Origin of the sequence: Phenylobacterium ferrooxidans, from assembly GCF_042714595.1 — a bacterium.
GTDB classification, from domain to species: Bacteria; Pseudomonadota; Alphaproteobacteria; order Caulobacterales; family Caulobacteraceae; genus Phenylobacterium; species Phenylobacterium ferrooxidans.
The window spans coordinates 53,387-107,175 of the sequence record NZ_JAOTJD010000003.1 but is presented as its reverse complement, the minus strand read 5'-3'; the positions used below and the strand labels follow the sequence as shown (position 1 = coordinate 107,175).

Annotated in this window: 59 protein-coding genes (1 of these 59 cut by a window edge); 17 read left to right on the top strand and 42 right to left on the bottom strand. The window is 68.3% G+C overall.

All coding sequences use genetic code 11. The features are described from left to right. Positions 1-33 precede the first annotated feature (33 nt). The 6 genes from OCL97_RS03000 to OCL97_RS02975 form a co-directional block, all read right to left on the bottom strand. On the bottom strand, positions 34-612 hold the full coding sequence (locus OCL97_RS03000; protein WP_377367475.1) for a DUF3052 domain-containing protein: 579 nt from the start codon (positions 610-612) through the stop codon (positions 34-36). Positions 613-666: 54 nt separating this feature from the next. Further along, a complete protein-coding gene (locus OCL97_RS02995) occupies positions 667-798 on the bottom strand; it encodes a hypothetical protein (RefSeq protein WP_310540341.1) in 132 nt (43 codons plus the stop codon). A 369-nt stretch (positions 799-1,167) separates the two neighbouring features. Continuing rightward, positions 1,168-2,313 carry an acyl-CoA dehydrogenase family protein gene (locus tag OCL97_RS02990; RefSeq protein WP_377367473.1) on the bottom strand — a complete coding sequence of 382 codons (1,146 nt, stop codon included), beginning with the start codon at positions 2,311-2,313 and terminating at the stop codon, positions 1,168-1,170. 74 nt (positions 2,314-2,387) lie between these two features. Further along, the gene (locus OCL97_RS02985; RefSeq protein WP_377367471.1) at positions 2,388-3,590 is read right to left on the bottom strand and encodes an acyl-CoA dehydrogenase family protein; all 1,203 of its coding nucleotides are present in this window, start codon (positions 3,588-3,590) and stop codon (positions 2,388-2,390) included. Positions 3,591-3,709: 119 nt separating this feature from the next. Further along, complete coding sequence (locus tag OCL97_RS02980) at positions 3,710-4,723, bottom strand: adenosine deaminase (RefSeq protein WP_377367469.1); 1,014 nt, start codon at positions 4,721-4,723, stop codon at positions 3,710-3,712. A 32-nt stretch (positions 4,724-4,755) separates the two neighbouring features. Next, positions 4,756-5,001 carry a hypothetical protein gene (locus OCL97_RS02975; protein ID WP_377367467.1) on the bottom strand — a complete coding sequence of 82 codons (246 nt, stop codon included), beginning with the start codon at positions 4,999-5,001 and terminating at the stop codon, positions 4,756-4,758. 104 nt (positions 5,002-5,105) lie between these two features. Between OCL97_RS02975 and OCL97_RS02970 the strand changes: the two genes are divergently transcribed. Further along, positions 5,106-5,837 (top strand): endonuclease/exonuclease/phosphatase family protein, encoded by a 732-nt coding sequence (locus OCL97_RS02970; protein ID WP_377367465.1) that lies wholly within the window; start codon positions 5,106-5,108, stop codon positions 5,835-5,837. Here the strand turns inward: OCL97_RS02970 and OCL97_RS02965 are convergent. Further along, a complete protein-coding gene (locus tag OCL97_RS02965; RefSeq protein WP_377367463.1) occupies positions 5,815-7,317 on the bottom strand; it encodes a phospholipase D-like domain-containing protein in 1,503 nt (500 codons plus the stop codon). The two genes, OCL97_RS02970 and OCL97_RS02965, sit on opposite strands and share 23 nt — an antisense overlap. A gap of 158 nt (positions 7,318-7,475) precedes the next feature. After that, positions 7,476-7,793 carry a hypothetical protein gene (locus OCL97_RS02960; protein WP_377367461.1) on the bottom strand — a complete coding sequence of 106 codons (318 nt, stop codon included), beginning with the start codon at positions 7,791-7,793 and terminating at the stop codon, positions 7,476-7,478. A 174-nt stretch (positions 7,794-7,967) separates the two neighbouring features. Between OCL97_RS02960 and OCL97_RS02955 the strand changes: the two genes are divergently transcribed. The 3 genes from OCL97_RS02955 (at position 7,968) to OCL97_RS02945 (ending at position 9,241) form a co-directional block, all read left to right on the top strand. Then, on the top strand, positions 7,968-8,396 hold the full coding sequence (locus OCL97_RS02955; RefSeq protein WP_305339058.1) for a PaaI family thioesterase: 429 nt from the start codon (positions 7,968-7,970) through the stop codon (positions 8,394-8,396). Then, complete coding sequence (locus tag OCL97_RS02950; RefSeq protein ID WP_304777795.1) at positions 8,393-8,614, top strand: DUF1289 domain-containing protein; 222 nt, start codon at positions 8,393-8,395, stop codon at positions 8,612-8,614. The genes OCL97_RS02955 and OCL97_RS02950 overlap by 4 nt, the downstream gene beginning before the upstream one ends. Before the next feature lie 105 nt (positions 8,615-8,719). Continuing rightward, positions 8,720-9,241 (top strand): TIGR02281 family clan AA aspartic protease, encoded by a 522-nt coding sequence (locus tag OCL97_RS02945; RefSeq protein ID WP_305704388.1) that lies wholly within the window; start codon positions 8,720-8,722, stop codon positions 9,239-9,241. On the opposite strand, the gene dusA is transcribed toward OCL97_RS02945, so the two are convergent. Beyond that, positions 9,185-10,201 carry a tRNA dihydrouridine(20/20a) synthase DusA gene (dusA, locus tag OCL97_RS02940; RefSeq protein WP_377367458.1) on the bottom strand — a complete coding sequence of 339 codons (1,017 nt, stop codon included), beginning with the start codon at positions 10,199-10,201 and terminating at the stop codon, positions 9,185-9,187. The genes OCL97_RS02945 and dusA overlap by 57 nt on opposite strands. 72 nt (positions 10,202-10,273) lie before the next feature. Beyond that, positions 10,274-10,732, bottom strand: coding sequence for a hypothetical protein (locus tag OCL97_RS02935; protein ID WP_377367456.1), 459 nt, complete (start codon positions 10,730-10,732; stop codon positions 10,274-10,276). A gap of 316 nt (positions 10,733-11,048) precedes the next feature. Here OCL97_RS02935 and OCL97_RS02930 point away from each other — a divergent pair, with 316 nt between their 5' ends. After that, on the top strand, positions 11,049-11,312 hold the full coding sequence (locus OCL97_RS02930) for a DksA/TraR family C4-type zinc finger protein (protein WP_304777578.1): 264 nt from the start codon (positions 11,049-11,051) through the stop codon (positions 11,310-11,312). Positions 11,313-11,321: 9 nt separating this feature from the next. On the opposite strand, the gene OCL97_RS02925 is transcribed toward OCL97_RS02930, so the two are convergent. Both OCL97_RS02925 and OCL97_RS02920 read right to left on the bottom strand, forming a co-directional pair. Beyond that, positions 11,322-13,379: a M13 family metallopeptidase gene (locus tag OCL97_RS02925; protein ID WP_377367454.1), complete on the bottom strand. Its 2,058-nt coding sequence runs from the start codon at positions 13,377-13,379 to the stop codon at positions 11,322-11,324. A gap of 112 nt (positions 13,380-13,491) precedes the next feature. Continuing rightward, positions 13,492-14,274: an LOG family protein gene (locus OCL97_RS02920; RefSeq protein ID WP_377367452.1), complete on the bottom strand. Its 783-nt coding sequence runs from the start codon at positions 14,272-14,274 to the stop codon at positions 13,492-13,494. Positions 14,275-14,392: 118 nt separating this feature from the next. On the opposite strand from OCL97_RS02920, the gene OCL97_RS02915 reads away from it, so the two are divergent. The 4 genes from OCL97_RS02915 to OCL97_RS02900 are packed head-to-tail and all read left to right on the top strand — an operon-like array spanning position 14,393 to position 17,602. Beyond that, a complete protein-coding gene (locus OCL97_RS02915) occupies positions 14,393-14,872 on the top strand; it encodes a pyridoxamine 5'-phosphate oxidase family protein (RefSeq protein WP_377367450.1) in 480 nt (159 codons plus the stop codon). Further along, positions 14,869-15,477 (top strand): NAD(P)H-dependent oxidoreductase, encoded by a 609-nt coding sequence (locus OCL97_RS02910; protein ID WP_377367448.1) that lies wholly within the window; start codon positions 14,869-14,871, stop codon positions 15,475-15,477. Before OCL97_RS02915 ends, OCL97_RS02910 begins: the two co-directional genes overlap by 4 nt. Before the next feature lie 23 nt (positions 15,478-15,500). Next, complete coding sequence (locus OCL97_RS02905) at positions 15,501-17,114, top strand: MBL fold metallo-hydrolase (protein WP_377367446.1); 1,614 nt, start codon at positions 15,501-15,503, stop codon at positions 17,112-17,114. Continuing rightward, positions 17,111-17,602, top strand: coding sequence for a hypothetical protein (locus tag OCL97_RS02900; RefSeq protein WP_377367444.1), 492 nt, complete (start codon positions 17,111-17,113; stop codon positions 17,600-17,602). Before OCL97_RS02905 ends, OCL97_RS02900 begins: the two co-directional genes overlap by 4 nt. Positions 17,603-17,607: 5 nt before the next feature. Here OCL97_RS02900 and OCL97_RS02895 read toward each other — a convergent pair whose 3' ends face one another. The 13 genes from OCL97_RS02895 to OCL97_RS02835 all read right to left on the bottom strand — a co-directional run bounded on the left by OCL97_RS02895 (position 17,608) and on the right by OCL97_RS02835 (position 27,494). Continuing rightward, positions 17,608-18,981 (bottom strand): alkene reductase, encoded by a 1,374-nt coding sequence (locus tag OCL97_RS02895; protein ID WP_377367442.1) that lies wholly within the window; start codon positions 18,979-18,981, stop codon positions 17,608-17,610. Between the two features lie 197 nt (positions 18,982-19,178). Then, positions 19,179-19,361 carry a hypothetical protein gene (locus OCL97_RS02890; RefSeq protein ID WP_377367440.1) on the bottom strand — a complete coding sequence of 61 codons (183 nt, stop codon included), beginning with the start codon at positions 19,359-19,361 and terminating at the stop codon, positions 19,179-19,181. After that, positions 19,358-19,825 carry a tellurite resistance TerB family protein gene (locus tag OCL97_RS02885; RefSeq protein ID WP_377367438.1) on the bottom strand — a complete coding sequence of 156 codons (468 nt, stop codon included), beginning with the start codon at positions 19,823-19,825 and terminating at the stop codon, positions 19,358-19,360. Before OCL97_RS02885 ends, OCL97_RS02890 begins: the two co-directional genes overlap by 4 nt. A 236-nt stretch (positions 19,826-20,061) precedes the next feature. Next, positions 20,062-20,535: an SRPBCC domain-containing protein gene (locus OCL97_RS02880; protein ID WP_377367436.1), complete on the bottom strand. Its 474-nt coding sequence runs from the start codon at positions 20,533-20,535 to the stop codon at positions 20,062-20,064. Beyond that, a complete protein-coding gene (locus OCL97_RS02875; RefSeq protein ID WP_377367434.1) occupies positions 20,532-20,855 on the bottom strand; it encodes an ArsR/SmtB family transcription factor in 324 nt (107 codons plus the stop codon). The genes OCL97_RS02880 and OCL97_RS02875 overlap by 4 nt, the downstream gene beginning before the upstream one ends. Positions 20,856-20,956: 101 nt before the next feature. Beyond that, a complete protein-coding gene (locus OCL97_RS02870) occupies positions 20,957-21,454 on the bottom strand; it encodes a hypothetical protein (protein WP_377367432.1) in 498 nt (165 codons plus the stop codon). Further along, positions 21,451-22,128: a hypothetical protein gene (locus OCL97_RS02865; RefSeq protein ID WP_377367430.1), complete on the bottom strand. Its 678-nt coding sequence runs from the start codon at positions 22,126-22,128 to the stop codon at positions 21,451-21,453. Before OCL97_RS02865 ends, OCL97_RS02870 begins: the two co-directional genes overlap by 4 nt. A 519-nt stretch (positions 22,129-22,647) precedes the next feature. Beyond that, entirely contained in the window at positions 22,648-23,670 is a 1,023-nt protein-coding gene (locus OCL97_RS02860; RefSeq protein WP_377367428.1) for a fatty acid desaturase, read from the bottom strand. 201 nt (positions 23,671-23,871) lie between these two features. Further along, complete coding sequence (locus tag OCL97_RS02855) at positions 23,872-25,077, bottom strand: acyl-CoA dehydrogenase family protein (RefSeq protein WP_377367426.1); 1,206 nt, start codon at positions 25,075-25,077, stop codon at positions 23,872-23,874. Between the two features lie 154 nt (positions 25,078-25,231). Next, on the bottom strand, positions 25,232-25,747 hold the full coding sequence (locus tag OCL97_RS02850; RefSeq protein ID WP_377367424.1) for a hypothetical protein: 516 nt from the start codon (positions 25,745-25,747) through the stop codon (positions 25,232-25,234). A 261-nt stretch (positions 25,748-26,008) separates the two neighbouring features. Then, positions 26,009-26,611, bottom strand: coding sequence for a carbonic anhydrase (locus tag OCL97_RS02845; RefSeq protein WP_377367422.1), 603 nt, complete (start codon positions 26,609-26,611; stop codon positions 26,009-26,011). A gap of 42 nt (positions 26,612-26,653) precedes the next feature. Then, on the bottom strand, positions 26,654-27,049 hold the full coding sequence (locus tag OCL97_RS02840) for a GFA family protein (protein WP_305761760.1): 396 nt from the start codon (positions 27,047-27,049) through the stop codon (positions 26,654-26,656). A gap of 49 nt (positions 27,050-27,098) precedes the next feature. Next, positions 27,099-27,494: an MAPEG family protein gene (locus tag OCL97_RS02835; protein ID WP_304775078.1), complete on the bottom strand. Its 396-nt coding sequence runs from the start codon at positions 27,492-27,494 to the stop codon at positions 27,099-27,101. A gap of 263 nt (positions 27,495-27,757) precedes the next feature. Here OCL97_RS02835 and OCL97_RS02830 point away from each other — a divergent pair, with 263 nt between their 5' ends. Continuing rightward, complete coding sequence (locus tag OCL97_RS02830; RefSeq protein WP_377367419.1) at positions 27,758-29,095, top strand: PQQ-dependent sugar dehydrogenase; 1,338 nt, start codon at positions 27,758-27,760, stop codon at positions 29,093-29,095. 131 nt (positions 29,096-29,226) lie between these two features. Here the strand turns inward: OCL97_RS02830 and OCL97_RS02825 are convergent, their stop codons facing one another. The 8 genes from OCL97_RS02825 to OCL97_RS02790 all read right to left on the bottom strand — a co-directional run bounded on the left by OCL97_RS02825 (position 29,227) and on the right by OCL97_RS02790 (position 38,145). Next, the gene (locus OCL97_RS02825) at positions 29,227-31,293 is read right to left on the bottom strand and encodes a TonB-dependent receptor plug domain-containing protein (protein WP_377367417.1); all 2,067 of its coding nucleotides are present in this window, start codon (positions 31,291-31,293) and stop codon (positions 29,227-29,229) included. Between the two features lie 122 nt (positions 31,294-31,415). Then, positions 31,416-32,114 carry an SDR family NAD(P)-dependent oxidoreductase gene (locus OCL97_RS02820; protein WP_377367415.1) on the bottom strand — a complete coding sequence of 233 codons (699 nt, stop codon included), beginning with the start codon at positions 32,112-32,114 and terminating at the stop codon, positions 31,416-31,418. Positions 32,115-32,182: 68 nt separating this feature from the next. Beyond that, positions 32,183-33,355, bottom strand: coding sequence for an acetyl-CoA C-acetyltransferase (locus OCL97_RS02815; protein WP_377367413.1), 1,173 nt, complete (start codon positions 33,353-33,355; stop codon positions 32,183-32,185). 142 nt (positions 33,356-33,497) lie between these two features. Then, positions 33,498-34,415: a hypothetical protein gene (locus tag OCL97_RS02810; RefSeq protein ID WP_377367411.1), complete on the bottom strand. Its 918-nt coding sequence runs from the start codon at positions 34,413-34,415 to the stop codon at positions 33,498-33,500. Then, a complete protein-coding gene (locus OCL97_RS02805; protein ID WP_377367409.1) occupies positions 34,412-35,347 on the bottom strand; it encodes a glycosyltransferase family 2 protein in 936 nt (311 codons plus the stop codon). The genes OCL97_RS02810 and OCL97_RS02805 overlap by 4 nt, the downstream gene beginning before the upstream one ends. Positions 35,348-35,351: 4 nt before the next feature. Beyond that, complete coding sequence (locus tag OCL97_RS02800; RefSeq protein ID WP_377367407.1) at positions 35,352-36,494, bottom strand: GNAT family N-acetyltransferase; 1,143 nt, start codon at positions 36,492-36,494, stop codon at positions 35,352-35,354. Positions 36,495-36,701: 207 nt separating this feature from the next. Further along, entirely contained in the window at positions 36,702-37,196 is a 495-nt protein-coding gene (locus OCL97_RS02795) for a GAF domain-containing protein (protein WP_377367405.1), read from the bottom strand. A 19-nt stretch (positions 37,197-37,215) separates the two neighbouring features. Continuing rightward, entirely contained in the window at positions 37,216-38,145 is a 930-nt protein-coding gene (locus OCL97_RS02790) for a response regulator (protein WP_377367403.1), read from the bottom strand. Between the two features lie 177 nt (positions 38,146-38,322). Here OCL97_RS02790 and OCL97_RS02785 point away from each other — a divergent pair, with 177 nt between their 5' ends. After that, positions 38,323-38,847, top strand: coding sequence for a GNAT family N-acetyltransferase (locus OCL97_RS02785; RefSeq protein ID WP_377367401.1), 525 nt, complete (start codon positions 38,323-38,325; stop codon positions 38,845-38,847). On the opposite strand, the gene OCL97_RS02780 is transcribed toward OCL97_RS02785, so the two are convergent. The 5 genes from OCL97_RS02780 to OCL97_RS02760 all read right to left on the bottom strand — a co-directional run bounded on the left by OCL97_RS02780 (position 38,844) and on the right by OCL97_RS02760 (position 44,279). Beyond that, a complete protein-coding gene (locus tag OCL97_RS02780) occupies positions 38,844-39,785 on the bottom strand; it encodes a retroviral-like aspartic protease family protein (RefSeq protein WP_377367399.1) in 942 nt (313 codons plus the stop codon). The two genes, OCL97_RS02785 and OCL97_RS02780, sit on opposite strands and share 4 nt — an antisense overlap. A 2-nt stretch (positions 39,786-39,787) precedes the next feature. After that, positions 39,788-40,924 carry a zinc-binding dehydrogenase gene (locus OCL97_RS02775; RefSeq protein ID WP_377367397.1) on the bottom strand — a complete coding sequence of 379 codons (1,137 nt, stop codon included), beginning with the start codon at positions 40,922-40,924 and terminating at the stop codon, positions 39,788-39,790. Positions 40,925-41,009: 85 nt separating this feature from the next. After that, the gene (locus OCL97_RS02770) at positions 41,010-41,951 is read right to left on the bottom strand and encodes an alginate O-acetyltransferase AlgX-related protein (RefSeq protein ID WP_377367395.1); all 942 of its coding nucleotides are present in this window, start codon (positions 41,949-41,951) and stop codon (positions 41,010-41,012) included. Continuing rightward, on the bottom strand, positions 41,948-43,552 hold the full coding sequence (locus tag OCL97_RS02765; RefSeq protein ID WP_377367393.1) for a GMC family oxidoreductase: 1,605 nt from the start codon (positions 43,550-43,552) through the stop codon (positions 41,948-41,950). The genes OCL97_RS02770 and OCL97_RS02765 overlap by 4 nt, the downstream gene beginning before the upstream one ends. Before the next feature lie 7 nt (positions 43,553-43,559). Then, a complete protein-coding gene (locus tag OCL97_RS02760; RefSeq protein WP_377367391.1) occupies positions 43,560-44,279 on the bottom strand; it encodes a class I SAM-dependent methyltransferase in 720 nt (239 codons plus the stop codon). Positions 44,280-44,363: 84 nt separating this feature from the next. Here OCL97_RS02760 and OCL97_RS02755 point away from each other — a divergent pair, with 84 nt between their 5' ends. Further along, positions 44,364-45,296: a formylglycine-generating enzyme family protein gene (locus OCL97_RS02755; RefSeq protein ID WP_377367389.1), complete on the top strand. Its 933-nt coding sequence runs from the start codon at positions 44,364-44,366 to the stop codon at positions 45,294-45,296. Between the two features lie 36 nt (positions 45,297-45,332). Here the strand turns inward: OCL97_RS02755 and OCL97_RS02750 are convergent, their stop codons facing one another. Next, positions 45,333-46,262, bottom strand: coding sequence for a GlxA family transcriptional regulator (locus OCL97_RS02750; protein WP_377367387.1), 930 nt, complete (start codon positions 46,260-46,262; stop codon positions 45,333-45,335). Between the two features lie 96 nt (positions 46,263-46,358). Here OCL97_RS02750 and OCL97_RS02745 point away from each other — a divergent pair, with 96 nt between their 5' ends. From OCL97_RS02745 to OCL97_RS02735, 3 genes are all read left to right on the top strand, one after another. After that, a complete protein-coding gene (locus tag OCL97_RS02745; protein WP_377367385.1) occupies positions 46,359-47,177 on the top strand; it encodes a dienelactone hydrolase family protein in 819 nt (272 codons plus the stop codon). Further along, positions 47,170-47,463, top strand: a complete 294-nt coding sequence (locus tag OCL97_RS02740; protein ID WP_377367384.1) for an antibiotic biosynthesis monooxygenase — start codon at positions 47,170-47,172, stop codon at positions 47,461-47,463. The genes OCL97_RS02745 and OCL97_RS02740 overlap by 8 nt, the downstream gene beginning before the upstream one ends. A gap of 121 nt (positions 47,464-47,584) precedes the next feature. Further along, positions 47,585-50,281, top strand: a complete 2,697-nt coding sequence (locus OCL97_RS02735) for a TonB-dependent receptor (protein WP_377367382.1) — start codon at positions 47,585-47,587, stop codon at positions 50,279-50,281. Between the two features lie 83 nt (positions 50,282-50,364). Here OCL97_RS02735 and OCL97_RS02730 read toward each other — a convergent pair whose 3' ends face one another. From OCL97_RS02730 to phnF, 3 genes are read right to left on the bottom strand one after another with little or no spacing between them, the layout of a single operon-like run. Then, complete coding sequence (locus OCL97_RS02730) at positions 50,365-51,084, bottom strand: endonuclease/exonuclease/phosphatase family protein (RefSeq protein ID WP_377367380.1); 720 nt, start codon at positions 51,082-51,084, stop codon at positions 50,365-50,367. A gap of 6 nt (positions 51,085-51,090) precedes the next feature. Continuing rightward, complete coding sequence (locus tag OCL97_RS02725; protein ID WP_377367378.1) at positions 51,091-52,221, bottom strand: alpha-D-ribose 1-methylphosphonate 5-triphosphate diphosphatase; 1,131 nt, start codon at positions 52,219-52,221, stop codon at positions 51,091-51,093. 23 nt (positions 52,222-52,244) lie between these two features. Continuing rightward, positions 52,245-52,952 carry a phosphonate metabolism transcriptional regulator PhnF gene (phnF, locus tag OCL97_RS02720; RefSeq protein ID WP_305761773.1) on the bottom strand — a complete coding sequence of 236 codons (708 nt, stop codon included), beginning with the start codon at positions 52,950-52,952 and terminating at the stop codon, positions 52,245-52,247. A 166-nt stretch (positions 52,953-53,118) separates the two neighbouring features. On the opposite strand from phnF, the gene phnG reads away from it, so the two are divergent. Together phnG and phnH are read left to right on the top strand one after the other, a co-directional pair. Then, positions 53,119-53,589: a phosphonate C-P lyase system protein PhnG gene (phnG, locus tag OCL97_RS02715; protein WP_377367375.1), complete on the top strand. Its 471-nt coding sequence runs from the start codon at positions 53,119-53,121 to the stop codon at positions 53,587-53,589. Beyond that, on the top strand, positions 53,589-53,789 hold the 5' portion of the coding sequence (gene phnH, locus OCL97_RS02710) for a phosphonate C-P lyase system protein PhnH (protein WP_377367373.1). It continues 414 nt past the right edge of the window; the window shows 201 of its 615 coding nt (coding positions 1-201); the start codon lies at positions 53,589-53,591; the stop codon falls past the right edge of the window. Before phnG ends, phnH begins: the two co-directional genes overlap by 1 nt.

Here is a 53,789-nt window from a genome sequence, read left to right as displayed (position 1 = left end):
GGGCTTAGAGCGGTTTCGTGACGCTGGGAACCGCTAGCTCCGCCGCCGGGTGAACCGCAGGGCGGTGAGCGTGTCGGAGACGCCGACCACCTTGCTGTCCACGAGGCCGTGCGCCCTGGCCGCGGCCATCACCTCGACATCCTTCAGCGCGGCGGCCTTGCCTTTGCGCGAGACGATCCAAAGCGCGCCCTTGTCGGCGAGCGCCGGGATCAGGGCGGGGATGCGATCCAGGTCCGCCAGACTGTCGGCGGCGTAGAACAGCAGATCCAGGTCTGCGAGATCGGTGACCGGCGCCGCATCGCGCGCGGCCAGCTCGTCGGCCACATTGACCACGGCGACCCTCATGCCGGGCTTCACCCCCAGCTTGTCCAGCCGGCTCCGGGGATTGAGGATGGCGTCGACCCAGCTCGCCGCAGCCTTTTCGCCCAGCGTAAACCGCGAGCCGTCGGCCAGGACCAGGTCGCCGGCCTCGGCGCGGACGCCCCGCAGGTCATCCCCCTGGAACACCCGGCGCGCGGCCCCGCGGAACAGCAGGCGCGGCGCTTCGTATTGCAGGCGGCCGACGTCCTCCCCCTCAGCGAACCTTGCGCGAACCTGAGCGTCCTTGCCCACGGCGTCCCTCCCCGTCCGAACCAAGCTTGGCCAAGCGGACGGGGCTGCGCAAGCCTAGCTCTTGGACTTGGCGTCGCGGCTCTTGGGTTCGGGCGGCGGCCGGCCGTAGTTGCGTTTCGCCGGGGCGGACAGGTTGCCCAGGAATGCGAAGGACAACAGGGCGTGGTCCATCTTGGTAACGGTCATTTGGCGTCTCCTTGACCAGCTGGTCGAGCCAGAAAGAGACGCGAAGCGGCTTCCAGGGGTTTGCACCCTCCTAGTCGTCAGCGCGTCGGACGATAAGGGTCCGCCCGCCACCGCGAATTTGCAAGAAAAACATCTGTCTACGGACTATTTCCGCTCACAGATTATTCGCCAATCCATTGATTTTGTTGAATTTGATGAACTCGACCGCCAAGAAATTGGGACAGCGTGTCGCACTTGGGACACACCGGAAAGACCGCAGATTCAGCTTGATTCACCCCCAGGGGGAGTGAAGTGGAATTCATCCGTATGCGGTATGAATTCCGCGCGCGCCTCGACGCCCTCTCCCCGGCGGGGAGAGGGCCCGGGTTTCTAGGCCGCCTTGCCCAGGGACAGGATCTCGTAACGGGCCAGGTGATGGTCGGTGGAGCCGAAGGCCGCCTCGATCATGGTGGCGCGCTTGAAGTAGTGGCCGATGGCCATCTCGTCGGTCATGCCCATGCCGCCATGGATCTGGATGGCGTTCTGGCCGACGAACTTGCAGGCCTTGCCGATCTGCACCTTGGCCGCCGAGGCGCCCTTGGCCCGCTCCAGATCACTTCCGGCCAGCATGATATCGGCCATGTAGGTCATGGAGATCGACTGCTCGAGCTGGATGAACATGTCCACCATCCGGTGCTGCAGCACCTGGAAGCTGGAGATCGGCTGGCCGAACTGCTTGCGCTGGCGCGCATACTCGACGGTGCTTTCGTGAAGCTGGCGCAGCACGCCGCAGGCCTCGGCGCAGGTGGCGGCCACGGCCTCGTCCATCACCTTTTCCACCAGCGGCAGGGCCTGGCCCTCGGGGCCGATCATGGCCTCGGCGCCCACGGCGACATTCTCGAAATAGACCTCCGAGGCGCGGAAGCCGTCGACGGTGGGATAGTCGCGCGTCGTCACGCCCTTGGCGTCCTTGGGCACGATGAACACCGACACGCCCTGGGCCTCGCGCTGGCCGCCGCCGGTGCGGGCCGTCACGATCAGGTGGGTGGCGTAGGGCGCGCCGATGACGACGGCCTTGTGGCCGTTCAGCACATAGCCCGCGCCGTCCTTCTTGGCCGTGGTCTTCAGGTCGCTCCAGGTGTAGCGGCCCTGCGGTTCGGCATAGGCGAAGGCGATGATGGCCTCACCGGCGATGATCTTGCCGATCAGCTCATCGGCTCCGGCCGGCTTGCCGTGCTTCAGGAAGCCGCCGCCGATCACCACGGTGGGCAGGTAGGGCTCCACCACCAGGGCCTTACCCAGCTCCTCCATGATGACCATGTTGTCGGTCGTGCCGCCGCCCAGGCCGCCCTGCGCCTCGCTGAACGCGGCGCCCAGGATGCCCAGTTCGTCGGCGAAGGCCTTCCAGACCTGCGGACGCCAGCCCGGCTCGGCCTTCAGCGCCGCGCGGCGCTGGTCGAAGCTGTAGTTGTCGGCCAGGTAGCTGGCGACCGTGTCGCGCAGCATCGACTGTTCTTCGGTGAAGCTGAAATCCATCGTTCATCCCCAAGGATCGTGGGCCGCCGGTGTCCTCCCTGGCGGCCGGTCAGTGTTCTGTCTCGTCGGTCGCCCTAGAGCCCCAGCACCATCTTGGCGATGATGTTGCGCTGGATCTCGTTGGAGCCGCCGTAGATCGAGGTCTTGCGGCCGTTGAAGTAGTCGCCGGCGGTGTCGATCGAATGCAGGGGGCCGACGCCGGAGTTGTGGCCGCCCTCGCCCAGGAACGGGGCGCCATAGTGGCCGGCTGCTTCCAGGGCCAGCTCCTGCAGGCGCTGCTGGATCTCGGTGCCCTTGATCTTCAGGATCGAGCTCTCTGTCCCCGGGCCCTTGCCGCTGCTTTCGCCGGCCAGGGTCCGCAGTTCAGTGAACTCCAGCGCCGTCAGGTCGATCTCCAGCTCGGCCACCTTGCGCTTGAAGAAGGGGTCGGCCAGCAGAGCGCCGCCGGCGTCGGCCAGCTCGGTCGACGCCATCTCGCGGACCCGTTCCAGGCCGCGCTTGGAGCGCGCCACCCCGGCGATGCCGGAGCGTTCGTGGGCCAGCAGCGCCTTGGCGCAGGTCCAGCCCTGGTTCTCGTGGAAGACGCGGTTCTCCACCGGCACCTTCACGTTGTCGAGGAAGACGTCGTTGACCTCGTGGCCGCCCTCCAGGGTGATGATCGGCCGCACGGTGACGCCTGGGGTCTTCATGTCGATCAGCAGGAAGCTGATGCCGGCCTGCGGCTTGGAGTCGGGATCGGTGCGCACCAGGAAGAAGCCCCAGTCGGCGTGCTGGCCGAGCGTCGTCCACGTCTTCTGGCCGTTGACGATGTAGTACTCCTTGCCGTCGTCCCCGGTCACCCGCTCGGCGCGGGTCTTCAAGGAGGCGAGGTCAGAGCCGGCGCCGGGCTCGGAATAGCCCTGGCACCACCAGATCTTGCCGTCCCGGATGTCGGGCAGGAACTTGGCCTTCTGCTCCTCGGTGCCGAAGGTGTAGATCACCGGCGCCAGCATCGCGACGCCGAAGGGCAGGATGCCAAGCGTATCGGCGCGGGCCTGCTCTTCGGACCAGATGTACTTCTGGGTGGGGGTCCAGTCGGTCCCGCCCCACTCCTTGGGCCAGGACGGCGCGGCCCAGCCCTTCTTGGCCAGGATGCGGTGCCAGGAGAGATAGTCCTCCTTGCCGAGCGTCTCGCCCCGGGCCTGCTTTTCGCGCAGCTCCTTCGGGTAACTTTGGGCGAGGAAGGCGCGGGCCTCTTCGCGGAAGGCGTTATCTTCGGGCGAGAAATCGAGGTTCATGACAAGGCTCCCTGGCGCTTCCGCTTACAGCGTATTGCGTGCGGTCGGACCATAGGCAAACGCCCTCGCCTTGGGAAGATGACGTTAACGTCAGCGTCAACAAAAACCCGTTAGACAGGTCAGGCCTTGGCGAGATAGGCGTCCACCTGCGCCACCCTGGACGCGATCTCGTCAGGCGCAAGGAACGACCCCGTGAAGCTGTTGCGGGCGAGCGTCGCCAGCTCGTCGCGAGAGAGCCCCAGCGCCTCTGTGGTCGCGGTCCAGTTCTCGCCGATATAGCCACCGAAATAGGCCGGGTCGTCGGAGTTGATGGTGGCCTTCAGCCCCAGGTCCAGCATCCGCTTCAACGGGTGGTTCTTCAGGTCGTCCACCACGCAGAGCTTCAGGTTCGACAGTGGACAGACGGTCAGCGTCATCCCCTCAGCCACCAGCCGCTTGACCAGCACCGGGTCCTCCAGGGAGCGGTTGCCGTGGTCGATACGGTCGACGGCCAGGCCGTCCAGCGCCTCCCAGACATATTCCGGCGGCCCCTCTTCGCCGGCGTGGGCCGACAGCTTCAGGCCACGTTCGCGCGACGCCTTGAACACCTTGGCGAACTTGCTCGGCGGATGGCCCAGCTCCGAGGAATCCAGCCCGACCCCCACCATGCGGTCCAGATAGGGCTCGGCCTCTCGCAGGGTCTTGAAGGCGTCCTCTTCGGAGAGGTGCCGCAGGTAGCTGAGGATCAGCTTGGAGGTGACCCCCAACTCCCGCTCCGCCTGAGCCATGCCGGCCAGCAGGCCGTCGGCGGCCACAGCGAAGGGAATTCCCCGATCGGTGTGGGTCTGGGGATCGAAGAAGATCTCGGCGTGAACCGTCCCGTCCGCCGCCGCCCGCCGGAAATAGGCCATGGCCAGGTCGCGGAAGTCCTCCTCGGTCTGCAGCACGCCTGCGCCCTGATAGTAGATATCCAGGAAGTCCTGCAGGTTGGAAAAGGCGTAGGCCGCCCTGACCGCCTCGACCGTCTTGAATGGCAGGTCGATCCTGTTGCGCCGGGCGAACTCGAACATCTGCTCGGGCTCAAGACTGCCCTCGATGTGCAGGTGGAGCTCGGCCTTGGGCAGGCCACGAATGAAGTCGGCGGTCGTTTGCATGATCGCAATCTCCCGGCCGCGGGGGGCGTCCGTCAAGGCAGCTTGAACTTCATCCTGATGACGATCTTGCCGTCCCGGATGCGCCGGTCACCCGGCTGGGGATGGAACCCCTTGGCGAGCTTCAGGGCGAAGGCGCCGACATTGGCGCCCTGGGGCGTCTCCGACAGCACCACGCAGTCGCGCAAGCTCTGGCCCGCCGCCACCCGACACTGGATGGTCGCCAGCCCCTGGCCGGCCATCACGCTGGCGGCGGCGGCGGCCGCGGCGATCCAGATCATCTACATGCTCTCCTGATTTCGTCTCACATGAAGCGAACCTTCGCCGCACACCAGTCGTTCCCCATCTTGCGCTCGACGGCCCGGGCGCGCATCACACGGGCCCCATGCCGCGTATCATCACCTACAATGTCCACCGGTGCGTCGGCACCGACCGCCGCCTGGACGTGGGCCGCATCGCCGACGTCATCGCCAGCCTCGAGCCAGACATCGTGGCGCTGCAGGAGCTGGATGTCGGGCGGATCCGCACCGGCAACGTCGATCAGGCTCACGAGATCGCCCAACGCCTGAAGATGGCGGTCCACTTCCACCCCGCCATGATGGTGGAGGAGGAACTCTACGGCGACGCCATCCTGACGGCCTACCCCGAACACATGGTGCAGGTCGGGCCCCTGCCCGGCTATCGCCGGATCCCGCAGCTGGAGCCGCGGGGCGCCCTGTGGATCGCCGTGGAGATCGACGGCAAGACGGTGCAGATCATCAACACCCACCTGGGTCTGGTGCCCAGGGAGCAACAGATCCAGGCCGCCTGCCTGGCCGGGCCCGCCTGGCTTGGCCATCCCAAGTGCCAGGGCCCGACGATCCTGCTGGGCGATTTCAACGCCAGTCCGACCTCCGTCGTCTATCGCACCTTGATCGGCCGGCTGCAGGGGGCTCGACGCCTCGCGCCGCAGAAGAAGCCGACCTCCACCTTCCCCTCGGCCCTGCCGGTGCTCCGCATCGACCACGTGTTCGTCAGTGAGGAGATCCGGGTGACGGACCTTTCGGCGCCCTTCAGCCCCCTCACCCGGGCGGCGTCGGACCACCTGCCCCTGGTCATGGATTTCGAGGTTTCTTGACCGGCGCGCGCCAGTTGCGCGACTCAAACCTGCCGCCCTCCCCCAGGGCCCGCGCCTCGGCATAGAGGCGGTCGCGGCGGCGGCCCGGGCGCCACGAGTCGCTGACGTTCACCGGGTCGCCGAGGTGATAGGCCGCCACGAACTCGCCGAAGGCGGTCATCTTCATCGCCAGCACCGGCGACAGCCGTCCCTCGCGGTTGAGGGCGTCGATCCCGGCGATCAGGCCGCCTCGCTCCTGCCGGGCCTTGGCCACCGCGTCGCCGGTATAGCCCAGGAAGTGCCCGATCGACCGGTCCCGGAAGGCCGCGATGTTCAGTTGCGCCCGCTCCGTGGTCGCCTCGATGGCCAGTTCCAGTTCGGTGTCGAAGCCGCCGGACCGGTTGTTCAGGTTGGCCGAGCCAACACGGGCGATCTTGTCGTCGATGATGGTGCTCTTGGAGTGGACGATGATCTTCGTCCCGCCCGGCGTGATCGGATAGAAGGCGCGGAAGCGGCCGAAGATGTCGGCTGACCGCAGCCGCCACAGCATGTTCGACCGGGCCCGGTCCATGGTCAGCTGGTCGAACCAGCTGGGGCTCGCCCCCGTGGAGATGAGCACGATCTCCGGGCCGTTGGGTTCCGCCAGGCGGGTGGCCAGGGCCTCGGCGATCAGGGGCGAGGTGAAGTACTGGTTCTCCAGGTAGATGACGTCCTTGGCCGCCAGGATCGAGGCGTGGGTCAGCCGGCGGATCTCCTCCACCTGGGGCTCATGGCGCCAGGCCGGCATGGTGCGGGCGATGCCGACGTCCATGTCCAAAAGATGAGCCGGCACGTGCGCGGGCCACGGATCGCCCTCCATTTCCGGGGGCGGCGCCACAACCTCCTTGGTCGCCCGGCGCCAGCGTTCCCGGGCCAGGTCTCCCAGGTCCTTGGCCACCGGGCCGTCCACCATCAGCATCACCTCGTGGCGAGGCGCATGGCACTCCTGGTCGGGCATGATGCGGCGGGGCTCATGGTCCCGGTGCCCCGGCGTGTCCCAGCGGTCGACGCAGATGTCACCGCTGGCGCAGATCGCCAGCTTGTCGTCCACCACCAGCAGCTTCTGGTGATGGCAGGCGCCCATGGGGACCGCGTCGTCCAGGCGGAACTTCACGCCGGTCTTCTCAAACCACTTGCGCGCCTTGTGAGGGAAGAATTCCTGGCTGGCCGCGATGGGCAGGGCCGACTTCCAGATCAGCAGGCGGATATCCAGTTCGGGGCGCGCGCGCGCCAGCTCCACCAGAATGCGGCCAGCCTCGTCGGGGTCATCCGACGTCTCCTGCCCATCGGGAAACAGCCGGGTGCGGGGATCAAACCCCCAGCCGAGCAACAGCACCGAACGCTTGGCTTTGCGAAGGGCTTCGTAGACGGCCGTGTAATAGGCCTCCGTGTCGATCAGGAAGGCGGCGCGGTTGGCGCGGCCTGTGCGCCAGACCGTGTCTCCAGGTTTCAATACGCTCATAGACCGATCGAAACCCCGCTTACGGCATGCTGCAAGAAAGCGTGCGCCTAGGTCGGGTTCCCGTCGAGTCCCCGCAAGCCCCAAGGCGCGAGACCAAACGAAAGGAGCGCGCCGACTCTGGGGGGGCCGACGCGCTCCATCAGGGGCGGTTCGAGAGACTAGCCCTTGAAGGCTTGGCAGGGTCCGCTGAGTTCGGTGGCCAGGCGGGCCTTGCGTTCGGCATTGGTGGTCTTGGCCTCTCGGCGACCGGCGTCCTCGGCGACGGCGGCCTTGTCCATGACCGACATGGAGCGAGACTTGCTGGCGGCCTTGAGCCAGGCGTCCAGGTCGGCGGTGTCGGCCGCGGCGGAGATGGCGATCCCGCGGCAACGGCTGGCCTTGATGTAGTCCACGTCGGTGACCTGGGCGGCGGCCAGGGCGGAGCCGGCGGCCATCAGGGCGGCGACGGCGGCGAGCGTGGCGGTGGCGATACGCATGTGTTTTTCCCTCGAAATACGATGCGTGGAACCTGCCCTCACGCTGCTGAGGCTTCAAATGAATTCGCAGCAACATTGAGTATTCGAATCTTACCAATCCTTAATAATTGAACCAAGTTACTTGGATCACATAAACGTCTTGTAATGTTTCGCGAGGATCGGCAGAACACAGTTATGGCCCAACCCGATCTCAAGCTCGATGTCGCCGGCGTGAACGCCCTGATGGCGCACGCCTTTCCGGACGCCTCGACCGGAGCCCTGCCCCAGGTGACCGCCCTGTCGCCGGGCCGCGCCCACATTGTGCGCCCCTACGGTCCCGGCATGCTGCGCCCCGGCGGGGTGATCGCGGGCCCCAACCTGATGAGCCTGGCCGACACCGCGGCCTACGCCCTGATCCTGGCCCACATCGGCGACCAGCTGATGGCGGTCACCAGTTCGCTGGTGATGAACTTCCTGCGCGGCGCAGCGCCCGGCGATCTGCATGCCGAGGCCAGCTTCCTGCGCCTGGGCCGCCGCATCGCGGTGTGCGACGTCAAGCTCTGGACCGAGAGCGAGGACAGGCTGGCGGCGCAGGCGACCGTGACCTACGCTATCCCCTCATGAGCGACCTCCCCCCCCGCCCCCCGGCCCCGATCAAGACGCCCTGCATCAAGGTCTGCGTCATCGATGGCGAGACCGGCCTCTGCATGGGCTGTTACCGCGAGCTGACCGAGGTCGCCGCCTGGCAGAAGCTGTCGGATGAGGACCGCGCCCGGATCATGACCGACCTGCCAACCCGCCGGCAGCGCATCCGTCCCGAAAAGCTGGCGATTTTCAGCTGAGTTCGGATCGCGCGTTCACCGGTTGCAAACCCCCGCTGACGTAACCTGTCCGTTCAACAAGGCCGGGAATGGCCGGGCAACGCCGGGGTGGCGAGGGTGTCGAGTATGATCAAGCTGGCCGCCATGGCCCTGATCGGAGCCGTATCGGCCGTGGGCGCGGCCCAGGCCGTCGTCAGCCTTGACCCGACCACACGATCCGACGGCCTGCGCGCCGCCGTGGCCCACTTCGTTCCGGAACAACAACCCGCCGCCGCGCAGGGCGGTGCGGCGTCGATCGCCAAGGCCAGCGACGGCCACTATTGGGCGCAGGGCACCGTCAACGGCTCCAGCGTCCGCTTCCTGGTGGACACCGGCGCCACCGCCGTGGCGCTTACCGCCGCCGACGCCCAGCGTCTCGGCTTCGACCCCGCCAAGCTGGACTATGCCTACAAGGTGATGACCGCCAACGGCGAGGCCAAGGCCGCCGCCGTCAAGCTGGCCTCGGTCTCGGTCGCCGGCGCCAAGCTGGCGGACGTCGATGCGCTGGTTCTCGACAAGGGGCTCGACGCCTCGCTGCTGGGCATGACCTATCTAGGCCGCCTCTCCAGCTTCCAGGCCACCCGCACCGCGCTGATCCTTCAGCCCTGAGACCGCGGCGAGCGCAGCGTCCACGACGCTGAGATCCGCGCCCGGCTTTACGCTCTCCACCGTCAGGATTCGCCGCCAGGTCCGGGCGCCCGGCGCGCCGTGGAACAGCCCAAGCATGTGGCGCGTGATCCCCGACAGATGCGCGCCGCGCTCAAGCTGGCGGGCGATGTAGGGCTTGTAGAGCTCCACGGCCTCGAACGGACCGACGTCGGCGGCCGCGCCGAAGATGCGCCGATCGGCCTGCCCCAGGATACCCGGCGTATGATAGGCGGCCCGGCCCAGCATCACGCCGTCGGTATGGGCCAACTGGGCCTCGGCCTCGTCCAGGGAGCCGACGCCGCCGTTGATCTCGATGTTCAGGCCCGGCCGTTCGCGCTTCAGTCGGTGGACCAGCGGGTAGTCCAGCGGCGGCACGTCCCGGTTTTCCTTGGGCGACAGGCCCTTCAGCCAGGCCTTGCGGGCGTGGACGATGAAAGTGGTGACCCCCGCCTGGGCGCAGAGGTCCACCAATGTGAACAGGCTCTCCTCCGGCTCCTGGTCGTCCACGCCGATCCGGCACTTCACCGTGGCCGGGATGGAGACAGCGGCCCGGATCGCCGCCATGCCCTCGGCCACCAGGGCCGGCTCCCGCATCAGGCAGGCGCCGAAGCGGCCGCTCTGCACCCGGTCGGAGGGACAGCCGACATTCAGGTTGATCTCGTCATAGCCGAGGTCCGCGCCGATGCGCGCCGCCGCCGCGAGGTCGGCAGGCTCCGAGCCCCCCAGCTGCAGGGCCACGGGATGCTCGACGTCGTCGAACCCCAGCAACCGTTCCCGGTCGCCGTGCAGCACGGCCCCGGTCGTCACCATCTCGGTGTAGAGCAGGCTTTCGCGCGTCAGCACCCGGTGAAAGGCGCGGCAATGCCGGTCCGTCCAGTCCATCATGGGGGCGACGGACAGTCTATGCGACTGAGATTGCATAGGGTTTCGGCGACTTCTCAGGGGACAGAGCGGAGGAACGGCGCGCGCTTCTACGCTATTCCGGCCAACTGGTCACGCCGCGAGGATCGCCCGGTGCGGATAGGGGCCGACCTGCCTGACGATCACCTGAAGCTGGGCGGCAAGCTCGGAGCCCGGCACGACCTGGGTGAGGCGGCCTTCAAAACCGAGCGCGCGGGCCGCCTCGCGGAAGCGCGGTCCGTGCAGCTCCTCCGGAGGCAGGATGGCGTGGATCAGTTCATGCACCACCACCGCCGCCACCAGCACCGGTTCGTCGATGAACGGCGAGATGGTGATATGCCGGAAGCCGTCCCGGTCGGTGTAGGGATAGCAGACCCCCAAGGTGCTCTGGTTGGCCGACAGGGCGCCGACCCCAAGCCGAACCCGCAGCGGGATCTCATAGCCGCGGGACCTGAACCAGGGCCTCATCAGCACGGCGACATTGATCAGCCACTGCTCCCGATTGGGGGTGCTTAACGCCTCAGGGCCGGCCGCAGCGGCTTGCGGGATCATCCGAGGTCAGACCGGTTCGAGGTCGTCGGGCATGTCGGCATGGCGTCCTCCCAACCGGAGCGCCGGGTGCGTCTCCGAAGATGCCTCAACACCATCGGGCGGGCTCAGTTGCAGCCCCACAGGGATTGCGCCGCGCTTCGCCGAATTATTCCGTCAGGAGCCCTGAAACGACGCGTCTGTCGGACTCTCGGCGGAACAGCGACCACCGCCAGGGGTTCAGCGAACACGCGACGCATCGACCGCCGCTCCCCGGCCTCCCTGGAAATCGCCGAGCGAATTCCCATCTAACACCCTGACAAACAAGGACATTGGCGACATGGCGACCGGCTGGGCGCACGAGGGCGCTGTCCTCGATCAGATCGAGGACACCATCACCGACGGCGTGCTTACGGCCCGGGCGCGCCTGCCGGTCGGCGAAGGCACGGAGCAGTGCGTCGCGTGCGGTGACGAGATTCCGGAGGCGCGCCGCCGGGCACTCCCCGGCGCCCGCACCTGCGTCCAATGCCAGTCCGGCCGCGACAGCCGGATCGTCGTCGCCGGCATCAACCGCAGGGGCAGCAAGGACAGCCAGCTCCGGTAACGGCGCCCCCTACCAGATGCGAACCCGCTCAGCCGGCGCCAGGTACAGCTTCTGGCCGGGCTTCACGTCAAAGGCCGTGTACCAGGCGTCGAAGTTGCGCACCTCATAGGCGCGGAACTGGCCCAGCGCATGGGGGTCGGTGGCGATGATCTGGCGCAGGAAGGGCTCGCGCATCAGGGTCCGGTAGCTCTGGGCATAGGACATGAAGAACCGCTGGTCGCCGGTCAGTCCGCCGATCACCGGCGCGGGCTTGCCGCCCAGACTGGCGTGATAGGCGTCCAGCGCCGCCGCCAGGCCTCCCAGGTCGCCCACGTTCTCGCCCAGGGTCAGGCGGCCGTTGAGCTTCAGGTCCGGCAGGGCCTGATAGGCGTCGTACTGCGCCGCCAGCTTGCCGGTGGAGGCTTCGAAGGCCGTCAGGTCAGCCGGCGTCCACCAGGCGATCAGCCGCCCCTGCTCGTCCAGCTTGGCGCCCTGGTCGTCGAAGCTGTGGCTGATCTCGTGACCGATCACCGAGCCGATGGCGCCGTAGTTCACCGCCGGATCGGCGGCCGGATCAAACCAGGGCGCGGCGAGGAAGCCCGCAGGGAAGGCCAGCTTGTTGAGGGGCCCGGCGTTGAAGGCGTTCACGGTCTGCGGCGTCAGGGTCAGCCACCATTGGGCGCGGTCCACCGGCTTTTCCATCTCCGCGAGGTTACGGGCGTATTCGAACGCCGCGGCCCGCTGGCTGTTGGCGAAGGCCTCGCCACGCACGATGGTCAGGGCCGAATAGTCACGCCAGGTCTCGGGATAGCCAACCTCTACCCGCAGGTTGGCGAGCTTGAGCTTGGCCCGGACCTTGGTCTGCGGCGCCATCCAGTCCAGGCGGTCGATCCGGCGGGAGAAGGCGGCCTTCACCTCCCCCACCAGGTCCTCGATCTTGGCCTTGGCCTCAGGGGGGAAGTACTGGGCGGCGTAGGACTTGCCCACGGCGTCGCCCATGGCGAGGTTCACCGCCGCGATGCCGCGCTTCCAGCGGGCGTTGAGTTCCGGCGTGCCGGTCAGCGCCTTGCCGTGGAAGGCGAAGTCGGCCTCGACGAAGGCCTTGGGCAGCACCGGCGCGGCGTCCTTGATCAGGCGCGAGGCCAGGTAGTCGCGCCAGGTCTCCATGTCGGTCGCGCCCGCCAGCTTGGCGAAGCCGGTGATGGCGCTGGTCTGGTTGAGGATCAGCACCGGCCGCGCGCCGAAGCCCGCCCCGTCCAGATAGGTCTTCCAGTCGAAGCCCGGCGCCGCGGCGATCAGCTGGGCCGGGGTCATGGGGTTGTAGACCTTGTCGGCGTCGCGGGACTCCACCCGGCTCCAATGCACCTTGGCCAGGGCGGTCTCGAAGGCGATGATCCGGTCGGCCCGCGCCGCGCCGTCCCCCATGCCGGCCAGGGTGAAGATCTGGGTCAGGTAGGTCTTGTAGGCCGCCCGCGCCGCGGCGAACTTCGGATCGTCGGTCAGGTAGTATTCGCGGTCGGGCAGGCCGAGGCCGCCCTGCACCAGCTCCGACGAGCCCTTTGTCGGGTCCTTGGCGTCGATGCCCACCGCCGGATAGACCGGGAAGCTGGGCTGGGGCGAGCCGTAGCCGAACGGACGCTGCTTGCGCTCAAGGGCCGCCATGACCCGCGCCACGTCCTGAGGGGTCTTCACCGCCGCGATCATCGCCAGGTCAGCCTTGAGAGGTGTGATCCCGGCCGCCTCGATGGCCGCCTCGTCCATGAAGCTGGCATAGATGTCGCCGAACTTCCGGGCGTCGGCTGAACTGGGCGACGCCGCGCCGGCCTCCACGATCCCGCGAACCCGCGCCAGGCTCTGCTCGCGCAGGCGGGCCACGTCGCTGTAGTTGGAACGGTCGGCCGGGATGGTGGCGGACTTGAGCCAGCCACCGTTCACATAGGCGTAGAAGTCGTCACCGGGCGCGACGGTCCTGTCCATGCTGGCGAGGTCGAGGCCAACCTCGCCGAACTCGGGCTTGTCGGCGGCGCTGGCGTGACCCGCGACCAGCAGGACGGCCACGGCCGCCGCACACATGAACTGACTACGCATCCGCGCCCCCTTGGAATCCTGTGAGCGCAGAATGGCGTGGGAGCGGCAGGCTGTCCGCCGCAAAACATCTGGACGAAGATGAACATTCCTCCATCTTCCGCCGGGGGCGCGCCTAGGAGCCAGCGACCCGCTCGGCCGCCACCGGCAGGCCGCAGGCCAGGAGTTCCGCCCAGATCTCCTCGGCGCTCCCGGCGAAGCGGAAGATCTCGAGATCGGCGGCGTCCACCATGCCCGCCTCCACCAGGGCGTCGAAATTGATCACCGACCGCCAGTAGGTCTCGTCGAACAGCACCACGGGAATACGCGGCGACTTGTCGGTCTGGCGCAGGGTCAGGATCTCGAACAGCTCATCCAGGGTCCCGAAGCCCCCCGGGAACACCACCAGGGCGTTGGCGCGCATGGCCAGGTGCATCTTGCGCATGGCGAAGTAGTGGAAGCGGAAGGTCAGCTCCGGGGTCGAGTAGGGGTTCGGGCCCTGCTCGTGCGGCAGGCTGATGTTGAACCCGATGGACGGCGCGCCGACATCGGCCGCCCCGCGGTTGGCCGCCTCCATGATCCCGGGGCCCCCGCCGGTGGCGATGACGTTGTCGCGCAGGCGGTCGGCGGTGTGGATTGCGCCGCCTCTCTGGGAGACGAGGCCGCCGAACGCGCGGGCCGCCGCATACCACTCAGCCTGCCGGCCCGGGCCGTTCTCCGCGATCCTGGCGCTGCCGAACACCACCAGGGTGGACCTGACGCCCCAGGCGGTCAGCGCCTCGTCCACCTTGGAGAACTCCAGCAGGAACCGAACGCCCCGCATGGAGGAACTCAGCAGGAAATCCTGATCCAAGGCCGCAAGGCGATAGGCGGGCGAGATCAGTTGCGCCGCATTGGGCTCTGGTTGGCTGCTCGACATACGAATCTCCAGGCGTGGCGCAGACTAAGATCGGAGGTGGCCTTCGACTTGATCTGGCGCAACGCCACCCGCCTCGTCTGGGGCCATCCTGGCCTCAATCTTCGCTGGAGCAAGATCGATGAAGCCGGATATCCACCAGGACATCGTCGCAATCCTTGAAGAGGGCAAGGACCTGACGCTCGCGACCCTCAGGCCCGACGGCGCGCCCCAGGCCACCACGGTGAGCTACGCCAGCCAGGGCCTCGACATCTATTTCGGGTGCGGGCAGCAGTCGCAGAAGGCGCGCAACCTGGCGCGCGACCCCCGGGTGTCGGCGACGATCGACCTGCCCTATCGTGACTGGGCCGAAATCCGCGGCCTCTCCCTCGGCGGCCAGGCGACCGAGGTCACCAACCCCGACGACCTGGCGCGGATCGGCCTGCTGTTCCTGGAGAGGTTCCCGGAACTGGCCCAGTACGTCTCCACCCCGGCCGGCGAGATGGCGATGTTCCATCTGCGCCCGCAGGTGATTTCGGTCTTGGACTACCGCAAGGGCTTTGGTCACAACGAGCTCGTGCAGGTCGACGAAACGCTCTCCGCGACGGACCGCTTATCATGAAACACGCGATCATCGTCGCCCACCCCAATCCCGACAGCCTCACCTGCGCGGCGGCGGCGGCCTATGCCGAGGCCGCGGCGGCCCTGGGCCACCAGGTCGTGGTCCGTGACCTCTACCAGCTTGGTTTTGACCCCTGCCTCAAGGCCGCGGAAATTCCGGGCCCGGCCGGCTACGCCTTCGGGACCGACGTGCTGGAGGAACGACGGCTTCTGGCCGACGCCGAGGTCTTCGCCTTCGTCTACCCCCTGTGGTTCAACGCGCCCCCGGCGATGCTGAAGGGCTATGTCGACCGCGTCTTCAGCATGGGCTTCGGCTACGCGCCGATCCCGGGCGGGACCGAACCCCTGCTTGAGGGAAAGAGGCTCATCAGCTTCAGCTTCTCGGGCGCGCCGGAGTCGTGGGTCCGCGAGAGCGGCGCCCTTCCGGCCCTGATGACGGTGTTCGACCTGCATCTGGCCGCCGTCTGCGGGCTGCGGATGCTGGATCACAGACACATTGGCGGTATCGTCCCCGGCATCACCGGGGAAGCGGTGGCCGACCTGCTGACCGAGGTTCGCCACGCCGTCGCCCAGACCTTCGGCGACGACCGCGTGGCAGCCGATTGACCCCCTCCCCAGGAGCGCTCCCCTTGACCGTCAAGCTGACCTTCCACGGCGCCGCTGGCTGCGTCACCGGCTTCTGCGCGCGCCTTGAGGTGGATGGCGCCGCTGTGCTGATCGACTGCGGCATGTTCCAGGGCTCGAAGACTCTCAAGGCCCTGAACTACAACGACTTCCCCTTCGACGTCGGCAAGATTGACGCGGTCCTGCTGACCCACGCGCACATCGACCACTCGGGCCTGCTGCCCAAGCTGATGAAGGCCGGGTTCACGGGTCCGATCTACGCCACGGCCGCCACGCGCGACCTGTGCGGCATCATGCTGGCCGACGCCGGCGGTATCCAGGAGACCGAGGTCCGTCATCTCAATCGCCGCAACCAGCGGCGGGGCCGTCCCACCGTCGAGCCGATCTACACCGAGCGCGACGCCGCCAAGGTCATGGAGCAGTTCAAGAAGGTGAAGCTGGGGGTTGCGGCGGCCATCCTGCCGGGCCTGACCGCCACCTACTGGGAGGCCGGCCACATCCTGGGCGCCGCCTCCATCGAGGTTCAGCTCGAGACCGCTGAAGGTCCGGTTCGGCTGCTGTTCTCCGGCGACATCGGCAGCGGCGGGCGCGACTACTCCCCCGATCCCGATGGCCCCAGCGGGGTCGACCACGTGATCGTGGAATCCACCTATGGCGACCGCGAGCGGCTGGATCTTGACGGCCAGGCCCGGCGAGCCGTGCTGACCCAGGAGCTGCTCGACGCCCACGCCGCGGGCGGGCCGGTGCTCATTCCGGCCTTCGCGGTCGAACGCTCCCAGGAACTGCTCGCCGACATCCTCACCATCATGGACGAGGGCCAGATCCCCAAGGCCGATATCTTCCTGGACTCGCCCCTGGCCATCGAGGCGACCGAGATCTTCCAGCGGCGCGGCTGGAACCGGACCACGGAGAGCAACCCCTTCCAGGACCTGCATTCCGGCGGTCGCCTGCGGTTCCTGCGCAAGCCCAAGGAGAGCGACAGCCTTGAGAAGCTGAGAGGCTGGCATCTGATCATGGCCGCCAGCGGCATGTGTGACGCCGGCCGGGTGCGGCGGCACCTCAAGCGCCTGCTCTGGCGCAAGGACGCCACCGTTCTGCTGTCGGGGTTCCAGGCCATGGGGACGCTCGGGCGTATCCTGCAGGACGGCGCCAGCCGGGTCTCGATCGAGGGCGAGCAGATCCAGGTCCGGGCGCGCATCCGCGCCCTGGACGTCTATTCCGCCCACGCCGACGCCTCGGGCCTGACCAACTGGGTCAAGGCGCGCGGGCCCGTCGCCGGGCAGGTGTTCATCCTGCATGGCGAGCCCTCGGCCCGGGAGGGCCTGCGGACGCGCCTGGTGGCGGCGGGGATCGAGCCCGAACGCATCGCCCTGCCGGGGATGGATGAGGGCTATGTCCTGAGCGGCTCGAAGGTTCAGGCGGCCGGCGAGACCGTGCACCGCATCGCCGCCCGCGCCGTGGCCGCGCCCGACTGGCACAACGCCCGGGCCGGACTGTTGATCGAACTGGATCAGGCGCTGCAGGCGGCGCAGGACGATACGGCGCGCGAGCAGCTGCTGGCGGCGTTCCGCCAGACCTTGACCGCGGCGAGGACCACGGCGCAGGCTCCCGCTCCATGATAGCGAAACATCGGACAACCTCGCGGGTCGCGGCCCTGGTCGGCCTGAGCCTCCTGGCCGGCTGCGCCACCCAGCCTATGGCCCGGCCCGGCTCGGACTCTGACCTTGGTCGCGCCGCGGTTCAGCCCCTGCGCGATCTCAGCGTCATCCGCGAGACCGCGCCGGACGTGCTGCTACGCGCCGTGGTCTCACCCTATGACCTGGCCCACGCGGGCGACTGCCCGTCGCTTCAGACCGAACTTCGCGCCCTTGACGACGCCCTGGGCCCTGACCTCACGCCCAATGGAAAGACCGCCGGTGTCACCGTGGACGGCCTCGCCGCCGACCTGGTCGCCGGCGTCGTCGGACTCCCCTTCCGGGGTGTCGTCCGTTGGGCTTCCGGGGCGAGGTCCCGCGAAGCCGGGCTCAAGGCCGCGGTGCTCGCGGGGATGGTGCGCCGGGGATTCGTGAAGGGACGCCAGGGGCTGCTGGCCTGCGACGTCCCCTAGGCTGATCAGTCGGCGGCCTGTAGCTCCGACAGGGTCGGATAGTCGGTGTAGCCCTCCGCGCCGGGTGAATAGAAGGTCGCCAGGTTCCAGCGGTTCAGCTCCGCCCCGGTGCGCAGGCGCTCGACCAGGTCGGGATTGGCCAGGAAATCCTTGCCGAAGGCCACGGCGTCGGCCCAGCCGGCGTCCAGGGCGGCCTGGGCCGATGCGCCGGTGAAGCGCTCATTGGCGATATAGACACCCCCGAACGCCTTCTTCAGCTGCGGCCCCAGGCTGTCGGGCCCCTCCGCCTCGCGGGCGCAGAGGAAGGCCAGCTTGCGCTTGCCCAGTTCCGTGGCGACGTGGGTGAAGGTCGCCGCCAGATCGCTGTCGCCCATGCTGTGGGCGTCGCCGCGGGGCGCCAGGTGCATGCCCACGCGGTCGGACCCCCAGACCGACACCGCGGCGTCGGCGCATTCCAGCATCAGCCGGGCGCGGTTGGCGATGGAGCCGCCGTACTGGTCGGTGCGCTGGTTGGCGCCGTCCTGCAGGAACTGGTCGAGCAGATAGCCATTGGCGCCGTGCAGCTCGACGCCGTCGAAACCAGCCTTCTGCGCGTTCTGGGCGCCGAGGCGGAAGGCCTCGACCACGTCCTGGACTTCGCTGGTCTCCAGGGCGCGCGGGGTCGGATAGGGCCGCTCCGGACGCAAGAGGCTAACGTGGCCCTTGGCGGCGATGGCGCTGGGCGCCACCGGCGCGCGGCCGTCCAGGAAGGTCGGGTCGGAGATGCGGCCCACGTGCCAGAGCTGCATGAAGATCCGCCCGCCGGCCGCATGGACCGCCGAGGCCACCTGCCGCCAGCCTTGGGTCTGTTCGGCTGACCAGACGCCGGGCACCCCGGCGTAGCCGACGCCCATCGGATCGACGGGAACGCCTTCGGAGATCAGCAGGCCGGCCGAGGCGCGCTGCTCGTAGTACTTGGCCATCAGGGCGTTCGGGATGCGGCTGTCCCCCGCGCGGCTGCGCGTCAGGGGCGCCATGATCACCCGGTTGGGCAGGGTCAGATCGCCGACGACGAGCGGATCAAAGAGCGAGGGCATGGGCATCCTAGGGCTGGCGTGGAACGGCGCTCCCCACATAGGGGACCGCCCAGCCCGTGCCCAGGGGACGGCGCCGCTTTCCGCCGTCCCCCGCGCGGGTCTCAGGCGACCCCGGCCGCCGGTGTGCGGGTGCGCCAGACGGGATAACCGATCCCGCAGGCCAGCAGGGGCCACGGTCACCCCCAGGGACACCGGGGCGGGGAGCTTTTCCCACCCCATGGCCTCGGCCACGAACACCTTGCCGCGGATGAACACCAGCAGGGCGGCCAGGGCCGGTTTCAGACAGGCGAAGCGGTCAATCACCGCGCCCAGGGCGAAGTAGAGCGCCCGAAGGCCAGGATGGCGAAGATATTGGAGGTGTAGACCAGGTAGGGATCTGTCGTGATCGCGAAGATCGCGGACCACTCATGGATTGATGGATGGTCGGCGCGGCGTCGCCACGCGCTCGGCGGCGGAAAATCGTGCCGGCCGAGCCTTCAACCCGCCTTAGCCCATCGGCCTCACACCCGGATGTCCAGGGTGTGGCCGGTCACCCGGCGCGGCGCGAGATTGGAGGTCACCGGCTCTGCCCCCTCCACGGGCCGTCCGGTGGGGGAACTGGCGTGGGACGCCGCCAGGGTCGTGGCCTGGGCAAGGACCTGCGACTCCAGCCGCAGCCAGGACGCGGGGGCCGAGATCCTCATCGCCGGCCCCTGGCGGCCAACAGATCAAAGGCGTCGGCTTCCAGGTCCAGGAGATGGCAGATCCGCAGGATCGCGGCCCGCTCCTCGGCGTCGAAGCCCCCGTCGGCGGCGGCGATGGAGCAGGCCGCGGCCACCAGCAGATGGGCGGGACCTGCCCGGCCGCGCAGCCGCAGGATCGCAGCCTCGGCCACCGCCTCTCCGTCTTCAGGATCCTTGTCGAAACGGTCGATCAGGGCCTCGAAGGCCTGCACCGCCTCATCCACCCCGAACAAACCCAGGGCCGGGAGGCCCTGGACCCGGGCCACAAGGCGCCGCCGCTCCTCGGCCGTCACCCAGCCGTCGGCGTGGGCGACCAGGGCGCAGCCCCCCACCAAGGCGTCCAGCTGCAGCCTGTCGCCCGGGGTCCAGGCTTCGGTCATCAGGCTGGCGCTCGTGGGCCGCCGGCTGGAAAGATTGTAGGGCATCTCGCAAACCTCCTCTGTTGGGAGGATGCGCCCGAAACTCCGGGGGAGCTGGAGAGGGACCCCGGCATCGGGCGCACCCGATGCGGTCCGACATCACGATCAAGGGGATCGTCAGAGGGGCCCGGGCCGCGACTCCGATATGGGATGGCGCGTGACGGCCTCAAGTCCCCCGGCGATGAATTCGCCGCGTGCGATGATCAGATTCGCAGATCTCCCAGGCCCGAAAAGCTCGCGCATCAGCCGCCGCCAATCCGCGAGGTCAGCTCGGCCGCCAGGTCCTCAAGCTGATCCAGGCCCGAGTTCGTGCCTTCCTCGAAGCCGCCGCTGATGTGCATCTTCGCGATTTCGTCGCTGGCGAACACCGTGTGTAGGGTCAGCTTCGTCTTCCCGTCCGCCTCGTCGAAGGTGACGGTGACCACCATCATCTTCTCGAAGTTGAAGCCGTTGTCGTAGACGATCTTCCTGTCGGGAACGATCTCCAGATAGGTCCCGCCGAAGGGCTCGTTCTGCACCCCGCTCGGCCCGGTCATCGCGAACTTGAACGTGCCACCGACCCGGAAGTCGATCTCCGCCAAGGTCACCGGCCAGCCCACCGGGCCGAACCACTTCATGATGTGCTCGGGCCGCGAATAGGCCTCGAACAGCAGGGCGGCCGGGGCGTCGATGACGCGGGTCAGGGTGATTTCGCGCTCGATTTCGACGGAGCTCATGACGGCTCTCCCTTGGCCTGCAGGTCTTTCACATAGGCTTCGAGCTGGTCGAGACTCTCGTCCCAGAACCGGCGGTAATCGCCGATCCAGCGGGAGGCTTCGGCCAGCGGCTTGGCGTTCAGGCGCACTGGCCGAAACTGGGCGTTGCGGCCCCGCGAGACCAGCCCCGCCCCCTCAAGCACCTTCAGGTGCTTGGAAATCGTCGGCTGGCTGAGCTCAAACGGCGCCACCAGCTCGTTCACTGTCGCTTCCCCCTCCGCCAACCGCGCCAGGATGGCCCGCCGCGTCGGATCGGCCAGCGCGCCGAACACGAGATCCATTTGCTGAGACGCAGCCTGCATATATCGTCATCCATCTATATTGCTAGACAGCAATATATTAGGACCTGCCGACGTCAACAAGGAGTTGCGGTCGGGGGCCGCTATCGGTCCAGAATCTTCACGACGCCCTTGAGCGTCTTGGCTTTCCTGACACGGGACTTCAGGCGGTCGAGAAGCTCCAGCTCGTCCTGGGGCTCTCCACTCTCCCCGGCGATCGCCTCGTCATCGCGCCAATCGTCCGGGTTGGCGTCGATCGACGCACAGACCCGATCCTTCACCTGGTCCAGCGACATCGGCGGCCGCTCCACCAAGTCCATTTCGATCGCATGGTCGTTTTGCTGAAATACGAAGCGGACAATGCGGCCAAGCACGGAGCCGACAATTCCGAGGTCCTTGACGCCGACGATCTCCCAGCTTCGGCCGGTCGGATCGACGAGGATCATCCCCATCCTTGCGCCATGCTTGAGGTCCCACCCCTTGCAGGTCGAAACATCTTCGTCGTCGCCAAACCACGTCACCGTTTCACGGCCAGCCTGGGCGTTGCGCCCCACGTCACGGCCAAAGGCGAACAAGGGGTATTTGAAGGGAAGCGCGCTCATCGCCCGCCCTCCCCCTTCTCTTTGGCGGCGACTGTCGGATGACCTGCCGCCGACACCGTCCCAACCTTCGACCACGCGGGCGTGCCGTACCAATATCTCTGCGCCGGGTTGAATTGCTTCTTGCCGGCATACGGCCCGTGAATTCGTCCATGCACCTTTGGACTAGGCATCGGTTTGATATTCCAAGGCTGGTTCTTGATCGCGGCGGGGACATAACGGCCGATGCCCTCGTTCCGCGAGAGAGCCCAGTGGTGACCATGCTGGTAGGGCGCCAGATAGCGCTTCTTGCCCATCCATTTCCGGACGTTTCCATCCCAACCGTAGGGCGCCGCTCGCTTCGTCGCCTTGGCCGCCACAAACACCCCGCCCTTTGCAGCGCCCTTCAGCAGCGACCCCGCCAGGAAGAGGTCGGAGGCCGCCAGCGCTCCGTTCAAGCCGGCTCCGACATAGTCGCCGTCTTCAAAATCCGCCAAGGCCTCTCGGCCAGATCCCCAGACTGGGATGAGCGATTCCAGCTCGCCGGGATGGCCAATGCGGCCACCTGCCCCGGCTTGCTTCACCGGTTCGCCCGCCGCCCGCGCGTTGTTCGCAGCCTGCCGGCGGATCATTTCGTCGTAGTCTTCGTCATTGATGTCGGGGACGGAACGGGGCTCCCCGCTCGGCATACGCGCCATGCAAACCCACCTTTTCTGACCAGGAAAATGTAAAACCCCATGAGAGCGGCGCGCAGGGCGACGATCTCTTCCCCACCTCACACCTACATTCCAAGCGTCACTTTGTCCAGAACATAACGAGAACATTTGCTGGTCTGAAAGTCACCGCGCCGCTCAACCGTTGAACAGGCAAGGGCGATCATGAGGTTGAACATCCACGGTCATTCCCCCCTCCCCTCACGCGCCTGAGCTCATCAAGCCAGCCTGGGGACCTCCACATGACCGCGCCCGAACTCTCCGACGAGCCGATCTGCGACCTCACCAGCCGCGGCTATTCCCGGCGCAGCATCGGCAAGGTGCTGAGCCTGTTCGCCGCCGCCTCGACTGGAAGAAGCCCGCCAGGGAGGTCCAGGCGGCCTTCGCCAAGGAGAAGAACGCCATCGGCCGCTCCTGGCCCCTCTGGACGACCTGCAGCCGGATCACCGTCGGCGCAGCGGCCGAGATGGCCGCCTTCGACGCCGCCGTCGGCCGGCTGAACCTCTAGGCGGCCGCGGCGGCCCGGGTCTGCCGCGCCAGCTGGCGGAAGGAGATCAGCTGCTCGCTGGCCTCGTCCCACAGCGACAGCGGCACAGCGCGGATGCTTTGCGGGACCGAGAGCCGGGCGGCCTCGCGCAGTTCCGGGTGGTCCTTCAGGACGGTCGGCAGCCGGTAGAAGGGGATGCGGCTGGCGATGTGATGCACGTGGTGCACGCCGATATTGGCGGTCATCCAGCGCAGGGGCTGCGGCAGGTGATAGTGCGAGGCGCCCTTCAGCGCCGCCTCCGTCAGATCCCAGTCGTCGCGCCGCGCCCAGTAGGTGCCCTCGAACTGGTGCTGCACATAGAACAGCCAGACCCCGATGGACGACGCGATCACCAAGGTCGGGAGATTGACCAGCAGCAGGGCCTGCCAGCCCGCCAGCAGGGCGACGATCACCAGGAAGACCGCGATGCCGGCGTTGGTGCCCATGGCGCTCAACCACGGTCGCCAGCCGCCCTTCATCAGGCCGCTGGGCAGACGCTGCTCCAGCAGGAAGACATAGGCCGGGCCGATGCCGAACAGCACCACCGGATGGCGATACAGCCGGTAGCCGATCCGCCGCCACAGCGGGAGAGCGCGGTACTCCTCCACCGTCAGGGTCAGGATGTCGCCAAGGCCCCGGCGGTCCAGGTCGCCGGAGGTGGCGTGGTGGATGGCGTGGGTCTGGCGCCAGCAGTCGTAGGGCGTCACGGTCAGCACCCCGATCACCCGGCCGATCCAGTCATTGGCGTGGCGATTGCGGAAGAAGGCGCGGTGGCTGCAGTCGTGCTGCACCATGAACAGCCGCACCAGGAACAGGGCCGCCGGAACCGCGAGCAGCAAGGCCACCCACCAGAGGCCGAAGTGCGCCGCCACCCACGCCACGGCCCAGATCGCCGCCAAGGGAGCCGCCGTGATCACGATCTCCAGGATCGAACGGCGGGCGCTGGGCTGCTGGTAAGGGGCCAGACGCTGGCGCCAGGGGCGGGTGTCAGGATTCGGCAAGGCGAGCCTCTTGGAAATGGGACCCGCGAAATATCACCGCGATTGAGACTGTTTGACGTCAGCTCCGCCGTCGGCCGCTCGCGGCTTATTGGCCAGGGTGGCGAGGCGCCTGGGATGACCCCCCGAGGAAGTCCGCCTTGGTTGTCCTCCAACGACGGACCTCCCCTGCCCGTTCCGACAGGACGGCCGAAATCCAGCCCGTCAGGTGGACTGGGTTGTGTCGGGCAGGTTGAGGATGCGCTTTGAGATGATGTTGTTCTGGATCTCCACCGACCCGCCATAGATCGACATCGCCTTGCCCGACAGCCAGCCGCGCACGGTCTCGATCTCTTCCTGGGTGAAGTCGCCGCCGGTCCAGCCGAGGCCCTGGTGGCCCATGATCTCCAGGGTCAGTTCGGCCCGGCCCTGGGACACCACCGTGGCGGAGTTCTTCAGCACCGAAGCGCCGTTGGTGGCCCCCGAGGCTTCCTTGGATTCCGCCATCACCCGGGCCAGGGTCAGGCCGTGGATGCGAGCGTCCATCAGGTGCCGGGTCAGGCGCGTACGCAGGTCCAGATCGGCGATGCGTCCGTCCTCGTCGACCTCGACATAGCGCTTGGCGATCTCGTTCAGCGGCACGGTGCGACCACCCCCGCCCGTCCCGGTCTGGCTGGCCCGCTCGTGCTGCAGCAGACGCTTGCCCACCGTCCAGCCACCGTTCAGCGGCCCCAGCAGCCCGTGCTTCTCGGCCCGCGCATCGGTGAAGAAGGTTTCGCAGAACGGCGAGGCCCCGGCGATCAGGGCGATAGGCCGCGGATCGATGGCCTTCTGGTGCATGTCGATCAGCATGAAGCTGATGCCCTCATGCTTCTTGGCCGAGAAGTCGGTGCGCACCAGCGCCCCGCACCAGTCGGAGTACTGGGCCCCGCTCGTCCACGTCTTCTGGCCGTTGATCACATAGTGGTCGCCGGCGTCCTCGCACTTCATCTGCAGCGAAGCCAGGTCAGATCCCGCCCCCGGCTCGGAATAGCCCACGCACCACTGGACGTCGCCGCGCACGATGGGGGGGATATGCTGTTTCTTCTGCTCTTCGGTGCCGTAGTCCAGGATCGTGGGGCCGATCATGGTGACGCCCATCCCGAACATCATCGGATTGAAAGCGCCGATCTTGCCCATCTCCTGGGCCAGGACCCGGGCCCGCTGAGGCGACAGCCCGCCGCCGCCATATTCCGCCGGCCAGGTGGGAGTGGCCCAGCCCTTCAGGCCTATGGCCTTGCGCCAGGCCTTGAGCTCGGCGTGGGTGGTCGTCACCTCGGTCGCGGCGAGGTTACCCTTGCCCTTCAGCGAGGCCGGGAAGTTGGCCTCCAGCCAGGCGCGCGCCTCGGTACGGAATTCCTCAAGATCGAGGTCGGCTCCGAAATCGGCCATGTCTGTTCCTCCGCGCATACTGGTTCGTTGGCCCTAGTCTAAGCCTCTGAAACGGCGCGCCAAGTGTGACGTGGCGGCAGGCGCGCAAACGAAAACCGCCGACGCTGGGGGGACCAGCGCCGGCGGCTTCAACACCTTACTGAGTAGCCGTCTCTTACATCGAGGCGACTTGGGTCGAACCCTCGGCGCGGGCCAGCTGGCGCAGCTGCACCTTGGCCGAGCGCACGGCGCCGGTCACGCAGGCGCGGTAGCCGTGGGCGTAATCGTTGGTCGCCTTGCAGACCGTGTCGGCGGCGGCGGCGATATCGGCCGCGATCTGTTCATTTGAACGACCCACCAGGGCGACCCGGACGCTGACGACGCCGGCGCGGCCATCTTCAAGCTTGGCGGTGCGGACCGGAGACGGCGCGGCGGCCTGGCGGGCGCGGTTGATGGCGTTGAAATCGCTGTTGGCCTTCCGCACCGCAGCGACCCAGCAGTCGCCGGCCGGCGCGCCGCAGACCTTCGAGGCGGCGTCGCGGATTTCCGTGCGAACCTGAGTGACGGACTTGCCGGCCAGGGCGATGCGGACGCTCTGCACGTTCACCGACGGCGCAGCCTCAGCGGCGAACGAGGGGACGGCGAAGGCGGCGACAGTGGCGGCGAGGGCGAAAGCGGCGAAGGTCTTCATGGCGTGTTCCCGACTGTGTGTGTTTGTGTTTTGTTTATTGATTGAACTTGTCGAGAACGTTTTGAGACATTCGATTTAAAACGTGGTGTAGCGTCACGGTGAATAAGGATTTAATCAAATCTGTATTTTGAATTACTACGCCTATACACAAACTGCGCTCCGCCGCGCAGGCAGGCAGCCGCCTCCGGCCCCGCTGGCGGATGGCAAATAGCTTGTAGATAGGCCGTCAGCCGGTCGGGCGGACCCTCCGCCGCACCCGGCTCAGGGTTCGCGGTGGCCGCCCACCGAGACATTGAGATCGTTCAGCAGGCCGTCTTCCAAGGAATAGACCAGGCCGTGCACCCACAGGTCTTGGCCCCGGGTCCAGGCGTCCTTGACAAAGAGATCGCTGGCCACGTTCTGCACCTGGCGGATGACATTCAGCTCGCACAGGCGGTCGAGGCGCTCGGTCTGACTGCCCAGTTCGTCCAGCTCGCAGCGGTGCGCCTCGTGGACTTCCCGAATGGGGTGCAGCCAGTGATCCACCAGACCTCGCCGCCCGCCGTCCACAGCCGCGGCCACGCCGCCGCAGCCATAGTGACCCACCACCATGATGTGCTTCACCTTCAGCACTTCGACAGCGAACTGCAGGACCGACAGGTAGTTGGCGTCCTGCGGGGGAGCCAGGTTGGCCACGTTGCGGTGCACGAACAACTCACCCGGATCGAGATCGACGATCTCGCTGGCAGGCACCCGGCTGTCGGAGCAGCCGATCCAGAGATAGTCGGGCGCCTGCTGGCCCATGAGCCGCTTGAAGAAGCCGGGATCGGCCGCGACCTTGCGCGCGGCCCAAGCCTTGTTGTTCGCCTTCAGGTGATCGAGCATGGCCGCGCCATACCCCCGTCAGCCCGTCGCCGCAACCCCGTCTCAAGCCTCTCTGGGCCCGGGCCAGACGTCGCGCGCGCCCTTCGCGGCCACCGACATGCCCACACCCTGGCTGGATCGGACCGGCAAGGTTGAGGGGTCGAAGCCGTCCAGGCAGAAGACGTTGACCTCATACATGTCCGGCGCCGCGCGCTTGCGGTGAAACACATAGATCCCGCAGGTGCGGCAGAAGTGATGCCGCGCCCGGTGAGTGTTCCAGACATAGACGCCCAGGTGATCCCCGCCCGACAGCACGGTCAGGGCGTCCTCATGCACCCGCACCATCCGCGCGTTCTTCTTCACGCACAGCGAGCAGTCGCAGGCGGTGAGGTGATCGATCTCCGCCTCGATGGCGAAGGTCACCGCGCCACAGTGGCAGGAGCCGAGATGACGGGTCATGCGGACCTCCGGTCGCGCCCCCCGGACGGGAGGCGCTTAGGGAGACCCTCTAGGCCAGGCCGACCAGGGCGGCAAACACCATGACGGTGCCGGCCAGGCCGACGGTCCAGGCCAGGGGACGCACCATCGGCGCCCCGAAGATGTAGAGCACCGCGTGGGCCACGCGGGAGTAGAAGAACAGTTGGGCGCCCAGGACCGTGATCTCGCTGGAGACGCCGGCCACCGCCGCCACCAGCACCAGCGGCGCGAACATGGTCAGGCCCTCGCGGTGATTGTCCACCACCCGCTTCATCCGGGCGTGGAAGCCGCTCGGTGGCGGCAGGTCATCGCGCGAATTGGCCAGGGGAACCGCGCCCTGGGCCCGGATGCCCGCCAGGGCCTGGAGAAAGACCAGTACGAAAAGCAGGCCGACCGAATAGGTCAGCATGGTCAGTTCAACGCTCATGATGTCCGCCCCAGAATGCGCTTCCTGTCGAAGCTTCACCTTGAGAGCTTCCGCTTGAGCGCCGGAGGCGTCAACCTGCGGGCTTGCGGCGCGCCCATCGCGCCTCGCCGCGCACGGCGTGACGCCCTGGCCGAGCACCTCAGGATATCTATCTGAAGGTCGCCGCGCCGCCGCTCATCAGTGGGCCCGTCCGCAAGCCATGCTAGGCTGAACCGGGGACCGAGCCAGGCATTGTCCTGAGGTCGCAGATTAGGGAGACGTCCATGCGTTCGGTATTGTTGGCTGCGACCGTGGCGGCGTTCGGCGTGACCGCCTGCGGCCAGGGCGCTTCCGATCCCTTCGCCGGGTTCGGGCCCAAGCCGGAGCTGCCCACCCCCACAACCAGCGCTCTGCCGACGGTGAAGGTCGCCAAGTTCGTCGGCTGGCCCAAGGACGCCGCGCCCACGGCCCCGCCCGGATTTGTGGTCACCCGCTTCGCCGACGGCCTGGATCACCCCCGCTGGCTGCTGGTCCTGCCCAATGGCGACGTCCTGGCCGCCGAGTCCTCGTCGGAGCCCAAGCCGCCCAAGACCTTCAAGGACTGGGTCGCCCAGCTGGTCCAGAAGCGGGCGGGGGCTCTGCAGGAAAGCCCCAACAAGATCATGCTGCTGCGCGACTCCGACGCGGACGGGGTGGCCGACACCAAGGCGATCTTCGCCCAGGGGCTGAAGCGGCCCTTCGGCATGGCCCTGGTAGGGGACACCCTCTACGTGGCCAACGACGACTCCATCGTCGCCTTCGCCTATTCCGACGGCCAGACCAAGGTGCAAGGCGCCGGGACCAAGGTGTTCGACCTGCCCGGCGGCCCGATCAATCACCACTGGACCAAGAACATCATCGCCAGCCCGGACGGGCAGAAGCTCTACGCCACCGTCGGCTCCAACTCGAACGTCGGCGAGAACGGCATGGCCGCCGAATCCGGCCGCGCCCAGATCGTTGAATTCACCCTGCCCGAGGGGCCAAGCCGCCCCTATGCCACCGGCCTGCGCAATCCCAACGGCATGGACTGGGAGCCTGTGACCGGCAAGCTGTGGACCGCGGTCAACGAGCGCGACGAACTCGGCGACGACCTCGTCCCCGACTACATGACCAGCGTCACCCAGGGCGCCTTCTACGGCTGGCCCTACAGCTATTTCGGCCAGACCGTCGACACCCGGGTCAGCCCGCCGCGGCCGGACCTGGTGGCCAAGGCCCTGGTCCCCGACTACGCCCTCGGGCCCCACACCGCGTCCCTCGGCCTGGCCTTCTACCGGGCCGAGGCCTTCCCTACAGGGTACAAGGGCGGTGTGTTCATCGGCCAGCACGGCTCCTGGAACCGCAGGCCGCTGAACGGCTATCGCGTGGTCTTCATTCCCTTCGCCAAGGGCAAGCCCGCGGGTCCGCCTCAGGCCTTTCTCACCGGCTTCCTGAACGCCAAGGGTGAAGCCCAGGGCCGACCGGCCGGGGTGGCGATCGACAACGCCGGCGCCCTGCTGGTGGCTGATGACAGTGGCGACACGGTGTGGCGGGTGGCCAACGCCAATCCCCCGCCGGCCCCTGTCCCAGCCGCGCCCAAGCCCTAGAGCATGATCGCTTGAGACGGAACCGCGCAGCGGTCCCGGCTCAGGCGTGAATCATGCTCTCGCTTATATCTGGAGCCTGATCCACCGCATCGGCGGAATCGCGAAGCGATTCCACCTCAACGGATCAGGCTCTAGAAGCTCTTGCGAATCCGCAGGTTCCAGACCCGGCCCCAGCGCAGATCACGCACGTCGGTATAGAGCAGGGCGCTGCGGTCGCGCGGTCCCGCATAGACCTCACGCGTCCGCTGGGCGCTGCGCTCGGTCAGGTTCATCAGCTCCAGCCGGACGCTCAGGTCGGCCCTGGGCTTGTACTCGCCGTACAGGGTCACCCAGGGGTCCAGCTTGCGGGTCTCGATCTCCGAAAGGCGATAGGCCCGGTCGCGCCAGCCATAGGCGTCGTTGGCGTTGGAGCCGCCCTTGTTGACGTCGATCCCCCAGTTGGACTTCCAGCGCGGCAGGTCCTGGCTGAAGTGCAGGTCCCACTCCATGTGGCGCAGGCCGGAAATCTGACGCGCCTGCAAGGTCAGCGGATCGATGACCTCCGAGCGGCGCCATACGGCCTGGGCCTTCAGCTGCGCGGCCGGAATGCGGAAACGGTCCAGCGGCAGGCTGAGACTGGCCTGCACCTCGTCCTTGGTCCCCTCGCCGATATTGCCGGGCGCGTCGGCGACGCTGCCGCCAGGACCGAAGACCGGCGCGCGGTCGATGACGTCAGTCAGCTCGTAGTGGCGCACGGTCAGGATCGCCGCGCCGTTGTTCCAGAACCGCTGCTCAATGGCGGCCTCCACCACCCAGGCCTGTTGCGGCGACAGGTCGGGGTTGCCGGCGATGACCGTGCCGGTGTTGGCGACCGAGGACGGGGCCACGAAGTCGTCGAAGTTGAGCTGCCCGACCTCCCGCTCGACCCGCAGGCGCACCTGGGTGCCTGGCGTCGCCGACCAGGTCGCCGACACCCGCGGCTTGCTGAACTGCAGCTGCTTCTCCAGCAGCACGTCGCCCTCCGACGAGATGGTCGAGCGTTCCTGGCGCCAGCCGGCCTCGACGGTCAGGGCCTCGGTCGGCCGCCAGGTCGCAGTGGCGAACACCTCGGCCCGCTTCTCGGTCACCAGCACGCTGGCCGCCGGCAGTCGCACCTTCACCGCGTTCTGGAACAGGGTCGTGGTGTTATCGAGCTTGTTGTAGGCCCCCTCCCCGCCGAGTTCCCAGGTCAGGGTGGGCGACTGCGCGAACCGTACGTGTCCGCGCCCGACGCTCTCGGTGGTCTTGCGGTCGCCCTCGAACTGGCGAACCAGGTTGGCGCCCTCGAACCGCGACTTGGTGTTGTTGTTGTTCCATTGCTGGAAGGCGACCGCCTCCAGGTCCAGGCGCGGCGTCAGCTGTCGGTTGAAGCGGCCGCCAACCTCGGCCTGCAGGCGGTCCGCGGTATCGTACTGGTATTCCTTGCCGCCCGGGAAGCGGATGCGGTCGGTGATCTCCGACGAATAGGGGGTCATCATATAGACCGCGTTCAGCCGCAGCTTGCCGCCGGCCAGCGGGGTCTCAAAGGCGCCCGTGGTCCACTGCTTCAGGCCCTTCCCGTCGGCGTCCACGTCCGAGAGGATCAGGGTCGAGCCGTTGGCCGCGGTGCGGACACGTTGGCCGTCGCCCAGCTGGTCATCGGGCCCGTAGCCCAGGATGATCGAGGCCTCGGCGGCTCGCCCGCCGGCCCAGCGCCATTGCCCCTCCGCGCGGAAGCTGCCCAGAACCCGGCCGTCATAGACCGCGTAGGCGCCCGTCGTGGTGGCGCCGCGGAACCCGGCTGTGGACTTGCGCACCACGTTCACCATCACGGTCCGGCCCTGCATGTCGACGCCCGGCGCGCCGCCGCGGATCAGATCGACATGGGCCACGGCGCCCGCCGGGATACGCCTGAGGATTTCGTCCAGGGCGTCGTTCTTGGCCACCGCCGGCTCGCCGTCGATCAGCACGTTGCCGCCCGACCCCGCCAGGCCGCGCACCACGGTCCCCTTGTCGAAGGAGAAGCCGGGCACTCGGATGACCATGTCATAGGCCGTCGACGGCGAGGCTTCGGCGAAGAAGCTGGGGGGATAGGCGATGATGCCGGTCTCGGAGGTGGCCGCCACAGCTGGCGTCATCACCTCAGCCGGCTCGCCTGCGGCCAGAGCGGCGGCGGCCGCGGCGATCATCAGCATACCCATCACGCGCGCCCTCCCCAGGAACAGAGACGGTTCTGGCTTACTTCATAAGCTCTCGCCACCGTCCTCATCTCGATGGGACGATTCGCCCCGCAGCGCGGCCTTGGCGTAACAGGATCTGCGATTCAGACCCGCCCGGTGACCGGGATCAGGGCGCCCGTGACGGCGCTGGCGGCCGGCGAGGCCAGGAACAGGATCACGGCGGCCAGTTCGTCGGCCCGCACCCAACGGGTGAAATCGGCGTCGGGCATGTCGGCGCGGTTGGTGGGCGTGTCGATGATCGAGGGCAGGACGGCGTTGACCGTGACCTCTCCCTTCAGCTCCTCCGCCAGGCTCTCAGTCAGGCGGTGGACCCCAGCCTTGGAGGCGGCGTAGGCGCCCATGCCGGCGGCGGACTTCACCGCGCCGTTGGCGCCCACATTGACGATGCGGCCGGCCGAACTGGCCCGCAGATGCGGGATGGCCGCGCGGCTCGCATTGGCCGTTGTCCGCACGTTCATGGCGTAGAGCCTGTCCCAGACCGCGGGGTCCCCGTCGGCATGGGTCTGCCAGGCGAAGCCGCCGGCGACATTGATCAGGGCGTCCAGACCGCCGAACCGCGCGGCGGCCTCGTCGATGGCGGACCTGGCTCCGTCAGGGTCAGTGAGATCGACGCCGGAGAGCGCCAGGGCGTCGGGCCCGCAAGCCGCGACCAGGCCCTCGGGGGCGCTCTTGGCGAAGTCGATGAGCGCGACCCTGGCCCCCGGCCCGGCGGCGGCGCGGGCGACGGCGGACCCCAGGATTCCGAACGCGCCGGTGACGGCGACAATGCGTGGCTGGCTCAAGTCGGTCCCCAATTCAGCGAGGCTTCCTTCTCCCGCACGGGGCGAAGGAAGCCAAGCCGATAGAGGTTCTAGAGGCGTTCGACGATGGTCACGTTGGCCATGCCGCCGCCTTCGCACATGGTCTGCAGGCCGTACTTGCCGCCCTTGGCTTCCAGGGTGTTCAGCAGGGTCGTCATCAGCTTGGTGCCCGAGGCGCCCAGCGGGTGGCCCAGCGCGATGGCGCCGCCGTTGACGTTCAGCTTTTCGCGATCGACGCCCAGGGTCTTCATGTAGGCGACGGGCACGGAGGCGAAGGCCTCATTGACCTCATAGAAGTCGATGTCGGAGGCCTTCATGCCGGTCCGCTTGAAGGCGCGTTCGGTGGCGGGGATCGGAGCTTCCAGCATGATCACCGGGTCATGACCCAGCAGGGTCATGTGATGGATGCGGGCCAGCGGCTTGACGCCCAGCTCCTTCAGGCCCTTTTCCGAGACGATCATCACGCCCGAGGCGCCGTCGCAGATCTGGCTGGAGGAGGCTGCGGTGATCCGGCCGCCCTCGCGCAGCAGCTTCACGGCCTTGATGCCGTCCAGGCTGGCGTCGAAGCGGATGCCCTCGTCGATGTTGTGGACGCTCTTGTTGCCCTCGGCGTCGGTGATCTCGATGGCGCAGACCTCGTTCTTGAACGCCCCGGCCTGGGTCGCGGCGATGGCGCGCTGGTGCGAGGAGTAGCTGAACTCGTCCAGCTCATCCTTGGTCAGGCCGTACTTCTCGGCGATCATCTCGGCGCCGACGAACTGCGAGAACTGGATATTCGGGTACTGCTCCTGGATGCCCGGGCTCATATAGGTGCCAAAGCCGTTCTGAGCCGGCAGCGCGGCCGAGAGGCCCATGGGCACGCGGGTCATGCTCTCGACGCCCGAGGCGATGACGATGTCCATGGTGCCGCTCATCACGGCCTGGGCCGCGAACTGGAGAGCCTGCTGCGACGAGCCGCACTGGCGGTCGACGCTGGTGCCGGGCACGCTCTCGGGCATGCGCGAGGCCAGCACGGCGTTGCGCGCCACGTTCACCGACTGCTCGCCCACCTGCATGACGCAGCCCATGATGACGTCTTCCACCAGGGCCGGATCGGCGCCGGTGCGGTCGAGCAGGTCATTGAGGACGCTCGCGGCCAGATCGACTGGATGCCAGTCCTTCAGTTTGCCGCCCTTGCGGCCGCCGGCCGTGCGTGAGGCCGCGACGATATAGGCTTCGCCCATGGTTCCGCTCCCTTTGGAAATGCGCGTCTCGCGCGTCGAGAGGCACTCTAGGCGGGCGCCGTGAGGTAAGCCAACGGGGCCCGGCGCGGCTCCATCTGACGCGCGCCGTGTGCTGTTGTTCAGCCTGCCTGGAAGCCTGCGACTACACCGGCAACAGGCTGCCGAGCCGCTCGCCGTCCAGCTTGAAGCTGGTGGGCAGCACTCGCGGGTTCGGCTTCTGCAGCTTCAGCGCCTTGGCGCCGCGCGCCACCGCCAACTTGCCCAGCGCGCCGGGGGTGAACCCCTCTTGGATGCGCGGCCGCCGCGCTCCCAGCCGGCGACGCAGGACGCCGTTGGCGTAGATCACATTGGCCCGCATCAGGGCCTGGGGGGTCATGAATTCAATGGAGAGCGAGACGTTCAGCATCGGACCGTTCTCGATCCGGTGCGGCGCGTTTTGGGCCCAGGTGACCATCTTGCCGGGCGTCAGGTCGTGAACCTCCGCCCCCGCGTCCCAGGCCGGATTGAAGGCGAACTGCTCGGCGGTCTCGCGCAGCACGATCTTCTCCAGCGCCTCGTCGCCCACATAGGGGTCGGCCACCGGATAGACCCAGACCCGCTTGCGCCCGCGCAGCTGCCACAGCGACACCAGGGGCACGTCCAGATGGTAGAAGACCTGGGCGTTGGCCGAGGAGATCAGCATTCCCAGATCCCGCTTGAAGGCGCGCAGGCCCGGCACGTGGGCCGCCTTCTCGGCGAAGATCTCGTCGCCCAGGGCGGCGTACTCCGGCAGGTGCAGGTTGGTCTCCCGCAGGTTCAGCCAGATGCGGCCCGACTGCGCGGCCTCCAGCAGCTTGGACCCCGACAGGGCGCCGGCCGAGCCCCGTCGCCAGGTGGTCCAGGCCACGGGATCCTCGCCCATGGTGAAGACCCCCAGCTTCTCGCGCGGATAGCGGTCCAGCAGTTGCTCCAGGCCCTCGTCGTTGAACATCGGCCGCTCATGGAGGCCGTGCTCGAAGGCCAGGTTCGACCTGGTGAAGGCGGCGCCCTTTTCGGGGGTCCAGTCGGTGATGATGCTCATGTCGGAGCCCTCAGGCCGTAGAAGTGAATCTTGAAGGGACCCCACCACAGGGTCTTGCCCAGGCCGCGGGCCGCGCGGTCCAGGGTGAAGGCGAAGCGCGGGCTGCGGACCAGCCATTGCAGGCCCGCCATCAGGCCGTAGACGCCGGCCTGGGCCACGCCGATCGCCATCCAGCGCGCCACGCCCAGGCGGTCGGGCGGGCTGCTGATGGCGCAGTGGGCCGAAGGTCCCTGCCCGTAGGCGAAGGCGCGCGCGATCGTGTAGTCCAGGGTCAGGCGGCTGGGCACGGGGTCTTCCCAGACCCAGGCGTCGGGCGCCCAGGCGAACCGCGCGCCCTTGGCCTGCATGCCGCCGAACAGCAAATCGTCCTCGCCCCCGATATGGTTGCGAATGGCCGAGAAGGGCGCCTTGGGGTCGGGCAGGCTGGCGCGGCGGATCAGGCTGTCGCCGCAGCCATAGTAATGGTCGATCACGCCCTCGCGCGGCCCGTCGCCCACCCGGGAGAAGAACCACTCCAGATAGGCGCGATGCTTGCCGACGCCGGCGGGCGCGCGGCCACGCACGGGTCCGAACACCACGTCGGCGTCGTACTTCGCCTGGGCAGCCAGCAGCGCGGCCAGCCATCCGGCGGGGGCCTCCTCGTCGTCGTCCAGGAAAGCGATGAAGGCGCCCTGGGCCTTTTCCATGGCGGCGTTGCGGGCGTTGGCCACTCCGGGTTCGGGCTCGTGCACATAGACCACCGGGAACGGCGCTTCCGCCGCCAGGGTCTGGATCAGCGCCTGAGCCGAGGGAACCTGGTCGTTGTCCACCACCACCAGCTCCAGGACCGCCGGATCGACGCCGGCCTGGGCGAAGGTGGAGCGCGCAGCCGTGGCCAGTCCGTCCAGACGCCGCTGGGTGGGAATGATCAGGCTGACGCGCGGGGCGGGCATGGGGTCAGACGGCCTCCAGGTCGGCCGGCTGGCGCCGCACGCGGGCGCCGATCGCCTGGGCCAGGCCCCGGGCGCGGCCGGTGAACGAGAGCTCGCTGCTGGCGATGATGTCCAACCGGCGGCGCAGCCGGCCCACGGGCCCTTGGCCGTGGGCGCCGGCCAGGCTCCAGGCCTGCTCCGACACCTGGGCCGCGCGGCCGCCGAGGTTGGCGGCGGTGGCGACCCCCTCCCCGATCATCCGGGTGGTCAGCGCATAGGGCCGCTTGTAGTGCTCGTGGCCGGGACCGAGGTCATAGGTGGTCAGGCCCATCTGCGGCATGGCCGCGATGGCCCGGCCCAGGAACACCTGCCCCGGCGACCAGGCGGCCAGCTCCGGATCGGTGGAGGCGATCCAGGGGTGATAGACCCCGCCCTGGCGGACGCCGAAGTGCCCCGCCACCAGCCGGTCTCTGGCATAGAGGTTGACCATCAGCCCCTGGAAATCGCCCGCCTGGCGCTCGAACAGCGACTGCAGCAAGCCCTGAGTCCAGTCGGCGTTGAGGAAGCCGTGGGCGCCGGTGCGGGCCAGTTGCTCGCGCTTCCAGCGCAGCAGGGTGTCGAAGGCGGCCTGGTCGCGGTCCGCGCCGCGGATCGACAGCTCGCCGACCTCGCGGTCCAGCTTGTGGTCCAGCCGGCGATAGTTCTTGAATCGCTTGGGGCTGGCCGCCCGCAGGGCCTCCAGATAGGCCTCGGCGGTGGTTTCCAGCTCGATCACAAAACTCTCGCGCTGCACGACGCCGCAGCCCGCGAAGGCGCGGTTTGGATCGGTCAGGCCGGTGAAGCGGTAGACCGACAGGCCAGCGACGGCCATCGCCTCGTCGGCGTCCAGGCCCTGCTCGGCCACCAGGCCATGATAGTCGGAAAGCGGCGCGCCGATCGGCCGGGCATAGCTGCCCGGACGCCGGTGATAGGCCAGGAACCCCGCCGTGCGGCCCGGCCAGCGCCAGACCGTGACCCGGGCGTCGGGACGAACCTTGCCCACCGCCAGGGCGAAGTCAGGCCCCATCAGCGGATTGGCGAACTCCGGCCGGCTGGCGCACAGCATGCGCCAGGTGGAGATGTCGGTCTCCGACAGGTCGTTCGGGTGAAAGGTCTCTGCGCTCAACATTGTCTCAAGCCCTAGCTTGTCCCGGTTAGGGAAAGGTGGACCTGCACGCTGCAATCTACATGCCCTGGCACGTGTGCCGTTTCGCGTCAGGGGCGACTGGACCGGGCCCGCCGACGGGCGCGGCGAAGCGCACGGCGCAGCCGCGCACAAGACATTGTAATTGCTTATTGTTTTTGAGGCTCAGCCTTACCGAAAGCTTAACCATCTCTAGCTGAAGGCGGCCTTCAAGATTTTCTCCAGCCAAGCGGCGTCGACGGCGTCGAACGCGGCCGGCTCGGTGGCGTCCACATCGAAGACGGCGATCAGGTTTCCGGCGGGGTCGAACACCGGAACCACCACCTCGCTGGCCGACCTTCCGTCGCAGGCGATATGGCCGGGGAAGGCGTGGACGTCGGGCACAAGCTGGGTCTGGCCGGTCGCCGCGGCGGTCCCGCAGACCCCGCGGCCATAGGCGATCCGCAGGCAGCCGAGCGTCCCCTGGTAGGGGCCGACCACAAGCTCACGGTCCCGGTCGGGATCGACGACATAGAAACCGGTCCAGAAGTAGTGCTCGAAGCTGGCGGCCAGCATGGCGGCGATGGTGGCCATCCGCGCGGTCCGGTTGGGCTCGCCCTCCAGCACAGAGGCGATCTCTTGCGCCACCGTCGCATAGCGGGCGGCCTTGTCCTCGGGCAGGGTCAGGTCGTTGAAAGCTTCGGCCATGGGAGCCGTATACAGGCTTCTAGCCCACCGCCACCAGACGCCGGGCGCTCTTGCGGGAGACGACGGCCTCCAGGTTCCGGGCGATCCGGTCGGCCTCGACGGGATCCATCTCCACCTGGCCCAGCAGGTTGCGGATGGCGTCGAAGTGGATCTCGATCACCGCCGGGTCGCACGCCTCGGGGCCTCCCATGGCGTCGACATAGGCCAGCATCGACTGAGAGGCGCGCTCGACCGTCCGGTCTCGCACCTGCCGGGCGCGGAAGGTGGTGTGCTGCATGACGCGGTAGATCATCTGCAGGGTGGCGCGATCCACGCCGCCGCGGGCGGTGATCAAGCGGCGCATGGCCTCCAGCTCGACGCTGATGGTTTCGCGGGCGATCTCGCGTTCGACCTCATCGGCGACCTCTTCGGGATCGCAGGTGCGGCGCAGGGGGCCGGAATAGTTCAGTTCCACCTTCCGGCGGCGGTCTGGGCCGACATAGGCCTCGCTGATGATGAAGGGCCTGGGCTTCTTCAGCACCAGCTGGATCCGCGACAGCAGGGCGGCCGGCGTGAAGGGCTTGATCACGAACTCATTGACCCCGGCCAGGCGGGCGATCTGGACGTCGCGCTCGCTGCGCTGGCCGGTGACCATCACCACCGGGACCTCGGGGTTGGGCACCATGGTGTCGGGATGGATGGCGGCGCGCCGGATCGAGCGGACCAGCTCCAGCCCGTCCATCACCGGCATGGACCAGTCGGTGAAGATGATGTGGGGGCAGCGATGGCGCAGCAGCTCGCGGGCGCGATGGCCGTCCGGGGCGGTATAGACCTCCCCCACCCCGCCGGCCCGCAGCACATCGGTGATCAGGCGCAGGGTGTTGGAATGATCGTCCACCACGAGGATCTTCAGGCCCGACAGGTCGTCAGGCTTCAGATTCGCACTAGGCAGCAGTCGTTGCGAACTCATCGGCCCCGAAAATCCCCAAACCCTGGCGAACATGATCGGCGAGCGTTGAGATCGGGTTTATGCCGACTAAGAATTGTCGGGTCGTCGACCCTGCTATCGGAGACCGTCGGCGGTCAGGCCGCCATAGTGCGGCCGCGCGCTGACCTCCAGCCGACAACCTCGCGCCCACAGGAATACATGCCCCTATATCCCGCCACCGCCGCCGACCTGCCCGCCATCGTCGATCTCGTGAACTCCGCCTATCGCGGCCAGACCTCGCGCCAGGGCTGGACCACCGAGGCCGACTATCTGGAGGGCCAGCGCACCGACCTCGCGACCCTCACGAGCGACCTCGCCGAGACCCCAGGCGCCGCCCTTTTCGTCTGGCGCGACGATCCTGACACGCCGCTGCTGGGAACCGTCTGGCTGGAGCCCGCCGAAACCGGCGTCATGTACCTCGGCATGCTCACCGTGCGCCCCGATCTCCAGGCGCGGCGCCTGGGCCGCACCCTGCTGCACGCCGCCGAGGCCGTGGCCGAGGCCAAGGGCGCACGCCGCATCCGCATGACCGTGGTCAATATCCGCGACACCCTGATCGCCTGGTACGCAAGGCGCGGCTACGACCCCACCGGGGAGACGCGGCCCTTTCCCTACGGCGACCGCCGCTTCGGCGATCCGCTGCGGGACGACCTGGCCTTCGTGGTCCTGGAGAAGGTCCTCTAGGCGATCTCGAAGGTCACGGTGGAGCGTCCGAAGTCCAGGGACACCACGGTGAACTCGGCCATCAAGTCCATGCCCAACACCAGGGCCGGCTTGTCGGCCAGGCCCCAGAGGCCGAACACCGACAGGTCGGCGAACACCACCGGCACATTGCCCATCTGCACGCCGCCCACGCGCAGGAACGGCAGGTAGAGCATGTCGCCGACAAAGGTCTCCCCGGTCACCGAGACCATGGTCACCTTCTCCAGCTTCCCCTCGATCCGAGGGTCGAGCATCTTGCGAAGGGTCGGATTGCCGATGGAGAGCTGGGCCCCGGAATCGATCATGCAGCTGATCGGCTTGGCGCCCATGTCGGCGTCGACGATGGTCAACTGGCCGATGCGCTTGCGGGCCGGCACCACCACGCGCTTCTGAGTGCTGACGTCGCGGCGAGAACTGGTGATGGCGACGTGCTTCTCCGCCATGTTGAGCACCAGGCGTTGGCCGCGCAGCCAGTCCACCGCCAGCAGGCCCTCGATATTGGTGCCCACGAAGGGCAGGACCGGCACCTTCACGCGGCGTTGCGCGCGGCTCCCCACCTGCAGGCGGTCCACCAGCACGCTCTGGCGGGTGCGCCGGCCGACGATGGTGTTGACCACCACCTTGCCCCCGTCCGGCAGGGCCAGCCGGGCGGCCAGGGTCGTGGAGATGCAGGAGCGGTTGGCCCCGGTGTCCACCATGAAGTCGAAGGGGCCCAGGCCATTGATCGTCACCGGCACGGTGATGCGGGCGAACGCGTCCTTGCCGCTGGCGACCTGGGTGGGCTCGAGCGTCGCCTGGTCGTCCGGCGTGATCGCCGGGGCCGCCGCGGGCGGGGTCTGGGCCTGCGCCAGACCTCCGCCCATCAGCAGGGCGCCGCCCAGCGCGGAGGCCGCACCGCGCCGCGTCAGCCCCTCATCCATCGCTAGGACAGGCCCTTGCTCGGGTTGATCAGGTACTTCTCGCCGGTGGCGCGGCGATTGTAGCCGGCCATGATCTCAGGGTTCAGGACCTCGGCCAGCGAGATCTCATGGGAATAGTGGCTGGCGAAGGTGGTCTTCAGCTCGTCCAGCACCCGCTGGCGCAGCTTGCCGGCCGCCTCGGCGCCGATCTTCATCAGGAACGGCGTCAGCAGCCAGCCGCCCAGGCCCCAGGACATGCCGAAGGACCGGTTCAGCTCGGTGGGCGAGGTGTTCAGGCCGCCATAGATGTAGACCTGCTTGTAGGTGGTCGACCCGTAGCGGCTGTAGGTCTTGGCCGTCATGTTGGCGGCGACTTCCATGCCGCTGAGGATCTGGCCGGCCAGCTTGCCGCCGCCGATGGCGTCGAAGGCCAGGGTCGCGCCGGTGGCGGCCAGCGCCTTGATCAGCTCTTCCATGAAGTCCGGCGCGGTGGAGTCCACCACGTACTTGGCGCCGATGTCGGTCAGGATCTTGGCCTGCTCGGGGCTGCGGACGATGTTCACCAGGTCGACGCCGTCCTTGATGCAGACCTTGTTCAGCATCTGGCCCAGGTTGGACGCCGCGGCGGTGTGCACCAGGGCCTTGTGGCCCTCCATCCTCATGGTCTCCACCATGCCCAGGGCGGTCAGCGGATTGACGAAGCAGGAGGCGCCGTCGGCGGCGGTGGCGCCGGCCGGCAGCACCAGAACGTCAGCGGCCTTCAGCAGGCGGTACTGGGCGTACATCGCCCCGCCCAGCATGGCGACGGTCTTGCCCAGCAGGTGTTGCGCATTGGCGCCGGCCTTGATCACCTCGCCCGCGCCTTCGTTGCCCACCGGCATGGATTCATCGGCCCGGCCGCCCATGGCGCGCATGAAATTTGGCTGAATGGGCGCGGTCGTCACCGGCCGGTCGGCCGGGCCCGACATCTTGGCCTGGGCGACATCGATGGGACCTAGCAGCAGGCCAAGGTCGGAAGGATTGATCGGCGAGGCCTGGACCCGGACCAGGATCTCGTCGGGGCCGGGATCGGGGTGCGAGACGGTCGCCAGGGACAGCTCCAGCTCGCCGCTCGACTTCACCAGGGAGCGCAGCTCCAGCCCTTGAGTTTCGTTGCTCATCCTAGGTTCCCATCCGTCATTTTCGCGTCGATCGCGCGTCTGGTCTTCACTTAGGGGGCCGGAGCAAACGATGCGAGCCCTGTTCTCAAGCTTTCGGCAGGGTGGCGATGTACCGTTCCACGCTCTCGCACAGCACCAGGTCCGCGCGATGCTCCGCCACCATGTCCCAGTCCACCGCGTTCGACCACACGAAGGCCACCCGCGCGAAGACCGCCGAGAGCACGGCGGCCAGGCCATACTCATAGGCGCAGCTGTCGCCGAACAGGATCAACCGCCGCGGATCGGGAGCCTGCGGGTTCTCGACGACATAGATGTTTCCGATGTGCTTGCCCGTCAGCTCCAGGTGGCGATTGTCGAACACCACCTCCCCCACCGGCAGCAACTTCAGCAGGTCCTCCTCCGGCGCCGGATCGAAGAAGTGATCGGTCAGGTCCTGGCTTGCTCGCACGCATCGCCCTGCCAGCTCCATGTCCCCCAACCGGATCATGGGTGCGATCGCGGCCAGCACCACCTCGGCGGCGGCGCAGCACCCCGACGCCGTCCAGTGGGAATTGTGCCGGAAATACATGGGCGCCGCCGACGCGCCAGCCCGCAGTTCCGCTTCCGGATAGAGCAGCCGCGCCATAGCCGGCAGCCCCTCCTGCAGGAAGCGGATCGGCCGCTTTCCGCCGGCGTCGCCGTTCGGCGGCCACCGCTTGTCGGACAACAGCACCTGCTTGTCCGGAACGATGACGTTCCAGAGCTCCAGGCCGCGATCGCGGGCGCCCTGCTGACGTGTCCCCAGGATGTAGCGCCAGTTCTTGCGCCAAGCCTCGACGATGGTGATCTCGCCAAGATACTGCTGCTCCCACCGGTTGCCGCCATCGCGGATGAACAGGTGGCCGTCGGACCCGGCGACCGCCGTCCCACCTGGAGACAGCGCCCCCAGCTTCAGCGCGCTGGCTGGATGCCCCGGCCCCGCAGCGGCGTCATGTTCGGCGTCGATCCGCTGGATGTCGGCCAGCCGTAGGCGCTCCACCGTCGTCATCGGCGCACATCCTCCACCATCATCCGCGCCGCCTTCTCGGCGATCATCATGGTGGGAGAGTTGGTGTTGCCCGAGGTGATGGTCGGCATCACCGAGGCGTCGGCGATGCGCAAGGCGCGGACCCCGTGCACCCGCAGGCGGGCGTCCACTACCGCGCCGGGGTCGCTCTCCAGGCCCATCTTCGCCGTCCCCACGGGATGGAAGATCGTGGTCCCCAGGGTCCGGGCCGCCGCCAGCAGCTCGTCGTCGGTTTGCGCCTCGGCCCCGGGTCGGCGCTCCACCGGCGAGAACCGCGCCAGGGGCGGCTGGGCGACGATCTCCCGGACCAGGCGCATGGCGTCCACCGCCACCCGCTCGTCCTCAGCCGTCGAGAGGTAGTTGGGCTGGATCAGCGGGGCCTCACGCGGATCGGCGCTGGCCGCATGGATCGAGCCCCGGCTGGCGGGACGCAGGTTGCAGACGCTGACCGTGATCGCCGGCGCCACGTGCAGCGCCTCCCCGAACCGCTCCAGTGACAGGGGTTGGACGTGGAACTGCAGGTTGGGCGTCGCCTGCTCGGGCGAGGATCTGGCGAAGGCGCCCAGCTGTGACGGCGCCATCGACATCGGCCCCTTGCGGAACAGGGCGTATTCCGCCGCCATCAGCGGCCGCCGCCACCAGGAGGCATAGAGCTCGTTCATGGTGGGGACGCCGGTGACGCCGTAATAGGGCCGGATCTGCAGGTGGTCCTGCAGGTTCTCCCCCACGCCGGGCAGGTGCCGCGCGGTCTCTACGCCCAGCGCTGAAAGCCGGCCGCCATCGCCGATCCCCGACAGCTCCAGGATCTGCGGCGTCCCCACCGCGCCCGCGGCCAGCACCACCTCGCCGTCGGCGCGCGCCTCAAAGGCCTCGCCCCCTTGCGTCCAGGCCACCCCCACCGCGCGGCCCTCCTCGATGATCACCCGGCTCACCTGGGCCCCGGTCACCAGCTTCAGGTTCGGCCGGGTCAGCACGGGCTTGAGAAACCCCCGGGCCGCGCTCCAGCGCCGCCCGGCCTTCTGGTTCACCTGGAAATAGCCGACGCCCTCATTGTCACCGCCGTTGAAGTCCGCCACCACGGGGATGCCCGCCATTTCGGCGGCGGCCGAGAAGGCGTCCAGCACGCCCCAGCGCATGCGCGGGTGCTCCACCCGCCACTCGCCACCGCTGCGGTGGTGGTCGCCGACCGGGGCGATGTGGTCCTCCTGGGCCAGGAACAGCGGCAGGACATCCTCCCAGCCCCAGCCCGCCAGTCCCCTCTGCCGCCAGCCGTCATAGTCGGCGGCCTGGCCGCGCATGTAGATCATGGCGTTGATGGCCGAGGACCCGCCGATCACCTTGCCGCGCGGATAGGCCAGCTTGCGGCCCGCCAGACCCGGAATGGCCTGGGTCTCGAACATCCAGTCGGCGCGCGGATTGCCGATGGAAAACAGGTAGCCCACCGGGATGTGGAACCAGATCCAGTCGTCCTTGCCCCCGGCCTCCAGCACCAGGACCCGCGTTTTCGGATCGGCCGACAGCCGGTTGGCCAGCACGCAGCCGGCCGAACCGCCGCCGACGATGATGTAGTCGAACCGCTCCATCTAGGCGCTAGTCGTAGTTCATGAAGGCGCGGGCCTGGCGGTCGGCGATCCGCGCGGCGCGGAAGGTCAGCTCCGGCAGGGTCGCCTGGATCAGCCGGAAGCAGGGCTCCACGGCGTGCTGCGTGGTGCAGACCAGCTTGGTGCCGCCGCCCATCAGCGGTCCCGAGCGCGGGATCACCGCCACGGGATAGAGGTTGGGCGCCTGGCGCAGGCTGTCGATGATCCCCTCGGTCACGTCCGGAAACCAGTCGTGCAGGTAGTCGTCGATCACCACGACGGCGCCGTCCACCAGGAAGCTCGCCGCCAGCTGGATGTCGTTGAACACGGCCTCATAGGCGTGGTCGCCATCGATGTGGACAAAGCGCGCCGGCGCCTCCAGCAGCCCCGCCCAGCCGGCCGGGTCGATGGTGCGGGAGTCGGCCTTGGCGAACCGGACATTGGCCACCGTCTCGGGCGCGACCACGCGGTTCAGGTGCTCCACCAGGACCTGGGCGATGTCGCCCTCGAAGACATCGACGCCCACCAGCTTGTCCTCGCCGGCCGCCAGCGCCATGCCGACGAAGGTCTTGCCGTAATAGGTGCCGATCTCGGCCAGCGAGCCCCGCAGGCCCGCCTGCAGCTGCCATGACAGCAGGGTGGAGAAGACCCGCGCCGACCGGGGCGAGATGAACCCCGCCACGCTCTCCATGCCGCCGCCGGCCGCGAACCACGCCTCGTGATCAGCCATGCCCCATCCTCTGAGTCGCCATGACCCGCGCCTTGAGCGATACGGTTTGGCGTCGGTGGTGACAATGCGCGACAGGGAGCGGCCATGCGAGAGACCCGACCCAGCCCAACCATCGCCCCCGGCGCGCGGCGGCCCGGCATGACCTGGATCGCCGGCGGGACCTTCCGCATGGGTTCGGACCATCACTATGCCGAGGAGGCGCCCGCCCGCGACGCCCACGTGGACGGGTTCTGGATCGACACCGGCCCGGTCACCAACCGCCAGTTCGCCCGCTTCGTCCGCGAAACCGGCTGGACCACCTTCGCCGAGATCGCGCCTGAGCCGGCCGACTATCCCGGCGCGCCGCCCGAGGCCCTGGTGGCCGGCTCCCTGGTCTTCACCCCGCCCACCGGCCCCGTGCCCTTGGACAACCCCGGCGGCTGGTGGCGCTATGTGGCCGGCGCCGACTGGCGCCACCCGTTGGGACCCGAGAGCGGCCTTGCCGGGCTCTGGGAACATCCCGTCGTCCATGTCGCCTGGACCGACGTCGAGGCCTATGCCGCCTGGGCCGGCGCCGACCTGCCCACCGAGGCCGAGTGGGAGTTCGCCGCCCGCGGCGGTGGGGCGGACACCGAGTTCGCCTGGGGCGACGAGCTCAGCCCCAAGGGCAGGCTCATGGCCAACACCTGGCAGGGCCCGTTCCCCCATCAGAGCCTCAAGCCCAACGGCCGGTTCCGGACCTCCAAGGTCGGGAGCTTCCCGGCCAATGGCTACGGTCTCGTCGACATGATCGGCAATGTCTGGGAGTGGACGCGCGACACCTGGACGGTCACATGTCGGCCAATGTCGGCCTGCTGCGCGGACCCGGCGGAGAGCTTCGATCCCGACGCTCCCACCATACCCCGCAAGGTTTTGAAGGGCGGCTCCCACCTCTGCGCCCCCTCCTATTGTCGGCGCTATCGGCCAGCCGCGCGGCATGCCCAGAGCATCGACAGCTCCACCTCCCATGTCGGCTTCCGCTGCGTGGTCAGGCCCTGATCAACGCGCCCTCGTCGCAGGTGGTTGGCGGCGGATCTACCCCGGCCGCCGAAGCTCCGCCGGCGAGCGCCGCGCCTCGCGGCGGATCAGGCGGCGCAGGGTCGAGGGCTCGGCGTAGCCCACCCGGCGCGCCACCTCGTCCACCGGCAGGCGGGTGGTCTCCAGCAGGCGCTCGGCGGCCTCCATCCGGATGCGCTGGGCGAACTTCACCGGCGACAGGCCGCAGACCGAGGCCAGGCGTCGCGCGAAGGTGCGCGGCGCCAGCCCCGCAGAGGCGGCTAGTTCGTCCATGCTGAAATCGCGCGCGATATGCTCCCGCGCCCAGGCCTCCGCCCGGGCGATCTGCGCGTCCTGACCCGCCAGGAAGCTCACCGCCATGTAGGGCGCCTGGGAGCGGCGCTGGTCCAGCAGGAGGTAGCGGGCGCAGGCCTCCGACAGGCCGGGGCTGGCGAACTTGGCGATGATCGCCAGCATCAGGTCCATCTGCGCCATGGCCGCGCCGGCGGTGGCGATCGGCCAGTCGGCGACGACGATCTGGTCGGGAGCCAGGTCGACATCCGGGTGCATCCGGCGGAAGACCGGCGCCAGCCACCAGGTGGTGGTCGCCCGCCGGCCCGACAGCAATCCCGCCTGCGCCAGGATGAAGGTGCTGGCGCAGGAGGCCGCCACCGAGGCTCCCGCCGCATGGGCGTCCGCCGCGATCCTGGCGGCGCGACGGACGGCCGGAGTGGCCAGGCCGGCGATCAGCTCCGCTTCGGAGCGGGTCCCCAGCCCCGGTGCGATCAACAGGTCACCGCGTCCGAGCCCGGGCGGCGCTCCCCGGTCCGGCCTCAGTGTGGTGACCTCGAACGGCGCCTGCCGACCGCCGCCCAGGCTCACCTGATTGGCGGTCTCCAGGGCGTCGAGGGTGATGGCCAGGCTGGAGGCCAGCCCGCCCGGCAGCGCCAGGACCACAACCCGCATCATTGGCGAATTCTCCCTGAAAAGTGTCGAATTAGACTCTATCGCCACCGACCTGGCCAGGCAAACCTCATCCATCCGCAGCCACCACCAGGTTCATCCATGCCGCCCCAGCCCCTGACCCAGGACGACCCCCTGGCCGACTTCCAGCCCCGCCCCGTCACCCTCGATGGGGTGACCAAGGTCGTCCACATCGCCGGAACCGGCCCGGCGGTCATCGTCATGACCGAGATGCCGGGTATCAGCCCCCACGTCGCCCGCTTCGCCCGTTGGGTCCGGGAGGCCGGCTTCACCGTCTACATGCCGTCCCTGTTCGGCCGGGACGGGGCGCTGCCCAACGCTGACGAGGGAGCGGCGGTGTTCCGGCGGGCCTGTGTCAGCGCGGAGTTCCGGGCCTTCGGCGCCGGCGCCTCGGCCCCCGTCACCACCTGGCTCCGGGCCCTGGCGCGACAGGCCCACGCCGACTGCGGCGGGCCGGGCGTGGGCGCCATCGGCATGTGCTTCACGGGCAATTTCGCCCTGACCATGATGCTGGAGGCCGCGGTCCTGGCCCCGGTGCTGTCGCAGCCCTCCCTGCCCCTGGACGATCCCGCCGGCCTGGACATCGCGCCAGGAGACCTCGCCGCCGTCCACGAACGCCTCAAGCGCGAGGACCTCACCGTGCTCGGCTACCGCTTTGCGGGCGACCAGGTCTGCCGGGCGCAGCGGTTCGCCGCCCTCTCCCAGGCGCTCGGCGACCGGTTCGTCAGCCGCACCCTCCCCGACAGCGCCGCCCACCAGAACCCGCCGCCCTTCTTCCAGCGCCACGTCGCCTTTCCCCACAGCGTGGTCACCGCCCACCTCATCGACGAGGCGGGCCAGCCCACCCTGGCCGCCCGCGACGAGATCCTCGCCTTCTTCCACCGGAGGCTGGATGCCTGACGCCGCCCCCCATGTGCTGATCCTCCATGAGGTCGAGGACTACCCCGCGTGGAAGGCCGTGTTCGACGCGGCGGCCGATCTCCGGAAGGCCGCCGGCGAGCTGAGTTTCCAGGTGCTGCGCCATGACGACGACGCCAACCGCATCGTCCACTTCTCGAGGTGGCGCAGTCTGGACAACGCCCGGACCTTCTTTGAGTCCGCCGCCCTGGTGGAGATCCGCCGCAGGGCCGGGGTCCGCGCGCCGGTGTTCCTCTATCTCGACCAGCTCGCCCAGGGAAATCTCTAGCGCCGCCTCACCGCCGGTCGGCGTCCAACAAATTGCGGCACAATCACCAATGTTTCTCGCCAGCGTGACCTAACCGAATCCGTGGCCTCCTAGAGCTGCCCTCCTCATCGGAGGGGTCAACATGAAATCTCGGAACAGCCATCGCGAGATCGCGCTTTGCGGCGCGGCGCTATCGGTACTCGTCATCACTTTGGCCGGCGTATCGCCGGCGCTGGCGGCGGAGGCGGCGGCGGACGCTGCGGACGCCGGCGAGGTTTCGGAGTTGGTGGTCACGGCCCCGATCCGCGAAAGCCTTGAGAAGTCCCTGGCGATCCAGAAGGAAGCCGACAACGTCGTCAACGTCATCGCCGCCGACACCATCGGCCGCTTCCCCGACGCCACGGCCGCCGGCGCCCTGGCGCGCCTGCCGGGCATCGGCGTCCAGCGCGACCAGGGCCAGGAGCGCTACATCCAGATCCGCGGCGCGCCCACCCGCTGGACCACCGTCGCCCTCGACGGCATCAACGTCCTGGGGTCCGAGGACCGCATCTTCCGCTTCGACTCCGTGCCCGCCGCCCAGATCAGCGAAGTGGTGCTGAACAAGACGCTGCTCCCCAGCATGCCGGCCGAGTCTCTGGCGGGCCGCGTGAACATCCGCACCTACTCGCCGATGGACAACCCCGGCTTCCACGGCTCCTTCGACGTCGGCGGCGGCTTCGTGGACATGGGTGACGGCCCGGTTGAGCAGTATTCCGGCCGCCTGTCCTGGGCCAACGACACCTGGGGCGTCAGCCTGATCGGCTCGCACTACTCCTTCGAGCAACACACCGACAATTCCGAGCCGCGGTTCGACGCCCTGGGCATCACCCAGCTGCGGATCACCAAGTACATCATCACCCGGCAGACCGAATCCTATTCGGGGCGGGTCGAGTACCGGCCGGATGACAACAACCGCTTCTCGCTGACCCACCTGAAGACCGAGTTCAACGACTTCGAGGAGCGCAACCAGTACCGCTTCCAGTACAGCAACGCCTTCTCCGGCACGCGTAACTTCCAGACCGCCGACCTGGTGGGCGTGCCGGTCGACTCCCAGTTCGAGTTCGGCACCTTCTCCAACGGCGTGAAGCTCACCGTCCTGCACGGCGAACACGAGATCAACGCCTGGAAGGCCAACTGGGACCTCGCCTACACCGAGACCGAGTTCAACGGCGACATTCCGCTGATCACCCGCCAGACCTCGACGGCGCTTGGCGCGCCCGGCGCGACCAACGCCGCCCTGCTGCCGTCCCTGCACCTTGACGTCAACGCCCTGCCGGGCGGCATCCCCCACTCGACCCTCTATGACACCGTCAGCGTCGGCGGCGTCCTGACCCGGGGGCCGCAGCGGACCGCCTTGAACCAGCTCTTCTTCCCCGAGGAGTTCGCCACCGAGTCCAGCTATCGCCAGGAGACCCAAGCTGTCACCGCCAAGGGTGACATCACCCGCGACTGGGAGAGCTTCGGCGCCGAGGCGACCTTCAGCGCCGGCTTCCAGTACGACGACCGCAGCCAGGAGGGCGCCAACGTCGCCCTGGTGCGCCCGGACGGCACGGTGGTGACCGCCAATCGCAACGGCTTCAACCTGCGCAATGTCGCCAACACCCTGGGCCTGCCGTGGAACGCCAACGCCTTCGTGACGGCCAACCCCTGGGATACCAACTTCGACTTCGGCTACACCGTCTCCTACATGCACAACAAGGCCATGCGTCAGCAGCTCGACGTGCTGATGGCGGCGGCGCGCGCGGCCAACAAGGCGGGCACGGGCAACTTCGCGGTCTATGACTTCGACCCGCGCTCGGCCAATACGGTCGATGAGACGGTGGCCTCGGCCTACGCCATGAACCGCTGGAAGTGGGACCGCCACACCCTGATCGCCGGCCTGCGTCTTGAACGCACCGAACTGGAGACCCAGGGCCGGGCCGCCCTCGGCGGCACGCTTGTCCCGCTCTCCTTCTCTTCGGAAGAGACCCAGTACTTCCCGAGCCTGCACTACACCTTCGACTATTCAGACGACCTGAAGCTGCGCGCCGCCTTCATCACCGGCCAGGCGCGGCCCAGCATGTCCGATCTCTCGGCCACCGTCAGCATCAGCGACTCCGCCCAGACGATCAGCGGCGGCAACCCCTTCGCGGCGCCTGAGACCGCCTACGGCTTCGACGGTTCGGCGGAGTGGTACTTCGCGCCGGCCTCATTGCTGGCGGTCAGCGCCTACTACCGCAACGTCAAGGATGTGCTGTTTGACGCCTCCAAGATCGTGGGCGACGACAGCTACGACTTCGGCGGGGTCGACCGCAGCGCCTACACCCTCACCACCACCCTGAACGGCGGCGAGGGCAACCTGAGCGGGATCGAGTTCGTCTACTACCAGCCCTGGACCTTCCTGCCGGGCTGGACTTCGGGCTTCGGCTTCCAGGGCAGCGCGTCCTTCACCAAGGGCGACTTCGAAACCCCCGACGGCTCCACGGTGAAGTTCCCGGGCACCTCAGACCGGATCCTGGGCGCCACGCTGTTCTATGAGAAGTACGGCCTGTCGACCCGCCTCACCTACCAGTACCGCACCGACTGGCTTGACGAGGTGTTCCCCAGCGGCAGCGCGGCCAACGCCAACCTTTACTGGGACGAAACCACGCGGCTCGATCTCTCAATCCGCTACGAGATCAACCCCTACGTCTCGCTGTTCATCGACGCCAACAACCTCACCGATGAGCGGGGCGTGCGCTACCAGGGCCAGGAACACCGGCCCTACGAAGTCGAAGGCTTCGGCCGCAAGTACCTCTTCGGCGTCCGCGCCAGCTTCTAATCCCCACGGCCGGGCGCCCTCCGCGGCGTCCGGCTGAAGACTTCACGCTTCCGCATCCCAGTGCGGGAGCGTTTTTCTTTGGGTCAGGCCAGATCCAGGCCGACGGCGGCGTGGTCGCTGGGATACCAGCCCTCGGCGTCGGGGGTGTCGAGACCGCGGAGAGCGGCGACCTCGCGCCAAGGGCCCGGTCGGTGCAGCACGCAATGGTCGATCGCCGTCAGGCCCACGGGCGTGTCGCCGACCCGCGCGCCCTGCAGGGTGCCGGGGCGCGGATCCAGCCCCAGAGGCGCCAGAGCCGCGTCGGCGGCCTGTGCGTTGAGGTCGCCCGCCACCACCAGCCCGCCCGTCAGTCCCTCGCCGGCCCAGGCCAGGGCCTCGGCTAGTTGCCGCGCACGCAGCCCATCGGCGCCGCGCAGGTGAGCCAGGTGCAGGTTGAGAATGCGCAGCGGCCGGCCCTCGACCTCCAGGTCCAGGCGCTGGGCGATGCGGTCGCCGTCGGCGGGATGGCTGGCCAGGTCCAGGCGGTCGGCGACGCCCTGCGCCCGGGCCAGGATCGCCAGGCCCGAGCTGCTGTCGAGGTCGCGGCCTTGGTGCGCGCGGACCTTGCGTCGAGACGGAGCCTGGTGGGCGACGAGGCCCAGTTCCGCCGCCAACCAGCCGGCGGTGTCGAAACCTTCCGCGGCGAAGCACTCCTGCAGGCAGACGACGTCAGGCGCCAATTCCCGCAATCCGTCGCCCATCAGCTGCAGGCGGCGGCGGTAGTCCCCCTCGTTCTTCCAGGTGTTGAGGGTGACGATACGCACGAGGCGTCAGGCGGCGCGCTGCCCCTCGACCCAGACGCCGCGCACGACCGGCAGGCCACCGCGGGTGTTGACCCGCACCAGGTCGGCGCGCGCGCCGGTCGTGATGGTCCCGCGATCGGTGAGCTGGGCCGCGCGGGCCGGAGCCTCGGTCACGACCGCGACGGCCCGGGCCAGACTCCAGCCGAAGGGCGCGGCCGTCAGCGCGAAAGCGCACTCGATCAGGCTGCGCGGTACATAGTCGGAAGCGAAGGCGTCGAGCAGGCCCGCGTCGGCCAGCTCCGAGGCCGGGACATTGCCCGAATAGGAGCCGCCCCGCATGAGGTTGGGGCCGCCCATCACCACCACCATGCCGCGTTCCTTGGCGCGCCGGGCGGCCTCGATGGTCACGGGGAATTCTGAGACGGTGGCGCCCAGGTCGGCGGCCTCGTCGACATGTTCGACGTCTTCGTCATCGTGGCTGGCCAGGGGTATGCCCCGCGACTTGGCCAGGTCGGCCACCAGGCGGCGGTTGTTGGCGGCGTTGCGGCCCTGACGATCGCGGATGCCGGCCAGGCGCTCGTCGATGTCCTGAACGGACATGCCGTTGGCGCTCCAGTTGGCCAGGTGCTTCTCGATGTTGCGGTACTGCCGCTGCCCCGGCGTGTGGTCCATCAGGGAGAACAGCGAGGTCAGGGGATGGCTCGCCAACTGCTCCAGCCGCGCCGGAAGGTCATCGGCCGGGGTTTCGCAGCGCCAGTGCAGGCGATGATCGGCCTTCAGCATGCCGGCGTCGCGGGCGGCCAGCAGGCCGTTGGCCAGCCGGGGCAGATTGTCGTGGTTGCGCGCCACCGACGGATTGAACGTGCCGATGCTCAGGCTGTCGAACACCGTGGTCACCCCCACCGACAGGCAGCAGCCGTCATGGGTCACCGCCGCCGAGATGGGGTTCCAGTCGATGTTGGGCCGGGGAAAGAAGTGCTTTTCCAGATTGTCGGTGTGCAGGTCGATCACGCCCGGCATCAGGACGTCGCCCGCGAGGTCCTCCCCCACGGAGCCGCCGCGGTCCACCGCGACGATCTTGCCGTCACGCACCAGGACCGAGCCCAGGAACGAGTCGTCGGCAGTGACGACCTGGGCGTTTTTGAACGCGAACTCCACGGCGGTTCCTTTCAATCTGCGGATCAGGGCCGCTCTGGGTCTGGGAAGTCGATCACCACCTCGGTCGTGGAGCGGGAAATCCCGTACTCCAGGGGCCTGCCGAGGCCGTCGATGTTGAGATAGCGGTGCACCAGCAGCGGGACGTGCCGCGGGATGCGTAGCTGCTCGGCCTCCTCGACCGTAGGCAGCCGGGCTGAAATGGCGGTGCGCCGGCGGGTGTAGTCCGGGATGCCGGAATCGATCAGCGTCTGGGTGATCGATCCCCGCACCCGGTACATGTCGATGAAGGTGGGAAACCGGTCGTGGCTGAAGTGGTGCTGGCTGATGCCGGTGGGTTCATCGTCGATGAACCGGCAGCGCTCCAGAAAGATGATGGGCTGGCCGGGACGCAGGCCCAGCTGGGCCGCGGCCTTGGCGTCCGCAGCCCGCGTCATCAGCTTTAGGGTCTCGGTGCGCGGGATCCGTCCACGTTCGCGCACGTGCTCTGCGAAACGCGGACGCCGCTGAAGCTGCATGGGGGTGGAGGGCCGGCGGACATAGCTGCCCCGCCCCTGGGTGGACTCCACGATGCCCTTGTCCTGCAGGTCGGAAAGCGCCCGGCGCACCGTATGGCGGTTGACCATGAACTCCCGCGAGAGTTCGAACTCCGTCGGCAGCTTGTCGCCGGGCGTTAGTTCCCGCGCCAGAATCCGGCGCTCCAGGGATTGTGAGATCGTGCGCCAAAGGGCCATGACCACCTTCGTATCATTCGCTCTTATCAGTCTTGCGACACCAATCTAGACAAGTTCTATTGACGTCAAAGAACCTTCATCATTGGCTTGTTGCCGGAAGATCTTCGCTCAACTAACACTCGACTTAAGCGAATACAACAACCTGCTTATTTGTCGGAGGTTATCGATGGCGGTCCAACCAGTTGTCGAGGCGACGCCGGAGCGGCGGCGGTGGCTCTCCATCCTCGCCAAGGCGCAGCCGAAGGAAGTCCTCGCGGCTTGGGAAAGCCTGGCCTCGCCGCCGGAATACCGCGCGCTGCGTGCGCCGGAGATCGGCATGGTCCTGGTGCGCGGCCGCATGGGCGGCGGCGGTGACGCCTTCAACCTCGGCGAGATGACCGTCACCCGCGCCGCGGTGCGGCTCGACAGCGGCGAGACCGGGATCGGCTATGTGGCCGGCCGCGATCGCAAGCATGCGGAGATCGCCGCGGCGGTGGACGCCATGATGCAATCGGCCGATCTGCGCCCCTCCGTCGAGGGCGCCGTGATCGCCAAGTTGGCCAGGACCCAGGACGAGCGCCGCGACACGGCCGCCCGCAAGGCCGCGGCCACCAAGGTCGACTTCTTCACCATGGTCCGCACCCGGAGCCCCGGCTGATGTCCGCCGTCCTCGATCTCGCCGATATCGCGCCGGCCTTCGCCGATCCCACCCGGGGCAGCCAGGCCGTCTTCCGCAAGGTGATGGAGTGCATGGCCCGTCCCGGCGTCATCCATGACCTGGCCTTCGCCCCCGACGCGCCCCAGGGCCTGGACCGCGCCGCCGGCGCCGTCGCCCTGACCCTCTTCGATTTCGAGACC

Bases quoted from the DNA above. Each gene is read 5' to 3' on its own strand.
- OCL97_RS02925 (WP_377367454.1), bottom strand. From the start codon at position 13,379: ATGCGTAGTCAGTTCATGTGTGCGGCGGCCGTGGCCGTCCTGCTGGTC.
- dusA (WP_377367458.1), bottom strand. From the start codon at position 10,201: ATGCAATCTCAGTCGCATAGACTGTCCGTCGCCCCCATGATGGACTGG.
- OCL97_RS02755 (WP_377367389.1), top strand. From the start codon at position 44,364: ATGCGAGAGACCCGACCCAGCCCAACCATCGCCCCCGGCGCGCGGCGG.
- OCL97_RS02800 (WP_377367407.1), bottom strand. From the start codon at position 36,494: ATGTTGAGCGCAGAGACCTTTCACCCGAACGACCTGTCGGAGACCGAC.
- OCL97_RS02865 (WP_377367430.1), bottom strand. From the start codon at position 22,128: ATGGCGCGTATGCCGAGCGGGGAGCCCCGTTCCGTCCCCGACATCAAT.
- OCL97_RS02855 (WP_377367426.1), bottom strand. From the start codon at position 25,077: ATGGCCGATTTCGGAGCCGACCTCGATCTTGAGGAATTCCGTACCGAG.
- OCL97_RS02890 (WP_377367440.1), bottom strand. From the start codon at position 19,361: ATGAGGATCTCGGCCCCCGCGTCCTGGCTGCGGCTGGAGTCGCAGGTC.
- OCL97_RS02765 (WP_377367393.1), bottom strand. From the start codon at position 43,552: ATGGAGCGGTTCGACTACATCATCGTCGGCGGCGGTTCGGCCGGCTGC.
- OCL97_RS02835 (WP_304775078.1), bottom strand. From the start codon at position 27,494: ATGAGCGTTGAACTGACCATGCTGACCTATTCGGTCGGCCTGCTTTTC.
- OCL97_RS02970 (WP_377367465.1), top strand. From the start codon at position 5,106: ATGCCGCGTATCATCACCTACAATGTCCACCGGTGCGTCGGCACCGAC.
- OCL97_RS02870 (WP_377367432.1), bottom strand. From the start codon at position 21,454: ATGAGCGCGCTTCCCTTCAAATACCCCTTGTTCGCCTTTGGCCGTGAC.
- OCL97_RS02880 (WP_377367436.1), bottom strand. From the start codon at position 20,535: ATGAGCTCCGTCGAAATCGAGCGCGAAATCACCCTGACCCGCGTCATC.
- OCL97_RS02975 (WP_377367467.1), bottom strand. From the start codon at position 5,001: ATGATCTGGATCGCCGCGGCCGCCGCCGCCGCCAGCGTGATGGCCGGC.
- OCL97_RS02810 (WP_377367411.1), bottom strand. From the start codon at position 34,415: ATGAGCATCATCACCGACTGGACCCCCGAAAAGGGCGCCGCCTTCACC.
- OCL97_RS02960 (WP_377367461.1), bottom strand. From the start codon at position 7,793: ATGCGTATCGCCACCGCCACGCTCGCCGCCGTCGCCGCCCTGATGGCC.
- OCL97_RS02900 (WP_377367444.1), top strand. From the start codon at position 17,111: ATGATAGCGAAACATCGGACAACCTCGCGGGTCGCGGCCCTGGTCGGC.
- OCL97_RS02985 (WP_377367471.1), bottom strand. From the start codon at position 3,590: ATGAACCTCGATTTCTCGCCCGAAGATAACGCCTTCCGCGAAGAGGCC.
- OCL97_RS02775 (WP_377367397.1), bottom strand. From the start codon at position 40,924: ATGAGCAACGAAACTCAAGGGCTGGAGCTGCGCTCCCTGGTGAAGTCG.
- OCL97_RS02955 (WP_305339058.1), top strand. From the start codon at position 7,968: ATGGCCCAACCCGATCTCAAGCTCGATGTCGCCGGCGTGAACGCCCTG.
- OCL97_RS02815 (WP_377367413.1), bottom strand. From the start codon at position 33,355: ATGGGCGAAGCCTATATCGTCGCGGCCTCACGCACGGCCGGCGGCCGC.
- phnF (WP_305761773.1), bottom strand. From the start codon at position 52,952: ATGGCCCTTTGGCGCACGATCTCACAATCCCTGGAGCGCCGGATTCTG.
- OCL97_RS02935 (WP_377367456.1), bottom strand. From the start codon at position 10,732: ATGATCCCGCAAGCCGCTGCGGCCGGCCCTGAGGCGTTAAGCACCCCC.
- OCL97_RS02830 (WP_377367419.1), top strand. From the start codon at position 27,758: ATGCGTTCGGTATTGTTGGCTGCGACCGTGGCGGCGTTCGGCGTGACC.
- OCL97_RS02785 (WP_377367401.1), top strand. From the start codon at position 38,323: ATGCCCCTATATCCCGCCACCGCCGCCGACCTGCCCGCCATCGTCGAT.
- OCL97_RS02915 (WP_377367450.1), top strand. From the start codon at position 14,393: ATGAAGCCGGATATCCACCAGGACATCGTCGCAATCCTTGAAGAGGGC.
- OCL97_RS02990 (WP_377367473.1), bottom strand. From the start codon at position 2,313: ATGGATTTCAGCTTCACCGAAGAACAGTCGATGCTGCGCGACACGGTC.
- phnG (WP_377367375.1), top strand. From the start codon at position 53,119: ATGGCGGTCCAACCAGTTGTCGAGGCGACGCCGGAGCGGCGGCGGTGG.
- OCL97_RS02780 (WP_377367399.1), bottom strand. From the start codon at position 39,785: ATGGATGAGGGGCTGACGCGGCGCGGTGCGGCCTCCGCGCTGGGCGGC.
- OCL97_RS02980 (WP_377367469.1), bottom strand. From the start codon at position 4,723: ATGCAAACGACCGCCGACTTCATTCGTGGCCTGCCCAAGGCCGAGCTC.
- OCL97_RS02825 (WP_377367417.1), bottom strand. From the start codon at position 31,293: ATGGGTATGCTGATGATCGCCGCGGCCGCCGCCGCTCTGGCCGCAGGC.
- OCL97_RS02840 (WP_305761760.1), bottom strand. From the start codon at position 27,049: ATGACCCGTCATCTCGGCTCCTGCCACTGTGGCGCGGTGACCTTCGCC.
- OCL97_RS02750 (WP_377367387.1), bottom strand. From the start codon at position 46,262: ATGATGCGGGTTGTGGTCCTGGCGCTGCCGGGCGGGCTGGCCTCCAGC.
- OCL97_RS02770 (WP_377367395.1), bottom strand. From the start codon at position 41,951: ATGACGACGGTGGAGCGCCTACGGCTGGCCGACATCCAGCGGATCGAC.
- OCL97_RS02845 (WP_377367422.1), bottom strand. From the start codon at position 26,611: ATGCTCGATCACCTGAAGGCGAACAACAAGGCTTGGGCCGCGCGCAAG.
- OCL97_RS02745 (WP_377367385.1), top strand. From the start codon at position 46,359: ATGCCGCCCCAGCCCCTGACCCAGGACGACCCCCTGGCCGACTTCCAG.
- OCL97_RS02885 (WP_377367438.1), bottom strand. From the start codon at position 19,825: ATGCCCTACAATCTTTCCAGCCGGCGGCCCACGAGCGCCAGCCTGATG.
- OCL97_RS02805 (WP_377367409.1), bottom strand. From the start codon at position 35,347: ATGCCCGCCCCGCGCGTCAGCCTGATCATTCCCACCCAGCGGCGTCTG.
- OCL97_RS02875 (WP_377367434.1), bottom strand. From the start codon at position 20,855: ATGGATCTCGTGTTCGGCGCGCTGGCCGATCCGACGCGGCGGGCCATC.
- OCL97_RS02790 (WP_377367403.1), bottom strand. From the start codon at position 38,145: ATGAGTTCGCAACGACTGCTGCCTAGTGCGAATCTGAAGCCTGACGAC.
- OCL97_RS02910 (WP_377367448.1), top strand. From the start codon at position 14,869: ATGAAACACGCGATCATCGTCGCCCACCCCAATCCCGACAGCCTCACC.
- OCL97_RS02995 (WP_310540341.1), bottom strand. From the start codon at position 798: ATGACCGTTACCAAGATGGACCACGCCCTGTTGTCCTTCGCATTCCTG.
- OCL97_RS02740 (WP_377367384.1), top strand. From the start codon at position 47,170: ATGCCTGACGCCGCCCCCCATGTGCTGATCCTCCATGAGGTCGAGGAC.
- OCL97_RS02945 (WP_305704388.1), top strand. From the start codon at position 8,720: ATGATCAAGCTGGCCGCCATGGCCCTGATCGGAGCCGTATCGGCCGTG.
- OCL97_RS02760 (WP_377367391.1), bottom strand. From the start codon at position 44,279: ATGGCTGATCACGAGGCGTGGTTCGCGGCCGGCGGCGGCATGGAGAGC.
- OCL97_RS02735 (WP_377367382.1), top strand. From the start codon at position 47,585: ATGAAATCTCGGAACAGCCATCGCGAGATCGCGCTTTGCGGCGCGGCG.
- OCL97_RS02850 (WP_377367424.1), bottom strand. From the start codon at position 25,747: ATGAAGACCTTCGCCGCTTTCGCCCTCGCCGCCACTGTCGCCGCCTTC.
- OCL97_RS02920 (WP_377367452.1), bottom strand. From the start codon at position 14,274: ATGTCGAGCAGCCAACCAGAGCCCAATGCGGCGCAACTGATCTCGCCC.
- OCL97_RS02965 (WP_377367463.1), bottom strand. From the start codon at position 7,317: ATGAGCGTATTGAAACCTGGAGACACGGTCTGGCGCACAGGCCGCGCC.
- OCL97_RS02795 (WP_377367405.1), bottom strand. From the start codon at position 37,196: ATGGCCGAAGCTTTCAACGACCTGACCCTGCCCGAGGACAAGGCCGCC.
- OCL97_RS02950 (WP_304777795.1), top strand. From the start codon at position 8,393: ATGAGCGACCTCCCCCCCCGCCCCCCGGCCCCGATCAAGACGCCCTGC.
- OCL97_RS02930 (WP_304777578.1), top strand. From the start codon at position 11,049: ATGGCGACCGGCTGGGCGCACGAGGGCGCTGTCCTCGATCAGATCGAG.